At 61.6% G+C, this 44,697-nt stretch carries 39 protein-coding genes and 1 pseudogene; 31 read left to right on the forward strand and 9 right to left on the reverse strand.

The annotated features are described in order from the left end of the window. Positions 1-69 precede the first annotated feature (69 nt). The 6 genes from ACJ8IM_RS15510 (at position 70) to ACJ8IM_RS15535 (ending at position 5,975) form a co-directional block, all read left to right on the forward strand. Positions 70-1,605, forward strand: coding sequence for a PTS transporter subunit EIIC (locus tag ACJ8IM_RS15510; RefSeq protein WP_033654680.1), 1,536 nt, complete (start codon positions 70-72; stop codon positions 1,603-1,605). Between the two features lie 28 nt (positions 1,606-1,633). Next, complete coding sequence (locus tag ACJ8IM_RS15515; RefSeq protein WP_101455667.1) at positions 1,634-3,397, forward strand: sulfatase; 1,764 nt, start codon at positions 1,634-1,636, stop codon at positions 3,395-3,397. 9 nt (positions 3,398-3,406) lie between these two features. Further along, positions 3,407-4,291: an aldose epimerase family protein gene (locus ACJ8IM_RS15520; protein WP_101455666.1), complete on the forward strand. Its 885-nt coding sequence runs from the start codon at positions 3,407-3,409 to the stop codon at positions 4,289-4,291. A gap of 70 nt (positions 4,292-4,361) precedes the next feature. Further along, positions 4,362-5,240, forward strand: coding sequence for a MurR/RpiR family transcriptional regulator (locus ACJ8IM_RS15525; RefSeq protein ID WP_033654682.1), 879 nt, complete (start codon positions 4,362-4,364; stop codon positions 5,238-5,240). 28 nt (positions 5,241-5,268) lie between these two features. After that, positions 5,269-5,646: a YidH family protein gene (locus ACJ8IM_RS15530; protein WP_033649606.1), complete on the forward strand. Its 378-nt coding sequence runs from the start codon at positions 5,269-5,271 to the stop codon at positions 5,644-5,646. Beyond that, positions 5,646-5,975 carry a DUF202 domain-containing protein gene (locus tag ACJ8IM_RS15535; protein WP_053091694.1) on the forward strand — a complete coding sequence of 110 codons (330 nt, stop codon included), beginning with the start codon at positions 5,646-5,648 and terminating at the stop codon, positions 5,973-5,975. The genes ACJ8IM_RS15530 and ACJ8IM_RS15535 overlap by 1 nt, the downstream gene beginning before the upstream one ends. Positions 5,976-5,984: 9 nt before the next feature. On the opposite strand, the gene folK is transcribed toward ACJ8IM_RS15535, so the two are convergent. The 6 genes from folK to thpR form a co-directional block, all read right to left on the reverse strand. After that, positions 5,985-6,479 carry a 2-amino-4-hydroxy-6-hydroxymethyldihydropteridine diphosphokinase gene (gene folK, locus ACJ8IM_RS15540; protein ID WP_033649607.1) on the reverse strand — a complete coding sequence of 165 codons (495 nt, stop codon included), beginning with the start codon at positions 6,477-6,479 and terminating at the stop codon, positions 5,985-5,987. Further along, the gene (gene pcnB / locus ACJ8IM_RS15545) at positions 6,479-8,026 is read right to left on the reverse strand and encodes a polynucleotide adenylyltransferase PcnB (protein WP_071883846.1); all 1,548 of its coding nucleotides are present in this window, start codon (positions 8,024-8,026) and stop codon (positions 6,479-6,481) included. Before pcnB ends, folK begins: the two co-directional genes overlap by 1 nt. A gap of 61 nt (positions 8,027-8,087) precedes the next feature. Next, entirely contained in the window at positions 8,088-8,999 is a 912-nt protein-coding gene (gene gluQRS / locus ACJ8IM_RS15550) for a tRNA glutamyl-Q(34) synthetase GluQRS (RefSeq protein WP_047570569.1), read from the reverse strand. Positions 9,000-9,194: 195 nt separating this feature from the next. After that, positions 9,195-9,650 carry an RNA polymerase-binding protein DksA gene (gene dksA / locus ACJ8IM_RS15555; protein WP_004937569.1) on the reverse strand — a complete coding sequence of 152 codons (456 nt, stop codon included), beginning with the start codon at positions 9,648-9,650 and terminating at the stop codon, positions 9,195-9,197. Positions 9,651-9,833: 183 nt separating this feature from the next. Then, on the reverse strand, positions 9,834-10,541 hold the full coding sequence (sfsA, locus tag ACJ8IM_RS15560; protein ID WP_004937572.1) for a DNA/RNA nuclease SfsA: 708 nt from the start codon (positions 10,539-10,541) through the stop codon (positions 9,834-9,836). Then, positions 10,538-11,080 carry an RNA 2',3'-cyclic phosphodiesterase gene (thpR, locus tag ACJ8IM_RS15565; RefSeq protein ID WP_033649609.1) on the reverse strand — a complete coding sequence of 181 codons (543 nt, stop codon included), beginning with the start codon at positions 11,078-11,080 and terminating at the stop codon, positions 10,538-10,540. The genes sfsA and thpR overlap by 4 nt, the downstream gene beginning before the upstream one ends. 189 nt (positions 11,081-11,269) lie before the next feature. On the opposite strand from thpR, the gene hrpB reads away from it, so the two are divergent. The 7 genes from hrpB (at position 11,270) to ACJ8IM_RS15600 (ending at position 22,971) form a co-directional block, all read left to right on the forward strand. Further along, complete coding sequence (gene hrpB / locus ACJ8IM_RS15570; RefSeq protein ID WP_172448224.1) at positions 11,270-13,708, forward strand: ATP-dependent helicase HrpB; 2,439 nt, start codon at positions 11,270-11,272, stop codon at positions 13,706-13,708. A gap of 118 nt (positions 13,709-13,826) precedes the next feature. Next, positions 13,827-16,319 carry a bifunctional glycosyl transferase/transpeptidase gene (mrcB, locus tag ACJ8IM_RS15575; RefSeq protein WP_033654687.1) on the forward strand — a complete coding sequence of 831 codons (2,493 nt, stop codon included), beginning with the start codon at positions 13,827-13,829 and terminating at the stop codon, positions 16,317-16,319. Positions 16,320-16,570: 251 nt separating this feature from the next. Further along, entirely contained in the window at positions 16,571-18,769 is a 2,199-nt protein-coding gene (gene fhuA / locus ACJ8IM_RS15580) for a ferrichrome porin FhuA (protein ID WP_033654688.1), read from the forward strand. Positions 18,770-18,816: 47 nt separating this feature from the next. Next, positions 18,817-19,614 (forward strand): Fe3+-hydroxamate ABC transporter ATP-binding protein FhuC, encoded by a 798-nt coding sequence (fhuC, locus tag ACJ8IM_RS15585; protein ID WP_033654689.1) that lies wholly within the window; start codon positions 18,817-18,819, stop codon positions 19,612-19,614. Continuing rightward, positions 19,614-20,522: a Fe(3+)-hydroxamate ABC transporter substrate-binding protein FhuD gene (fhuD, locus tag ACJ8IM_RS15590; RefSeq protein WP_033654690.1), complete on the forward strand. Its 909-nt coding sequence runs from the start codon at positions 19,614-19,616 to the stop codon at positions 20,520-20,522. Before fhuC ends, fhuD begins: the two co-directional genes overlap by 1 nt. Then, complete coding sequence (fhuB, locus tag ACJ8IM_RS15595; RefSeq protein ID WP_101455664.1) at positions 20,519-22,507, forward strand: Fe(3+)-hydroxamate ABC transporter permease FhuB; 1,989 nt, start codon at positions 20,519-20,521, stop codon at positions 22,505-22,507. The genes fhuD and fhuB overlap by 4 nt, the downstream gene beginning before the upstream one ends. A 311-nt stretch (positions 22,508-22,818) precedes the next feature. Next, positions 22,819-22,971, forward strand: coding sequence for a Hok/Gef family protein (locus ACJ8IM_RS15600; protein ID WP_039567912.1), 153 nt, complete (start codon positions 22,819-22,821; stop codon positions 22,969-22,971). Positions 22,972-23,095: 124 nt separating this feature from the next. On the opposite strand, the gene metK is transcribed toward ACJ8IM_RS15600, so the two are convergent. Continuing rightward, positions 23,096-24,250 (reverse strand): methionine adenosyltransferase, encoded by a 1,155-nt coding sequence (gene metK, locus ACJ8IM_RS15605; protein WP_033654692.1) that lies wholly within the window; start codon positions 24,248-24,250, stop codon positions 23,096-23,098. Between the two features lie 913 nt (positions 24,251-25,163). Here metK and speA point away from each other — a divergent pair. The 3 genes from speA (at position 25,164) to ACJ8IM_RS15620 (ending at position 28,743) form a co-directional block, all read left to right on the forward strand. Further along, positions 25,164-27,140 (forward strand): biosynthetic arginine decarboxylase, encoded by a 1,977-nt coding sequence (gene speA / locus ACJ8IM_RS15610; RefSeq protein ID WP_041036629.1) that lies wholly within the window; start codon positions 25,164-25,166, stop codon positions 27,138-27,140. 194 nt (positions 27,141-27,334) lie between these two features. Next, on the forward strand, positions 27,335-28,255 hold the full coding sequence (speB, locus tag ACJ8IM_RS15615) for an agmatinase (protein WP_004937606.1): 921 nt from the start codon (positions 27,335-27,337) through the stop codon (positions 28,253-28,255). Between the two features lie 335 nt (positions 28,256-28,590). Then, positions 28,591-28,743, forward strand: a complete 153-nt coding sequence (locus tag ACJ8IM_RS15620) for a Hok/Gef family protein (RefSeq protein ID WP_033638576.1) — start codon at positions 28,591-28,593, stop codon at positions 28,741-28,743. A 110-nt stretch (positions 28,744-28,853) separates the two neighbouring features. On the opposite strand, the gene ACJ8IM_RS15625 is transcribed toward ACJ8IM_RS15620, so the two are convergent. Beyond that, positions 28,854-30,095 carry an MFS transporter gene (locus ACJ8IM_RS15625; RefSeq protein WP_033654694.1) on the reverse strand — a complete coding sequence of 414 codons (1,242 nt, stop codon included), beginning with the start codon at positions 30,093-30,095 and terminating at the stop codon, positions 28,854-28,856. A 399-nt stretch (positions 30,096-30,494) separates the two neighbouring features. Between ACJ8IM_RS15625 and ACJ8IM_RS15630 the strand changes: the two genes are divergently transcribed. The 14 genes from ACJ8IM_RS15630 (at position 30,495) to ACJ8IM_RS15695 (ending at position 43,465) form a co-directional block, all read left to right on the forward strand. Further along, on the forward strand, positions 30,495-30,812 hold the full coding sequence (locus tag ACJ8IM_RS15630; RefSeq protein WP_033632120.1) for a non-heme iron oxygenase ferredoxin subunit: 318 nt from the start codon (positions 30,495-30,497) through the stop codon (positions 30,810-30,812). 2 nt (positions 30,813-30,814) lie between these two features. After that, positions 30,815-31,123 carry a recombinase-like helix-turn-helix domain-containing protein gene (locus ACJ8IM_RS15635; RefSeq protein ID WP_004937617.1) on the forward strand — a complete coding sequence of 103 codons (309 nt, stop codon included), beginning with the start codon at positions 30,815-30,817 and terminating at the stop codon, positions 31,121-31,123. Positions 31,124-31,143: 20 nt separating this feature from the next. Beyond that, complete coding sequence (locus ACJ8IM_RS15640; protein ID WP_033654695.1) at positions 31,144-32,187, forward strand: aromatic ring-hydroxylating oxygenase subunit alpha; 1,044 nt, start codon at positions 31,144-31,146, stop codon at positions 32,185-32,187. After that, positions 32,184-32,939 (forward strand): SDR family oxidoreductase, encoded by a 756-nt coding sequence (locus ACJ8IM_RS15645; RefSeq protein WP_033635901.1) that lies wholly within the window; start codon positions 32,184-32,186, stop codon positions 32,937-32,939. Before ACJ8IM_RS15640 ends, ACJ8IM_RS15645 begins: the two co-directional genes overlap by 4 nt. A gap of 37 nt (positions 32,940-32,976) precedes the next feature. After that, positions 32,977-33,771: an IclR family transcriptional regulator gene (locus ACJ8IM_RS15650; RefSeq protein WP_004937625.1), complete on the forward strand. Its 795-nt coding sequence runs from the start codon at positions 32,977-32,979 to the stop codon at positions 33,769-33,771. A gap of 109 nt (positions 33,772-33,880) precedes the next feature. Then, on the forward strand, positions 33,881-34,822 hold the full coding sequence (locus tag ACJ8IM_RS15655; RefSeq protein WP_033654696.1) for a VOC family protein: 942 nt from the start codon (positions 33,881-33,883) through the stop codon (positions 34,820-34,822). After that, on the forward strand, positions 34,819-36,030 hold the full coding sequence (locus tag ACJ8IM_RS15660) for an NAD(P)/FAD-dependent oxidoreductase (protein WP_033654697.1): 1,212 nt from the start codon (positions 34,819-34,821) through the stop codon (positions 36,028-36,030). The genes ACJ8IM_RS15655 and ACJ8IM_RS15660 overlap by 4 nt, the downstream gene beginning before the upstream one ends. A gap of 23 nt (positions 36,031-36,053) precedes the next feature. After that, entirely contained in the window at positions 36,054-37,310 is a 1,257-nt protein-coding gene (locus tag ACJ8IM_RS15665; protein WP_033654698.1) for an MFS transporter, read from the forward strand. A gap of 32 nt (positions 37,311-37,342) precedes the next feature. Beyond that, complete coding sequence (locus ACJ8IM_RS15670) at positions 37,343-37,867, forward strand: cupin domain-containing protein (protein ID WP_004937634.1); 525 nt, start codon at positions 37,343-37,345, stop codon at positions 37,865-37,867. Beyond that, positions 37,867-38,685, forward strand: a complete 819-nt coding sequence (locus ACJ8IM_RS15675; RefSeq protein WP_033654699.1) for an alpha/beta fold hydrolase — start codon at positions 37,867-37,869, stop codon at positions 38,683-38,685. The genes ACJ8IM_RS15670 and ACJ8IM_RS15675 overlap by 1 nt, the downstream gene beginning before the upstream one ends. Further along, entirely contained in the window at positions 38,682-39,476 is a 795-nt protein-coding gene (locus ACJ8IM_RS15680; RefSeq protein WP_033649625.1) for an SDR family oxidoreductase, read from the forward strand. The genes ACJ8IM_RS15675 and ACJ8IM_RS15680 overlap by 4 nt, the downstream gene beginning before the upstream one ends. 15 nt (positions 39,477-39,491) lie before the next feature. Beyond that, positions 39,492-40,286, forward strand: coding sequence for an aspartate dehydrogenase (locus tag ACJ8IM_RS15685; RefSeq protein ID WP_033635893.1), 795 nt, complete (start codon positions 39,492-39,494; stop codon positions 40,284-40,286). Between the two features lie 16 nt (positions 40,287-40,302). Next, positions 40,303-41,772, forward strand: coding sequence for an aldehyde dehydrogenase (locus ACJ8IM_RS15690; RefSeq protein ID WP_033654700.1), 1,470 nt, complete (start codon positions 40,303-40,305; stop codon positions 41,770-41,772). Between the two features lie 52 nt (positions 41,773-41,824). Beyond that, positions 41,825-43,465, forward strand: a complete 1,641-nt coding sequence (locus ACJ8IM_RS15695; RefSeq protein WP_033654701.1) for a thiamine pyrophosphate-binding protein — start codon at positions 41,825-41,827, stop codon at positions 43,463-43,465. 41 nt (positions 43,466-43,506) lie between these two features. Here ACJ8IM_RS15695 and ACJ8IM_RS15700 read toward each other — a convergent pair whose 3' ends face one another. After that, positions 43,507-44,259, reverse strand: a complete 753-nt coding sequence (locus ACJ8IM_RS15700) for a M48 family metallopeptidase (RefSeq protein WP_033654702.1) — start codon at positions 44,257-44,259, stop codon at positions 43,507-43,509. Positions 44,260-44,497: 238 nt separating this feature from the next. Here ACJ8IM_RS15700 and ACJ8IM_RS15705 point away from each other — a divergent pair. Continuing rightward, positions 44,498-44,697: pseudogene (locus tag ACJ8IM_RS15705) on the forward strand (transketolase); the annotation flags it as partial.

Below are 44,697 nucleotides of genomic sequence, written 5' to 3' on the forward strand. Positions count from 1 at the left end.
GAAATAATAGTTTCATAAAAATAAAATTCAATGAAATTTTAAATTCAAGCCAACACCAGGACCTTACCGATGAAAAAAATGTTCGCTGGAGCACAGAATCTGGGGAAGTCGTTCATGTTGCCTATCGCCGTATTACCCGCAGCAGGGCTGTTGCTGGGGATTGGCGGCGTATTTACCAACCCGATTACGATTGAAACTTACCCGTTTCTACAGAATACATTGCTGCAAGCCGTTTTCACGCTGATGAAACTGTGCGGCAGCGCAGTATTCGACAACTTGCCGCTGTTGTTCGCCGTTGGCGTGGCGATCGGGCTGGGGCGCAGTGATAAGGGCACGGTGGGATTGGCGGCCGTGCTGTGCTTCCTGGTGATGAACAAGGCAATCAACGCCATGTTGATACTGACGGGGACGCTGGCGACGGAAAACCTGAACGGCCACGGTCAGGCCAGCGTGCTGGGGATTGTGACGCTGCAAACCGGCGTGCTGGGCGGCATTTTAAGCGGGCTATTGACCGCTTGGCTGCATAATCGCTTCGGAAAAACGGTGTTGCCCAACCTGCTGGCGTTCTTCAGCGGCTCGCGCTTCGTGCCGATAGTCGCCTCTTTTTTCGGCATCTTTTTGGGCGTACTGCTGTTCTTTATTTGGCCGCCGATCCAGCAGGGTATCACCCACTTGGGCTGGCTGGTGGAGAAAACCGGCTACGTCGGCACGTTGTTCTACGGCATGATTTTAAAGTGCCTGATCCCTTTTGGTTTGCATCACCTGTTTTACCTGCCGTTCTGGCTGACCAGCGTCGGCGGTGAGGTGATGGTCAATGGGCAGATGGTGCAGGGCACTCAGAAAATCTTCTTCGCGCAGTTGGCCGATCCCAGCGTGACCCAATACTACATCGGCGTATCACGCTTCATGGCAGGCCGGTTTGCCGACTTCATGTTCGGCTTGCCCGGCGCGGCGTTGGCGATTTATCACAGCGCCAAACCGGAGAACCGCAAAAAGGTGGCGGGGTTGATGCTGTCGGCCGCGCTGACGGCGTTCGTCACCGGCATCACCGAACCGCTGGAGTTTGCCTTTATGTTCTGTGCGCCGTTGCTGTATGGGGTGCACATCGTGTTGACCGGCGTGGCTTTTATGCTGGCGCACATGCTGGAAATCACCGTCGGGCAGACATTTTCCGGCGGCCTGATCGATTTCCTGTTGTTCGGCGTGTTGCAAGGCAACGCGAAAACCAACTGGCTGCTGATGCTGCCGTTGGGGGCATTGATGTTCTGCCTCTATTACTTCAGCTTCCGTTTGCTGATCGGTTGGCGTCAATTGAAAACGCCGGGACGCGAGGATAAAGCGATGGAGGATGCCGTAGTGATTGATGATACGCCACGCGCGGCCGGCATCGTCGCGGCCTTGGGGGGGCGGGAGAATATTATCGATGTTGACTGTTGCGCCACCCGCTTACGCGTCACGGTCAAAGAACCGGAGCGCGTCAAAACAGAGGATTTTAAACGGCACGGCAGCCGAGGCGCCTTTGTGCGCGGGCAGGGCGTACAGGTGGTCTATGGGCCGCACGTGACGTTGATTAAAAACGAAGTCGAAGAATTTATTGGGCTCTAACGGGCCAGGGCAATACCAGGGAAATGCTATGAAAGCCGTAATGTTGATGTTCGATACCTTGACCCGCAACCATCTGGCGCCTTATGGCGGAGCGGCGATTACGCCTAATTTCACGCGCCTGGCTCGCGAATCGGTGCAGTTCGATAATTTTTATGTGGGCAGCATGCCCTGCATGCCTGCGCGGCGCGAACTGCACACCGGGCGGTACAACTTCCTGCACCGTAGCTGGGGGCCGCTGGAGCCTTTCGATTTCTCGATGCCACAGGCGCTGGGCCAAAACGGCGTTCACAGCCATATGGCGACCGATCACAAGCACTACTGGCGTGACGGGGGGGCCACTTACCATACCCGCTATTCAACCTTTGAGTTTATTCGCGGCCAGGAAGGCGACAAATGGAAAGGGCAGGTGAGCAAGCCGGAGGTGGTCTATCGGGGCATGGAGGATGAGAACACCCGTAAGCGGCGTATCGGGCGTATGGCGCAGGATATGATCAACCGTGCCTGGATGCCGACTCAGGAAGAACACTTTACCCACCGCACTATCCAGGCGGGTCTGGACTTTATTGATGCCAATAAGGATCAAGATAATTGGTTCCTGCAAATCGAGTGCTTCGATCCGCACGAGCCGTTTTTCGTGCCGGAGAAGTATTTGGCAATGTATGGTTGCGCCCCCGACGAGTTCGACGGCTGGACGCCCTATTACTGCGCAATGCAAAGTGAAGAACACGCTGAGAAAGTGCGGCGGTTCTACCAGGCGCTGGTCACCATGTGCGACGACTACCTTGGCCGGGTGATGGATCACCTCAAGCTGCAGGGGCTGTGGGATGACACGTTGTTTATCGTCTGCACCGATCACGGCTTCTTGTTGGGCGAACATCAGTGGTGGGGCAAAAACATCATGCCGGTGTATAACGAAATCGCCAACACGCCGTTCTTCATTCGCGATCCGCGCGTCGGGAAATATGGCGAACGGCGCCAGGCGCTGGCGCAAACCATCGATATTCCCGCCACCCTGCTGGACTATTTCGGGATCAAGCAGCCGGAAAGCATGTTGGGCAGATCGCTGCGCCCGGCGATAGAGAATGATACCCCCGTGCGTGATTATGCGTTGTTCGGCTACTACGGCGGGCATATCAATATCACCGACGGAGACTATGTGTATATGCGCAGCCCACGTCAATGCGACAGAAACGGGCTGTATGAATACACATTGATGCCGACGCGCATCGATAGCCCGTTCAGCCTCAATGAACTGAAAACGATAGAAATTCATCCCGGTTTCGATTTCACCCAAGGGGCACAACTGATGAAGATCCCGGCGGGATTCGAATATCTGAATGCCTACCGCTATGGCGACAAGTTGTTCAATGTGGCTGACGATCCGCAACAGCAACGAGATCTCGGCGACGATCTTGGCCGTGCATTGCACTATGCTGCGGCGATGAAAAAAATCTTGCAGGATAACGATGCCCCGCCTGAGCTTTACGCCCGTTTTAAGCTGGATGCTTTGACGTCGGTACAAGAGCAAAGCAACCGTCAGGCGCGTTTGAGCTTTGACGCGTTGGCGGGCAGTGGCTTTGGCTGTCAGGATCGCGGCGTCTATGAGGCCTTGCTGTTGCTGATCGCCGCAGCAGAGAAACAAGGCTTGGCCTTGCATGGGTTGCTGGGATCTTTCAACACTCCACGCGTTCTGGGCAGCGACGATATTTTCTGGCTGATTGCCCGGCATTTCGACGAGGCGAAACAGCAGGAGCTGGTCTATCAAACGCGTCTGTTGCTGCGCATCGACTGAGGCCACGTGATGGAAACGTCCTGGACGCTGGAAAACGCCGGATTGCAGCTGCGCATCGCGTCGCTGGGCGCCGAGATGATCAGCCTGTACAGCAAAGCGACGGCGCGAGAATGGCTATGGCGTCCCCGCAAGGCGGTTTGGCAAAGTGTGTCGCCCATCCTGTTCCCCGTCGTGGGGCGCCTGATTCGGGGCGGATTATGGGAAGAGGAGCGATTCTACCCGTTGCCTGCGCACGGTTTCCTGCGTCATCTGCCGTTTAGGCGGGTGCAACAGTCGTCGGATGCGTTGAGCCTGCGCGGGTGTTCGAACGCAACCACGCTCGCTCAGTGGCCCTTCGACTTCGGATTTGAAGCCCAATGGCGCTTGAAGACAAATAGCGTGCAGATTAGCTATTGCATTGAAAACACCGGAGATCGTCGTTTCGGCTTTTCTCTGGGATCGCATCCGGGGTTTGCTTTGCCGATTGTTCATCACCCCGGCTGGCGCGTGGTATTTTCCGCCCCCGGCGTCAGTGGCCCGTTTCCCACGCGCGATCGCACGCTTGAAGTGCGGGATGGCGGCGGCAGGGTGACGGCTTTCGCTCTGGCGTCCGACACCTTTGAGCACGGGGCGGTTTACTTCGGCGATTGTCGTCATCAGACGTTAAGCGTGCTTTCCCCGGAAAATGAAACCGTTTTGCAAATGAACACGGGCGATCATCCCTGGCTGGCGCTGTGGTCGGTCCCAGGAAATGACCTGCTCTGCATCGAACCGTTGGATGGGACGACGGATGCGCCGGATTTTAATGGCCAACTGGCGGAGAAACGGGGGATCCGTTGGCTGGAGGCTGGGGCAAGCTACCGCCAAGGTTATGAAATTGTACTAAATCCAGACGCAAGGCGTCGAGACGGGTAAAATGGCTGGCAACTTTTGTCTTACGACATCGTTCCTCGCGCCGATGGCGCGAAAAGGCCAGGAGCACCCGATGGGCGTCAATAAAGAAAACGTACGCGTATATATTTCAAACATCATCCGCAATCTGGGGGATAACGATCGGCGAATCGCCGCTTTTATCCTGGATAACGCCGGGGTGTTCGTGCAGTTGCCGGTAAAAAAACTGTCTCAGGAACTGCAAATCAGCGAAGCGACCATCGTCCGGTTTTGCAAAAAGATCGGGTATAGCGGCCTGCTGGAACTGAAAGGGGGACTCAAGAAGGAACTGTTGCAGGAAAACGATCTGACGCTGCCGGCCAGCCCGGATATTTTCCTGAATGACAGCCGGTTAGACGTGGCGAAAAAGATCGGCCTCTCCATTGAACAGACGGTACGAGACACCGTCGACTTGCTCGATGTGCAAAAAAGCAAGGCGATCGTCGAGCGGTTTATTCGCGCCCGCCGGGTGATGTTTGTCGGCTTTGGCGCATCCGGCTTGGCGGCGATGGAGGCTCGTGACAAGATGAACCGCATTGGCATTGATTCCGAGGCATTCACCGATCGTTTTACCATGACGTTGAAGCTGGCGAATCTCAAAGGCGACGATCTGGTGGTGGCATTTTCCCATTCCGGCGAAACGCCGGAGGTGGTGAACGCTTTCCGTCTGGCGCGGCAGGCGCAGGCTTACTGTCTGGCTATTACGCATCGCACGCACTCGCCGTTGACCGAACTTTGTGATGCTTTTCTGCTGACCTGCGGTGAAAGTGAGCGTTATCAGGGGGATTCGATCGGTACCCGAGTCTCCCAGTTATTTATGATTGAGTATCTCTGTACCGAAATTACCCGGCAGAGTTATCAAGGACGTGGCTCTCCCGGCATGTCGATTAAAGAGTTGTTAATAAAAGAGCGCATTAAGCGAGAAGAACGCTGACCGCGCCGTTTGCTTATCAAGGGAAATCATGAACCAGCCATCGCCAAATCGCCCGTTAAAATGGTGGGCCAAGGGTAAAACGCCCGACTACCGCTTTTCTTTAGCCAATGAGCGCACTTTTCTGGCTTGGATCCGCACTGCATTGGCGTTTATGGCGGGGGCGGTCGGCATCAATCAGTTTGCCTCCGAATTTGGCACGGCTGCCATCCGTCAGGGGCTGGCGGTGGCTTTGACGCTCGGGGCTGTAGTGCTGGGGCTGATGGCCTATCGTCGCTGGAAGGCCAATGAGAAAGCCATGCGGCATGACGGAGATATGCCTTATACCCGCCTGCTGTGGCTATTGACTCTTTTCGTGGTCGTCATCGCTCTGGCGCTGGTGGCGGTCATTCTGAGTTTTGGCGTGTGATGCACCCAACGGTGGAAGCGCCGCCGCGCGATCCTGGTTTGCAACCTGAACGTACTCGTCTGGCCTGGGGGCGTACCGCGTTGACGATGGCGGTGGTCGGGCTGCTGTCGCTGCGTGCCGGCATGGTGTCGGGCAGTTTGCTGTTGGCAGCGAGCGGCTTTTTGATGCTGGCGTTTGCGTTGGTGATGTTTGTCTGGTCACGCGGGAGAGAGGCTACGGGGCCGGAAGCGCAGGAACGAAGGCTGCAGTGGGTGAGGCGGATATTCGGCTGTATGATGGTGGTGATGCTGCTGGCCGCCGTGGCGCAACTCAAGCTTTATCTGCTCTAGACCCCGCGGTCACTTTTTACTTTGATGCCACAGCGCCATGCCGTTTTCCGGCACGCGCTTGAGGCAGCTGGCGAGCGGCTCGCCATCGGGGAAAATCAGATCGGGAGCGATTTCCGCCAGCGGGTAGAGCATGAATTCGCGCTCTTTCAGGCCGTAATGCGGCACCGTCAGGCGCTCGGTATGGATCACCTTGTCGCCGTACAGCATGATGTCCAGATCGAGCGTGCGCGGCCCCCAGCGTTCATCCTTGCGCACGCGCCCCTGATTGCGTTCTATCGCCTGGGTATGGTCGAGCAGCTGTTCGGGCGGCAACAGGGTATCCAGCGCCACCACCGCGTTGAGAAAGTCCGGCTGGTTTTGCGGCCCCAGCGGCTTGGTGCGGTAAAACGAAGAACAGGTGACCAGCCGGGTGCGCGGGAGATGCTCCAGCGCCTCCAGTGCGGCTTTAACCTGTTGCAGCGGCTGCGCCAGGTTGCTGCCCAGCGCGATATAAACGCGGATCATTATGCCCCTTCTTTACGCGGTGCCCGGCGGCGAGGGCGGCGTTGACGCGCGCGGCGCGGCGCCGGATCGTCCCCCAGGGTGCTCAGCATGGCTTTCTGCCGCGCCGGCGTGGCGTCCTGGAACTCGCCCCACCACTCGGCCAGACGCAGCATCTCCTGATTGTCTTCCACTTCCGCACGCAGCGCCAGCAGATCATAGGCGGCGCGGAATTTCGGGTGTTCCATCAGCTTGTGCGCGCGTTTGCCCTGGCGGCGGGACAGGCGCAGCTGCAGCTGCCAGATATCGCGTACCAGCGTGGTGATGCGTTTCGGGATGGCCAGCGAGCGGCACTGCTCGTCGAGTACGTCGTTCATCGCCAGCGCGAAGGCGTCGTAGTAGGCCAGGCCGCTTTCCTGCGCCAGCTTCTGCGCATGCTCCAGCAGCGGGTACCACAGCATGGCGGCAAACAGGAACGCCGGGTTGACGCGCATGTCGTTCTGCAGGCGGTGATCGGTGTTCTTCAACACCTGCACCAGAATGCGCTCCATCGGCGTATCGTGGTTTGGCGTGAAGTTGCGGGCGATCAGCGGGAACAGCGGTTGGAACAGCTGGTATTCGCACAGCTTCAGGTAGGTCTGGAAACCGTAACCGGCCTGCAGCAGCTTGAGGGATTCTTCGAACAGGCGCGCCGGCGGGATCTCATGCAGCAGCGAGGCCAGGCGCGGGATCGGCTCGGCGGTCTCTTCGCTGATGCGCATATCCAGCTTGGCGGCGAAGCGCACCGCGCGCAGCATGCGCACCGGATCTTCGCGGTAGCGGGTTTCCGGATCGCCGATCAGGCGAATCACGCCCTGTTTCAGATCGTTCAGGCCGCCGACGTAATCGCGCAGGGTGAAATCCGCCACGCCGTAGTACAGGCTGTTGATGGTGAAGTCACGGCGCTGGGCGTCTTCCTCGATCGAACCGAAGATGTTGTCACGCAGCAGCATGCCGTTTTGCGCCTGCTGAGACGAGTTCTTGTCGGATTCCGGGTTCTGTTCGTGGTGGCCGCGGAAGGTGGCCACTTCGATGATTTCCGGCCCGAACATCACGTGCGCCAGGCGGAAGCGCCGGCCGACCAGGCGGCAGTTGCGGAACAGCTTGCGCACTTGCTCCGGCGTGGCGTTGGTGGTGATGTCGAAGTCTTTCGGCTTTTTGCCGAGCAACAGATCGCGCACGCCGCCGCCGACCAGATAGGCTTCGTAGCCGGACTTGTTCAGGCGGTAAAGCACTTTCAGCGCATTTTCGCTGATGTCTTTGCGGGAAATCGAGTGCTGTTCGCGCGGGATCACGGTCATCGAGTCGTTGCTCTCGGCGAGGGGGAAAGGCGGACGCTTGCGTGGCGTTGAGCGGCGGGCAGGGGCGTTGTTGCCGTTATCGGCTGCGCGCGGCTGCGGCGCAGGGCGGCTTGGCGCCGCGGCACGCTCTTCGCGGACTACGTTTTTATCGCCGGCCGCCGCGTCGTCGCGGGGCAGCTTGTCATCGCGGGTCAGTACCTTACGACAGAAGTTGGCTACTCGGGTAAAAATGGTACACCTCGATAGTGACTGATAAAAATGGAGCTAACAAAAAATAGCGGCTAATCATAGCTCACCATGGCTCCTTTGAGAATGCCGGCGTGTTTTCATCCAGAGGGATAGCCTCCTGACGCGGCACGTTTTCCAACCGCCAATGTGCGACCGCCCAGCTCAATAATAATGGCAGGTCAAGATCTTGCCAGCTTTCCGGCAGCGGTTGGCGCAGAAATTTCAGCGCGGCGATCAGCACCGGGCGCGGATCGCCTGCGGGCAACGCCGGCGCATGATTTTGCTTCGACAGCTTGATGCCGTTGGCGCCCAGCGCCAGCGGCAGATGCACATAGGCGGGCACCGGCGCCTGCAGCTGGCGGTAGAGGGCAATTTGACGCACCGTCGGTTCGATCAGATCGGCGCCGCGCACAATCTCGGTCACGCCCTGAAAATGGTCGTCGATCACCACCGCCAGGTTGTAGGCGAACAGCCCGTCGCGACGGCGAATGATAAAGTCTTCCCCCGCCAGCGCCGGATCGGCGTGCAATTCTCCCTGCAGGCGATCGTGGAACCCGTAAACGGGCGCGGTCTGGCGCAAGCGGATGGCGGCGCCCTGTGGGCCGAGCTGCAAATCGCGGCAGTGGCCGTCGTACAATCCGCCGATGTGCTGGATGCGGCTGCGGGTGCAGGTGCAGTAATAGCTGAGCCCCTGACGCTGCAACAGATCCAGCGCGGCGCGATAGGCGTCGTGACGTTGGGATTGATAGATGACCTGGCCGTCCCAGTGGAGACCATAATGTTCCAGCGCGGACAGGATGCGAGCGGCGGCGCCGGGGACTTCGCGCGGCGGGTCGATATCTTCGATGCGAACCAGCCACTGCCCGCGTTGGGCGCGAGCCTGAAGGTAGCTTCCCAGAGCGGCAATCAGCGAACCGAAATGCAGATCCCCGGAAGGCGATGGGGCAAAGCGCCCCACATAATGACTTTCTTGCATATCAGAGGGGAGTGGTTCCCTTTTCTCTGTGCGGCGCACGCGGGTGCGCACGCCGCAGCGGTAACATACTCGTTATGCTTGAAACTGCATCTGTGTTAGCTGCGCCTGCTTACCCGAATCACTTACTTGAGTAAGCTCATCGGGATGCGCATTCTTGCCGCCTTGATGCAGCTCCAATCATTTAGAGTAGCGGTATTAGCCGGCCATCTGCTTTTCGCGGATCTCAGCCAGCGTCTTGCAGTCGATGCACAGATCGGCGGTCGGACGCGCTTCGAGGCGACGAATGCCGATCTCCACGCCGCAAGATTCGCAGTAGCCGAAATCATCGTCTTCCACTTTCTTCAGCGTTTTCTCGATCTTTTTGATCAGTTTGCGTTCACGGTCACGGTTACGCAGTTCAAGGCTGAACTCTTCTTCCTGGGTAGCACGGTCGGCCGGATCAGGGAAGTTGGCTGCCTCTTCTTGCATATGCGATACAGTACGGTCCACTTCGTCCCTGAGCTGGTTGCGCCACGCTTCAAGAATGCGCTTGAAATGCGACAACTGGGCGTCGTTCATGTACTCTTCGCCCGGCTTCTCTTGGTACGGCTCCACCCCAGCGATGGCGAGAATGCTCAAGGACGAGGTTTTACGGTTTTGCCCTTCTTGCATGTTGCTTCTCCTACATACACACGCACTATCGAATCCCCAATGCGGGGGAAAAACAGGCCGCTATAAATAACAGAAGGAAGGTAGGTTGGCAATTATTCCTGTCGCCCGCTTGACAATCGTGTGAAGGAGGGCGTATTTGGCGATCGTGCTGGCCGGTTGTCTATTTATAGGGACCCGACCGCGCTAATCGATAAAAAACGGCAGCTTATCGCAGAGATAAATACCGTCAGGTGATAACTTTGCCCCGTAACAAACCACTTCCACTCCCAACTGCCGGACCTGTGCCAACAGCGCCGCATAGCGCTCATCTATATGATGTGCCGGTGCGACCTGCTCAATACCGCTGTGTAACACGGCAAAGAACAACACCGCCCGTTGCCCGCTTTCAACCACGCTGAGCAACTCACGCAGGTGCTTTTGCCCTCTGAGCGTTACCGCATCAGGAAAGTAACCACGTTGTTGTTGCAGTAATGTGACTGACTTAACTTCAATATAGCAGTTAACCCGATTTTCTGCCTGTAATAACAAATCGATACGGCTGTTTTCACCGCCGTATTTCACTTCGCCGCTGATTTTACTGTAACCGGATAATTCATTGATTAAATTGTGTTCGATCGCCTCGCGCACCAGCGCGTTGGCACGCAGGGTGTTGACGCAGATCCAGTGCCCCTGTTGGGTATGGGTCAGTTCCCAGCTGTGGGCGTATTTGCGCTTGGGGTTGTCCGACGTGGAGTACCAAACGGTGTCGCCGGGCGTGGCGCAGCCGGTCATAGCGCCGGTATTGGCGCAGTGCAGCGTAAAGGTTTCCCCTTCCGGGGTGATCACGTCCGCCAGAAAGCGTTTGTAACGTTTTATCAGCGTGGCGGAACGCAGCGGTGGAGAGAAAATCATGCGGATGCCTGCGTGGCCAGCGGCCACTGTTCGAGGTGTTGGTAACGGGTGCGCCCGTTTTCGAACACCGACTCATACAAGGAAAAGGCGTCGGCGCTGAACGCCCAGCCCGGCGTCGCCGGCGGGATCGCCACCGGCTGGGTGGCGGCGCGCAGCAGCGTGATGTGCGGATGGAACGGCAACGCGCTTTGATGGCAGCCGCTGCGGGCGGCCTGCGAACGCAGCAGTTCGGCCAGCTGCAATAGCCCGCGCGGCGCGCGGCGGGTACCGAGCCAGACCACGCCGGGGCGCGGCCAATGGCCGAGATCGTCGAGCCGCATGCTGAAGCCGGGTTGCACGATGCGGCCGGCCAGTTTGCGCAGCGCCAGCTCTTTCTGCGCGGTGACTTCGCCGAGAAACGCCAGCGTCAGGTGCAAATTAGCCGCCGCCACCGGCCGGCCGGCCTCCGGCGCAAACGCCTCGGCGCGCCAGCGGATCACCTGCTGTTGCAGGGCGTCAGGCAAGGACAGGGCGAAAAACAGGCGGCGCGAATTGGACATGGAGACTCGGTAAATAATGACAAATCCGTCAGGAACAGATTTGAATGCGGCTTGCAGCGGCCTCGCGCGAAGCGGGACGCCTGGACGAGCTCCGTACTATAGCTAACGGCGCCGCAGTTTGAAAGGCTACGGGGGCAAAGCTAATGCTACACTGTACGCCGTTTAACGTTAACCACCACGGAGAGTTCAGTGTCTTCATTGCCCGTCAGCGCGGTGCTTGATGAGTTGCTGGCTGCGTTGCAGTCCGCTCCTCAGGTACTGTTGCACGCCCCGACCGGCGCCGGTAAATCCACCTGGTTGCCGCTGCAGATCCTGGCTAAAGCCGGGTTGCCGGGGCGCATTATCATGCTGGAGCCGCGGCGGCTGGCGGCGAAAAACGTCGCTTATCGCCTGGCGCAGCAACTGGGGGAGGAGCCCGGCCAGACCGTGGGCTACCGCATGCGCGCCGAGAGTAAAAGCGGGCCGCAAACCCGGCTGGAAGTGGTGACGGAAGGCATTCTCACCCGCATGTTGCAGCAGGACGCCGAGCTGCAGGGCGTGTCGCTGGTGATCCTCGATGAGTTCCACGAACGCAGCCTGCAGGCCGATCTGGCGCTGGCGCTGCTGCTCGACGTGCAGCAAGGGCTGCGCGACGATCTGAAACTGCTGATCATGTCGGCCACCCTGGACAACGCGCGCCTGTCGCAGCTGCTGCCGGCAGCGCCGGTGGTGGTGTCCGAGGGGCGCAGCTTCCCGGTTGAACGTTTATATCAGCCGTTAGCCAGCCATCAGCGGCTGGAGGATGGTGTAGCGGCGGCGGTGAAGCGCCTGCTGGCCGAACAGCCGGGGTCTTTGCTGCTGTTCCTGCCGGGCGTGGCGGAGATCAATCGGGTGCTGGAGCGATTGACCGGCGAGGTGGCGAGCGATACCGATCTTTGCCCGCTGTATGGCGCGCTGCCTCTGGCGCAGCAGCAAAAAGCGATTCAGCCGGCGGCGGTTGGCCGCCGCAAGGTGGTGCTGGCGACCAACATCGCCGAAACCAGCCTGACGATCGAGGGCATTCGGCTGGTGGTGGACAGCGGCCTGGAACGCGTGGCGCGTTACGACGTGCGCAACGGTTTGACGCGGCTGGCGACGCAGCGCATCAGTCAGGCCTCGATGGTGCAGCGCGCCGGGCGCGCCGGGCGTCTGGAGCCGGGCATTTGCTGGCATTTGTTCGCCAAAGAACAGGCGGAGCGCGCGGCGGAACACGCCGAACCGGACATTTTACAGAGCGATCTCACCGGCTTTTGGCTCGAGTTGCTGCAGTGGGGTTGCCACGACCCGGCGCAGCTGACCTGGCTGGATGCGCCTCCTGCCGCCGCATTGGCGGCGGCCAGGGCGCTGTTGCACCGGCTGGGGGCCACGGATGACGGTGGCAAACTTACCGCACCGGGGCGCCAGATGGCCGCGCTGGGATGCGAGCCGCGGCTGGCGGCGATGCTGACCGCCGGCGCGGCGCTGAGTGCCGACGGCCTGGCGACGGCGGCGTTGCTGGCGGCATTGCTGGAAGAACCGCCGCGCGGCGGGCAGATGGATATCGGCTACTGGCTGAGCCGCCCGCAACCGAACTGGCGGCAGCGTGCCGCGCAGTTGGCCAAACGCCTGCCGCAACGTGCGGGGCAAGTCGACGTCGATCTGGCGCCGCGCCTGTTGGCACCGGCGTTTACCGATCGCATCGCCCAGCGGCGAGGCCAGGACGGCCGCTACCTGCTGGCCAACGGCATGGGGGCGGCGATGAATCAGGATGAGGCGCTGTCGCGCGCGCCCTGGCTCATCGTCCCCAGCCTGTTGCAGGGCCACAACAGCCCCGATGCGCGCATCCTGTTGGCGCTGCCGGTGGACATCGACGCGCTGGCGGCGCAGCTGCCGGCGATCGTCACGCAGCGCACGGCGGTGGAGTGGGATGACGAGAAGGGCACGCTGCGCGCCTGGAAGCGCCAGCAGATCGGCCGTCTGACGCTGCGCGCCCAGCCGCTGGCCAAACCGGCGGACGAAGAGCTGCAGCAGGCGCTGCTCGATTGGGTGCGCGCACAGGGGCTGGCGGTGCTCAACTGGGAGGGCGCCGCCGAACAATTGCGGGTGCGCCTGCAGTGCGCGCAAGCCTGGTTGCCGGAGGCGGAATGGCCGGCGATGGATGAAGAGCCGCTGCTGGCGGCGCTGGAGCAGTGGCTGTTGCCGTCGCTGAACGGCGTGCGCGATCTGCGCGGCTTGAAGCAGGTCAACATCGCCGAGGCGCTGTCCCGCCTGCTGGACTGGCAGCAAAAGCAGCGGCTGGATAATGCGCTACCCACTCATTACACTGTGCCGACCGGCAGCCGCCTGCCGATCCGTTATGAGGCCGGCAAACCGCCGGCGTTGGCGGTGCGTTTGCAGGAGGTGTTCGGCGAGCAGCGCAGCCCGATGTTGGCGGAGGGTCGCATCCCGGTGGTGCTTGAGTTACTCTCACCGGCGCACCGGCCGTTGCAAATCACCGGCGATCTGGCGGCCTTCTGGCAAGGCGCCTACCGCGAGGTGCAAAAAGAGATGAAGGGCCGCTACCCGAAACACGTTTGGCCGGACGATCCGGCCACGGCGGTACCGACGCGCCGAACGAAGAAATATCAGTAGGCCGCGATCATTCAAGGTTTGGAATTCAGATGTTTCTTCTGGTCAGCGCTGCGGCGTAGGCACAGATTAAGCGACTAATCATGGCCGGCAGTGTCGGCAAGCTCGGAGAACAACAGCCATGGCTGGGGATGACCGCGAGCCCATCGGGCGCAAAGGAAAACAACCAAAAAACACCGCGTCGCGCAAGCCGCCGCGCCGTCGCCGAGACGACGATTATGACGATTACGAAGAAGACGAGTATGACGATGATGAGTATGAAGAGGAGGAGGAACGCATGCCGCGTAAGGTAAAAGCGACTCCGCCGCGTAAAAAACGCCGCTGGCTCGGCCTGATTATCAAACTGATCCTGGTGATCGCCGTCCTGTTGGCGATCTACGGCGTCTATCTGGATTCCCAGATCCGCAGCCGCATCGACGGCAAAGTCTGGCAGCTGCCGGCGGCAGTGTACGGCCGCATGGTCAACCTGGAACCGGGCATGCCGTACAGCAAGAAGGAAATGGTCAACCTGCTGGAAGGCATGCAGTATCGCCAGGTCAGCCGCATGACGCGTCCGGGCGAGTTTACCGTGCAGGCCAACAGCATCGAGATGCTGCGCCGCCCGTTCGATTTCCCGGATGGTAAAGAAGGGCAGATCCGCGCCCGTCTCGATTTCCAGAACAACCGTCTGGCGAAGATCGAAAACCTGGACAGCGGCCGCAGCTTCGGCTTCTTCCGCCTCGATCCGCGCCTGATCACCATGCTGCAGTCGCCAAACGGTGAACAGCGTCTGTTCGTGCCGCGCGCCGGTTTCCCGGATCTGTTGGTGGATACGCTGATCGCCACGGAAGACCGCCACTTCTATGAGCATGACGGCATCAGCCCGTATTCCATCGGCCGTGCGGTGCTGGCCAACCTGACCGCCGGCCGTGCGGTGCAGGGTGGCAGTACCCTGACGCAGCAGCTGGTGAAGAACCTGTTCCTGACCAACGAACGCTCGCTGTGGCGTAAGGCCAACGAAGCCTATATGGCGCTGCTGGTCGATTACCGTTACAGCAAGGACCGCATTTTGGAGCTGTATCTGAACGAGGTGTACCTCGGCCAGAGCGGCAGCGACCAGATCCGCGGTTTCCCGTTGGCCAGCCTGTACTACTTCGGCCGTCCGGTGGACGAGCTGAGCCTCGATCAGCAGGCGCTGCTGGTCGGTATGGTCAAGGGCGCGTCGCTGTATAACCCGTGGCGTAACCCGAAACTGGCGCTGGAACGCCGCAATCTGGTGCTCAAGCTGCTGCAGAACCAGGGCGTGATCGACGGCGAGCTGTATGACATGCTGAGCGCGCGTCCGCTGGGCGTGCAGCCGAAAGGCGGCGTCATTACGCCACAGCCGGCCTTTATGCAGATGGTGCGTCAGGAGCTGCAGACCAGGCTGGGCGATAAGGTGAATGATCTGTCCGGCGTGAAGATTTTCACCACGCTGGATCCGGTGTCGCAAGACGCGGCGGAAAAAGCGGTCGAAGACGGCATCCCGGCGCTGCGCGCTGCGCGTCACGTGCAGGATCTGGAAGCGGCGATGGTGATCGTCGATCGCTTCAGCGGTGAAGTGCGCGCCATGGTCGGCGGCGCCAATCCGCAGTTCGCCGGTTTCAACCGCGCCATGCAGGCGCGCCGCCTGGTCGGCTCGCTGGCCAAGCCGCCGACGTACCTGACCGCGCTGTCCGAACCGGATAAATACCGCCTCAACACCTGGCTGGCGGATGCGCCGCTGTCGCTGAAACAGCCGAACGGCGCCGTCTGGCAGCCGAACAACTATGATCGCAAATTCCGCGGTCAGGTGATGCTGGTGGATGCGTTGGCCAACTCGCTGAACGTGCCGACGGTGAACCTTGGCCTGTCGGTGGGGCTGGATCAGATCAGCGCCACGCTGCAACGTCTGGGCATCCCGAAAGCGGAGATCAACCCGGTGCCTTCGATGCTGCTGGGCGCGATCGGCCTGACGCCGATGGAAGTCGCGCAGGAGTACCAGACCATCGCCAGCGGCGGTAACCGTGCGCCGCTGTCGGCGGTGCGTTCGGTGATCGCCGAAGACGGCACGGTGCTGTACCAGAGCTTCCCGCAGGCCGAACGCATGGTGCCGGCGCAGGCCGCTTACCTGACGCTGTACGCGATGCAGCAAGGCGTGGCGCGCGGGACGTCCCGCTCGCTGTCGGTGAAGTTCCCGAACTACAACCTGGCGGCGAAAACCGGTACCACCAACGATCTGCGCGACAGCTGGTTCGCCGGCATCGACGGCAAGGAAGTGGCGATCGCCTGGGTGGGGCGCGACAACAACGGCCCGGCCAAGCTGACCGGCGCCAACGGCGCGTTGACCCTGTATCGTCGTTATCTGGAAAACCAGACGCCGCTGCCGCTGATGCTGCAGCCGCCGGAAGGCATTAACCAGATGAGCATCGACTCTGCCGGCAACTTTATCTGCGGCGGCGGCAGCTGGCGCACCATCCCGGTCTGGACCGACAATCCGCAGGGATTGTGCCAGGCCAGCCAGGCGGCGGTGCAGCAACAGCAGCAACCGGCGGCGGGTGAGCAAAAAGATGGCGATGGCGTCGCCGGCTGGATCAAGGATATGTTCGGCCAGTAATCGCTACCGGGGCGTCGGCCCCGGTGAAAATTTTTTCTTTGTTATTAAGCCCGTAACCTTGGTTGCGGGCTTTTTTATTTTTCCGCTCGTTTTATTTCCCTGTTAACCGCATGGCTAAGCGCCTAATCCTTAACCTATTTGCCCCATGAATTCGGCTTGCAGTTTAATTTGGCTTCTGCATAAAATGCGACGCTTATAATAATTATTATCGTTTACATTCTTCATTTAATAATTCATCAGAGAAATCAACTATGCCGACCAAGCGTCTTTCGTCATCCGCGGCCAAGCAGGGCCGTATCCCCGTCAGCGCGTTAGCGATCACCGTCGCTGCGGCGTTGGGCACGCTGGCGATGCCGGCTTTTTCCGCCGACGCCAAGCCGGCCGCCAAGGAAGACACGATTACCGTTGTGGGCGGCAGCAATACCGCCCAGCAGGAAAGCGCCTGGGGGCCGGTCGGCACCTATGTCGCCAAACGCAGCGCCACCGGCACCAAAACCGATACGCCAATCGAGAAGAACCCGCAGTCCGTTTCCGTAGTGACGCGTGAAGAGATGGACATGCGCCAGCCGGATACGGTGAAGGGCGCACTGGCCTACGCGCCGGGTGTATTCGCCAGCCGCGGCAGCTCCACGACCTATGACGCGGTGGCGATCCGCGGTTTCCCGGCCACCAACACCACCCAGTATCTGGATGGGTTGCGGTTGCTGGGCGACAACTACAGTGAAGCGTCCATCGATCCTTATTTCCTCGAGCGCGCCGAGCTGCTGCGCGGCCCGGTCTCGGTGCTGTACGGCAAAAGCAACCCGGGTGGTTTGGTCTCGATGGTCAGCAAGCGGCCAACCACTGAGCCGCTGCGCGAAATCCAGTTCAAAATGGGTACCGATAACCTGTTCCAGACCGGTTTCGATTTCAGCGACGCGCTGGACGATCAGGGTATCTATTCTTACCGCCTGACCGGCCTGGCGAAAGACAGCGATACTCAGCAAAACATGAGCAAAGAGAAGCGCTATGCGATCGCACCGTCCTTTAGCTGGCGCCCGGATGACAAAACCAACTTTACGCTGCTGGCCAACATTCAAAACGATCCCTATACCGGTTATTACGGCTGGCTGCCGAAGCAGGGCACGCTGATCCCGTTGCCGGACGGTAGCAAACTGCCGACCGATTTCAACGAAGGCGAAGCCAGCAACTACACTTCCCGCAAACAGCGGATGATCGGGTACAGCTTCGAACATGCCTTCAACGATACCTGGGCGGTGCGCCAGAATCTGCGCTATATGCAGCTGGAAACCGATATGAAGAGCATCTATGGCAGCGGCGTTTCTGCGGCGACACCGACGACGATTAATCGCGCCTATGTGCAGTCGAAAGAACACCTGAACAATTTCTCTGTAGATACCCAGGCGCAGGCGAAGGTGAAAACCGGCGATATCGACCATACGCTGTTGTTCGGTGTCGACTACATGCGCATGCGTAACGATATCAATGCCGCATTTGGTTCTGCGGACGGTCTGAGCATGATCCATCCGCAATACGGGAATGACGCGGTCAACATCAACTTCCCCTACCATTATCTGAACCGTCAGGAGCAAACCGGCCTGTATGTGCAGGAGCAAGGGGAGTGGAACCAGTGGCTGTTGACGCTGGGCGGGCGCTATGACTGGGCGAAGACTTCCGCGTATAACCGCGATACGAGTTCGACAAGCCAGCAGACCGACCGTCAGTTCACCTGGCGCGGCGGCCTCAACTATCTGTTCGACAACGGCGTGACGCCGTATTTCAGCTACAGCGAATCGTTTGAACCGAATTTGGGCACGACGCAAGGGGGCAGCACCTTCAAGCCGTCGATCGGCAAGCAGTATGAGGCCGGCGTGAAATACGTGCCGAAGGATCGTCCGATCGTGCTGACCGGCGCGCTGTATCAGCTGACCAAAAACAATAACCTGACGCCGGATCCAAGCAATGCGCAGTTCAGCGTGCAGAGCGGCGAGATCCGTTCACGCGGCGTGGAGCTGGAAGCCAAGGCGGCGTTGAATGCCAACGTCAACCTGATCGCCTCCTATACCTATACCGATGCGAAGTACACCAAGGATAATACCTATCAGGGCAAACCGACCGTCGAGGTGCCGAAACACATGGCTTCGCTGTGGGCGGATTATACCTTCCACGAAACGGCGGTAAGCGGCCTGACGCTGGGTTCCGGCGTGCGTTACGTTGGCTCCAGCTCGAGCTTCAACAGCGACAATTCCGCCTTCAAGGTGCCGGACTACACGCTGGTGGACGCCACCATTAAATACGATCTGGCGCGCTTTGGCCTGCCGGGCTCGTCCGTGGGCGTGAACATCAACAACCTGTTCGACAAGACCTACGTGTCCAGCTGCTACCGCGACTACGCCTGCTACTGGGGCGCAGAACGCCAGGTGGTCGCCACCGCAACCTTCCGTTTCTAACCGGATAGCCGGGGCGGCGCCGCGTCGCCCCGGACAAAGCAGGATCTATGCAGGACAAACTTCTTAATCCCGGCGCGACCTTCGCGCTGGATAACGCCAGCTTCGCCGTCCCCGGCCGGGTGCTGTTGCAACCGCTGTCGCTCAGTTTTCCCCAGGGCAAAGTCTGCGGCCTGATCGGCCATAACGGTTCCGGTAAATCCACCCTGTTGAAACTGCTCGGGCGGCATCATGCGCCCAGCGGCGGCCAGGTGTTGCTCAATCGGCAGCCGTTGGCGCAGTGGGACAGCAAATCCTTCGCCCGCCAGGTGGCCTACCTGCCGCAGCAGTTGCCGGCGGCGGAAGGCATGACGGTGCGCGAGCTGGTGGCCGTCGGCCGCTATCCGTGGCACGGCGCGCTGGGGCGTTTTGGCGCCAACGATCGCCAATTGGTGGAGGAGGCCATCGCGCTGGTGGGGCTGAAGCCGTTCGCCAACCGCCTGGTGGACAGCCTCTCCGGCGGCGAGCGCCAACGCGCCTGGCTGGCGATGATGGTGGCGCAGGACAGCCGCTGCCTGCTGCTTGACGAACCGACCTCGGCGCTGGACATTGCGCACCAGGTCGAGGTGCTGGCGCTGATCCAGCGCCTGAGCCGCGAACGCGATCTCACGGTGATCGCCGTGCTGCACGACATCAACATGGCGGCACGCTACTGCGACCATCTGGTGGCGCTGCGCGGCGGTGAAATGATCGCCCAGGGCGGCCCGCTGGAACTGATGCAGGGGCCGGTGCTGGAACAAATTTACGGTATTCCTATGGGCACGTTGCCGCACCCGAGCGGCGGCGCGCCGGTGAGTTTTGTCTACTGATGTCCTCTGCATTCACTTCTTCTCACGATCCGCTGCGCCGCCGTTTGTTGATGGCGCTGGCGCTGTCGCCGCTGTTGGGCTCGTTGCCCGGCCGAGCGGCGGATGCGCCGCCGGATATCGCCCGCGTTGCGGCGCTGGAATGGCTGCCGATCGAACTGCTGTTGGCATTGGGCGTGACGCCGCTGGCGGTGGCCGATGTGCATAACTACAACCTGTGGGTGGCGGAGCCGAAGCTGCCGGCGACGGTGGTCGACGTCGGCCAGCGCACCGAACCTAACCTCGAACTGCTGCAGCAGCTCCAGCCTTCGCTGGTGTTGCTGTCGCAAGGCTATGGCCCAACGCCGCAAAAAATCCAACCCATCGCGCCAACCATGAGCTTTGGCTTCAACGACGGCAGCGGCAAACCGCTGACCGTCGCCCGCCAGTCGCTGCTGGCGCTGGGGCAACGATTGGGCATAGAAAGCCGCGCGGTACGGCACCTGGCGCAGTTTGACCGTTTTATGCAGGACGCGCGTCAGCGCCTGCAAAGCTACACCCGGCAACCGCTGCTGCTGTTTTCGCTGATCGACACGCGCCATGCGTTGATCATCGGCCAGAAAAGCCTGTTCCAGGAAGCGATGGATCAACTGGGCATCCGCAACGCCTGGCAGGAAGAAACCAATTTCTGGGGCACGGCGGTGGTGGGCATTGAACGGTTGGCCACGGTGCGTAATGCCCGGGTCATCTATCTCGATCACGGTAATCAGGCGATGATGGACAAGGTCAGCGCGACGCCGCTGTGGCAGTCGTTGCCCTTCGTGCGGCAAAACCAGCTGCGGCAGGTGTCGGCGGTGTGGTTCTATGGCGCTACGCTGTCGACGATGCGGTTTTGCCGCCTGCTGGCGCAGGCTCAGGAGAGTGCGTCATGAGTTCGGGCATCCGGAAATTGCCGCTGACGCTGATCCTGCTGTTGCTGGCGGCGGCAGGTGGCCTGACGATATACAACCTGGCGCAGCAGCTGCCGCCGGCGCAATGGGCGCGGGCGCTCAGCGCGCCGGACATCGACGACGTGCGGCAAATGCTGTTCCATTACAGCCTGTTGCCGCGGTTGACGGTGTCGCTGTTGGCCGGCGCCGGTCTGGGGGTGGTCGGCGTGCTGTTCCAGCAGGTGTTGCGCAATCCGTTGGCGGAGCCGTCGACGCTCGGCGTCGCCGCCGGCGCGCAGCTTGGCCTGACCATCGCCACGCTGTGGGTGCTGCCGGGAGGTGAGTTTACCCGCCAGCTGGCCGCTATGGTGGGCGCGATTGTGGTGGGCGGGCTGGTGTTCGGCGTCGCCTGGGGCAAGCGGATGTCGCCGGTCACGCTGATTCTGGCCGGGCTGGTGCTGGGGCTGTACTGCGGCGCGGTCAACAGCCTGTTGGCGCTGTTTAATTACGATCAGCTGCAGGGCATGTTCCTGTGGGGCACCGGCGCGTTGAACCAACAGGACTGGAGCGCCGTGCAGTTCCTCCTGCCGCGTTTGCTGGTGGCTGGCCTGTTAGCGGCGCTGTTGCTGCGCCCGCTGACGCTGCTGGGGCTGGACGACGGTGTGGCGCGCAACCTGGGGTTAGGGCTGTCGATGGCGCGCTTCTGTGCTTTGGGGGTGGCTATCATCTTCAGCGCCATGTTGGTGAGTGCGGTGGGCGTTATCGGCTTTATCGGCCTGTTTGCACCTCTGATGGCGAAGATGCTGGGGGCTCGCCGCCTGGCGCACCGCATGATGCTGGCGCCGCTGCTGGGGGCGCTGTTGCTGTGGCTGACCGATCAGGTGATGCTCGGGGTAACGCAGGTGTGGCGCGAGATCCCGACCGGCGCGGCCACCGCGCTGTTCGGCGCGCCGCTGCTGCTGTGGCTGCTGCCGCGTTTGCGCAGCGCCGCCACGCCGCCGCCGATGAACCTCGGCGACAAGGTGCCTGCCGAACGCGGGAATCTGCCCGGCTGGATCCTGGTGGGCGGCCTCGTGCTGCTGATCGGCCTGGCGCTGGCGCTGATGCTGGGTAAAAATGCCGGCGGCTGGCACTGGAGCCTGGGCGCGGAATTGGACGCTCTGCTGCCGTGGCGCTGGCCGCGGGTGTTGTCGGCGCTGGCGGCGGGCATGATGCTGGCGGTCGCCGGCACGCTGATCCAGAAGTTGACCGGCAACCCGATGGCCAGCCCGGAAGTGTTGGGCATCAGCTCCGGCGCCGCTTTTGGCGTCGTGATGATGCTGTTTATGGTGCCGGGTGACGCCTTCGTGTGGCTGCTGCCCGCCGGCAGCCTGGGGGCGGCCGCTACGTTGCTGATCATCATGATCGCCGCAGGCCGCGGCGGTTTCTCGACCGAACGCATGCTGCTGGCCGGTATCGCGCTCAGCACCGCCTTTACCACCGTCATCTTCCTGCTGTTGGCCAGCGGCGATCCGCGTATGGGGGGCTTGCTGACCTGGCTCTCCGGTTCGACCTATTCGGTGGAGCCGGCGCAGGCGCTGCGCACCGCGCTGATCGCCGCCGGATTGCTGGTATTGGCGCCGCTGTGCCGCCGCTGGCTGACCATCCTGCCGCTCGGCGGCGCCACCGCCCGTTCTGTGGGCATTGCGCTGACGCCGGCGAGGTTGAGCATTCTGTTGCTGGCTGCCACCCTGACCGCGATGGCGACCCTGACCGTAGGGCCGCTGAGCTTTGTCGGGCTGATGGCGCCGCATATGGCGCGCATGCTGGGCTTCCGCCGCGCGCTGCCGCAAATGGTGATCGCCGCGCTGCTGGGCGGCTTGCTGATGGTGTTTGCCGACTGGTGCGGACGGATGCTGCTGTTCCCGTATCAGATCCCCGCCGGGTTATTGGCGACCTTTATCGGTGCACCGTACTTCGTGTATCTGTTGCGTAAGCAGACCTCGTAAGCGGCATCTCGGCTGCGTTTTCTCTGTCATCAAAGGCTCCGCGTTGCTGGGCCTTTTTTATTTTTCATGATGTTGCAAGGCGCTGCGAACGGATGCGCAAAAACGATATTGCGTGCGAAAAGGAACGCGAGGCGTGGCGGTGAGATGAATATACTGCGGGCGGGTGCTCTGGATCTTTGTCTCTGGAGCTTCTGCGAAAGGTACAAAGAGAAAAGCCCCGAGTCGATATCCATCAACCCGAGGCCTACTCTAACGCGTCACAACGTTAAGTTAGCCTCTTACCCGCCGCGAGGCAAGGAGAAGAAGGCATGATGCCGAACAAACGCAGCCCGTTAAAACTGGTGATTATTTGTGTCACTGTAATATCACTGGCATGGATAACTCGCAGCACGCTTTGTGAGCTGCGGATCCGAGCGGGCACTACGGAGGTTGCGGCCATTTTGGCTTACGAATCCGAACGGTAAGGCAACCCGGCGGCGGGGGCGGTGCCTCCGCCGGCCGGCAGTCGATGCGTTGATCCAGGAGCACCCATCCGCTCAAAAAAAAACGGCGAGCCAGGGCTCGCCGTTTTCATGTTGATGTCGGGGCTTATTTCAGGCCGGCGGCATCGCGCAGCAGCGCGGCTTTGTCGGTCGCTTCCCACGGGAAGTGCTCGCGGCCGAAGTGGCCGTAGGCAGCGGTTTCGCGGTAGATCGGCTGCAGCAGATCCATCATCTGGATCAGGCCATATGGGCGCAGATCGAAGAATTCGCGCACCAGCAGCGTCAGCTGTTCGGTTGGCACTTTCTCGGTACCGAAGGTTTCCACCATGATGGAGGTCGGTTCCGCTACGCCGATAGCGTAAGACACCTGGATTTCGCAACGATCGGCCAGGCCGGCGGCAACGATGTTTTTCGCCACGTAGCGTGCCGCGTAGGCCGCGGAACGGTCAACCTTGGACGGATCCTTACCGGAGAAGGCGCCGCCGCCGTGGCGCGCCATGCCGCCGTAGGTGTCGACGATGATCTTACGGCCGGTCAGGCCGCAGTCGCCCATCGGGCCGCCGATAACGAAACGGCCGGTCGGGTTGATGTGGTATTTGGTGCCCGCCGTCAGCCATTCCGCCGGCAGGACCGGTTTGATGATCTCTTCCATCACCGCTTCTTGCAGATCTTTCAGCGCGATGTCTTCGGAATGCTGGGTGGACAGCACCACGGCGTCGATGCCGACGATTTTGCCGTCGTCGTACTGGAAGGTCACCTGGCTCTTCGCGTCCGGACGCAGCCACGGCAGGGTGCCGTTTTTACGCACTTCGGACTGGCGCTGCACCAGACGGTGCGCGTAGGTCACCGGGGCCGGCATCAGCACGTCGGTTTCGTTGGTGGCGTAGCCAAACATCAAGCCCTGATCGCCGGCGCCCTGCTCGAGAGGATCGGTACGGTCAACGCCCTGATTGATATCCGGGGATTGTTTGCCGATGGCGCTCAATACTGCGCAGGAGTTGGCGTCAAAGCCCATGTCCGAATGAACGTAGCCGATCTCGCGCACGGTCTTGCGGGTGATCTCTTCGATATCGACCCAGGCGCTGGTGGTGATTTCACCGCCGACCAGCACCATGCCGGTTTTCACGTAGGTTTCGCAGGCGACGCGCGCCTTCGGATCTTGTTCCAGGATGGCGTCGAGGACGGCATCGGAGATCTGATCGGCGATTTTATCGGGATGTCCTTCGGAGACGGATTCGGACGTGAAGAGGTGTTTAGCCATTGTGTTCTTTACCTTGCATAAGACGGGTTAGAAATTACTGCACAGCGCTGGAGATCCGGCATCGAAGCGAAGGGTCTTCCGCTGATGGCGCGAGATGCATCCTGCAACGCCCCTCAGGCAAAGCCGTTAAGCAGTTTATCAGTTAACCAGTATAGATGGATTAACATCTGGACGTCTATTTTAGGTCAGGGTTTAGCCAGATTGCCAGTAATTTTTTGCGCTTTCGCTCTTTTGCGCAAACGGATTGGCGCCATTTTCATCGCTTGAAACAGTTTTCGGCGAATTTTCATTTTGCTTTTTCACCTGCTTACCGGTATAAACTGCGCGCGCGGTTCATTTGCTGCACAGTACGGCGGTCTTGAGTGGGGGAAGGCGCGATAAACTTCCGCTTTGCATTCGCCGCCGTTGCGCTATTATCCGTCGCAGGCGTTCGCCGTGAGCGCCGCCGCTTCATCGAACGGTCACGTTCTTACACTATTTTATTTAGAGGCTTGGTCGTTCACTCCGAACGGCGCGCGTGGAGGTGGTTGGATTAATGATCCGTTGTCTACCGGTTGTTGGTTCCCAACAGCAGTGCCGTTCTGGCGCACATTCTTCTGCTATTTCCCGTCTTGTCTCTTTGTCACTTACCAGGTGCGATAAACACTTGGCCGCTACTCAGGATTCTCGGGCCGGCTAACGGTCGTCTGAAGAACTGAACAAGGGTAGCCTGCAGCCTTCCTGTGGGATGTTTCTTGGCCCGATTCACGAGGTTTGAACAGGGTGTCTTACAATTATATGAGTGATAAACCGATCGCTGACCGCGAACGGCGGTTCTCTTCGCTGCCGCCAGCGCGGCTTGTTGGGTTGTTCTCGCGGGTGGTAGCTGCGATAGTGGCTGACGGTTTCGTCAGTGCGGAATGTGAGGCGAACCATGTCTGATGATCTGTTGATTCACCGCCCGCCGGTTGCGGGCGAGTCTTTATCTTTGCGCTCCATGCAGGAGGTTGCCATGAATGATCGTAATGCCAGCAAGATGCTGCGTACTTATAACGTCGCCTACTGGGGCAACAATTACTATGACGTCAACGAGCTGGGCCATATCAGCGTGTGCCCGGACCCGGATGTCCCGCAGGCGCGCGTCGATCTGGCAGAACTGGTGAAAACGCGCCAGCAAGACGGCCAACGTTTGCCTGCGCTGTTCTGCTTCCCGCAGATCCTTCAGCATCGCCTGCGTTCGATCAACGCCGCGTTTAAACGCGCGCGTGAGTCTTTCGGTTACCAGGGCGGCTATTTCCTGGTGTATCCGATCAAGGTGAACCAACATCGCCGCGTGATTGAGTCGCTGGTGAACTCCGGCGAACCGCTGGGGCTGGAAGCCGGCTCCAAGGCCGAGCTGATGGCGGTGCTGGCGCATGCCGGCATGACCCGCTCGGTGATCGTCTGTAACGGCTATAAAGATCGTGAATATATTCGCCTGGCGCTGATCGGCGAAAAACTGGGGCACAAGGTGTACCTGGTGATCGAGAAGATGTCCGAGATCAACCTGGTGCTGGAAGAAGCCGAACGGTTGAACGTCATACCACGCCTGGGCGTGCGTGCGCGCCTGGCGTCGCAGGGCTCCGGCAAATGGCAGTCGAGCGGCGGCGAAAAATCCAAGTTCGGTCTGGCGGCGGTGCAGGTGCTGAAGCTGGTGGAGACCCTGCGCGAAGCGGGCCGTCTCGACAGCCTGCAACTGCTGCATTTCCACTTGGGCTCGCAGCTGGCCAACATTCGCGATATCGCCACCGGCGTGCGCGAATCGGCGCGCTTTTACGTTGAACTGCACAAGCTGGGCGTCAACATTCAGTGCTTCGACGTGGGCGGCGGCTTGGGCGTCGACTACGAAGGCACCCGCTCGCAGTCCGACTGCTCGGTGAACTACGGCCTGAACGAATACGCCAACAACGTGATTTGGGGTATCGGCGATGCCTGTAACGAACACGGCCTGCCGCACCCGACGGTGATCACCGAGTCCGGCCGCGCCGTGACCGCGCACCATACGGTGCTGGTTTCCAACGTGATCGGCGTCGAGCGCAACGAATTCAGCGAACCGTTGCCGCCGGAAGCCGACGCGCCGCGCGCGCTGGAAAGCATGTGGGAAACCTGGCTGGAAATGAACGAGCCGGAGAACCGCCGCTCGCTGCGCGAATGGCTGCACGACAGCCAGATGGATCTGCACGACGTGCATACCCAATACGCGCACGGCATGCTGGATCTGACCAAGCGCGCCTGGGCCGAGCAGCTGTATCTGAACATCTGCAACAAGATCCAGCAGCAGCTCGATCCGAGCAATCGCGCGCACCGTCCAATCATCGACGAGCTGCAAGAGCGCATGGCGGACAAGTTCTACGTCAATTTCTCGCTGTTCCAGTCGATGCCGGATGCCTGGGGTATCGATCAGCTGTTCCCGGTGCTGCCGCTGGAAGGGCTGGATAAGCCGCCGGAAGGCCGTGCGGTGCTGCTCGACATCACCTGCGATTCCGACGGCACTATCGACCATTACGTCGATGGCGACGGCGTGGCGACCACCATGCCGATGCCGCCGTACGATCCGGAGAATCCGCCGGCGCTGGGCTTCTTCATGGTCGGCGCGTACCAGGAGATCCTCGGCAACATGCACAACCTGTTCGGCGACACCGCCTCGGTTGACGTGTACGTGTTCCCGGACGGCAGCGTCGAGACCGAGTTGTCCGACGAGGGCGACACCGTGGCGGACATGCTGGAGTACGTGCAGCTCGATCCGGGTGCGCTGCTGGCCAAGTTCCGCGATCAGGTCAAAGAAACCGATCTGGACAGCGAGCTGCAGGCGCAATTCCTGGAAGAGTTTGAAGCCGGCCTGTACGGCTACACGTATCTGGAAGACGAGTAACTGCCCTCTTCAGGGGGGCGATATCGGCCCCCTTGAAGCATGGATAAAATGCGGCCATAATCAGCCGTATCGGTAGCACCGAAACAAACATCGAACAAATCCCTTTCTCGTCGGGCTAACGACGCGGGAGGGATTTTTTTTTGTAACGGCCCGGCCTCTGCGCCCGGCAACTTGTTGAACTACGAGGGTTTACTATGAGCACCTTAGGCCATCAGTCCGATAATTCATTAGTGTCCAACGCCTTTGGTTTCCTGCGCTTTCCGCTGAACTTCATGCCTTACGACAGCGATGCAGAGTGGGTCATCACCGGCATTCCGTTTGACATGGCGACCTCCGGTCGCGCCGGCGGCCGTCACGGCCCGGCGGCCATCCGTCAGGTGTCCACCAACCTGGCCTGGGAAGGCAACCGCTGGCCGTGGAGCTTCGATCTGCGCGATCGTCTGAACGTGGTTGACTGCGGCGACATCGTGTTCAACTTCGGCGACGCGCAGGACATGAGCGACAAGCTGCAGGCGCACGCGGAGAAACTGCTGAAGGCCGGTAAGCGCATGCTCTCGTTCGGCGGCGACCACTTCGTGACTCTGCCGCTGCTGCGCGCGCACGCCAAGCATTTCGGCAAGCTGGCGCTGGTGCACTTCGACGCCCACACCGATACCTACGCCAACGGCAGCAAGTTCGACCACGGCACCATGTTCTACCATGCCCCGAACGAAGGCTTGATCGATCCGCACCACTCGGTGCAGATCGGCATCCGTACCGAGTTCGATCATGACAACGGTTTTACCGTGCTGGACGCCGCGCAGGTGAACGATCGCAGCGTGGACGACCTGCTGACCCAGATCAAGGGCATCGTCGGCGATATGCCGGTGTATCTGACCTTCGACATCGACTGCCTGGATCCGGCGTTCGCACCGGGCACCGGCACGCCGGTGATCGGCGGCCTGACCTCCGATCGCGCGCTGAAGCTGGTGCGCGGCATGCAGTCGCTGAACATCGTCGGCATGGACGTGGTGGAGGTGGCGCCGGCTTATGACCAGTCCGAGATCACCGCGCTGGCCGCGGCGACCCTGGGCCTGGAGATGCTGTACCTGCAGGCGGCGAAGAAACACGCCTGACGCCAGGCTACTCCTCGCTGAAAAAGCGGCTCCCATCGTATGGAGCCGCTTTTTTTATTTCATTTGTCGCCATCCGCGCTGCCCTTTTCAGTCCGTTGCAACGCCTTTGCGCAATCCTGCGCAGAAATGAAACTGAGTCAGAGAAAAGGAAACGGGACAACGGAGAGGATGAATATACTGCGCGCGGGTGCTCTGGATCTTTGTATCTGGAGCCTGCGTTACAGGTACAAAGAGAAAAGCCCCGAGTCGATATCCATCAACCCGAGGCCAACTCTAACGCCAGACAACGTTAAGTTAGCCTCTTACCCGCCGCGAGGCAAGGAGAAGAAGGCATGATGCCGAACAAACGGAGCCTGTTAAAATTGGTGGTTATTTGTGCCACGGTAATATCACTGGCATGGATAACTCGCAGCACGCTGTGTGAGCTGCGGATCCGATCGGGCAATACGGAGGTTGCGGCCATTTTGGCTTACGAATCCGAACGGTAAGGCAACCCGGCGGCGGGGGATGTTCCCCGTCTGCTGGCTGTTGGCGTCCAGATCTACGAGCACCCTCTCAACGCTTTCGGTTTTCCGCCGCACAGGGCAGAGAAACGGGTTTATGCCCGCTTCATCTGCTGTGCCAGCAACATGCGGCCAAACAGCGCGCCGCCCGCCAGCAGCGTCAGCAGCTGCGAGGCGATCAGCACCGCAAAGCCTGAAGACACCTTGCCCTGGCTGGCCATCACCATGCCCATCGCCATCGGCACAAACGCCGAGAACAGATTGCCGATGCCGTTGATCAGCCCATAGGCGCTGCCGACCGCCTCCGGCCGCGCATAATGTTGCAGCAGCGTGGGTATCGCCGCGCCCTGCGCCCCCCAACAGGCGTTGGCCGCCAGCAGGAAGAAGGCGATCCAGCCAAGCTGATGGCTGTGCATCACGCCATAAATGCACAGCGCGGTCGCTGCGCCGCCGCAGACGAAGATCAGCGGCGCCTGATAAGGGCGGATACGATCGAGCAACACGCCACCGAGGTATTTGGAGGCGATGCTGACGATGAAAGGCAGCGCGGCCATCCAGCCCATCTGCTTGATGGAAAACCCCTTTTCATCGGTCAGATACGCCGGCAGCCAGGCGCTGGAGCCCCACAGATAGCTGAGCGTGGCGATCTCGATCAGCAGGATCCAGCCGAGCATCGGCGTGCGCCAGGCCAGTGCAAAGATGCGCCAGACGCGGTTCAGCACCGGTTGCGGATCGGCAGGGCGTGAAGATGAGGATAAGGGAAGCGGGTGAACGAACAGCCGCACCAGCGCCAGCCCCAGCAGCAGGTTGAGCAGCGCCAGCAGGTGAAACGACATCGCCCAACCGAAGTGCGCCATCAGAAAACTCACCAGCGGAAAGCCGAGCACCAGCCCCAATGAAACGCCCAATGCGCTGACCGCGTTGGGCTTGCCGCGCTCGTCGGCGGCGAAATGGTCGCCGATGTACATGGTCTTCAGCGAGAACAGCGGCCCCTCGCTGACGCCAAGCAGCGCGCGCACCACGCACAGCAGCATCAGCGATCCCGCCAGCGGCGAGGCGGCGGTGAGCAGCGCCCACAGCACCACGCTCAGCGTCAGCGCGCGGCGGTAGCCCATCAGCGTTTCCAGAAACGGCGTCAGCAACATGGCGGACAGCCCGTAGCCGAGCAAAAACACCGTCATCAGCGTGCCCTGGTGAGCGCGGTCACCGCCAAGTTGGAAGTGTTGCAGGAAGTCGGGATTGACCAACATCACGGCGATATTGACCCGATCCGCATAGGCGATAACGATCAGAAACAGCAGGGCGATCACTCCAAACCAGCGTTGACGTTGTTGCACGGCGCGTTCCTCAGTGCGAGCGGTTGACGAATTCAGGCAGCAGCAAACTCACCCGAGGATGCCAGTTAGCGCAAACGCGGGAGGATGAGGCTGATTGATGTAAAATTATTGTTATCAAATAGGGTGTGAAAGACAGAGAGAAAACACTTTTACGCGCAATGCGTCGCCGGAATCAACGCGTTTTTTGCCATAAATTAGCAGGGGAGCGCACAACTGACATAGGTTTTTCATATCGGTGCATTATTTCGTGATCCTTCCCGCATTTGTCATTTTTAAACAACCTTTCATTAACATTTGCCGTTCCGCTCGCTTGACGAAAGTTTCGCCACACTTATAGTGACTGTATTAAATAAGAAACTGAGTTTCATATATGAAACAATCAGATAGAGGATAAAAGCAATGAGCTGGAAGAATGTGTGCGAAGTGTCTCAGGTGAAAGAAGATTTTCCTTTTTCCGGCAACGTGGAAGGAAAAGAGATCGGGGTATACCTGCTCGACGGTAACTACTACGCGCTGGAAGACGTCTGCCCGCATGCCTATGCCTTGCTCAGCCAGGGGTTTGTAGACGACGGCAAGGTTGAGTGCCCGCTGCACGAAGCGCTGTTTGACGTGCGCACCGGCCAGTGCCTGCGCGAGCCGGGCGGCCGCGATCTGCAAACCTATCCCACCCGGGTGGTCGACAACCAAATCCAGATCACCTTTATCGCGGAGGAGTAATCATGCAGCACATCACCGATTTCAATCCCTGGCTGCCGGACACCCAACAGGTGACGCCGGCCCGCGAAGGCGGCAACGGTCAAATCCATCAGCCGGGCCAGTTCCGCAATGTCATCTGGCAAAACCGTGCTCGTGTGCCGGACGGTTTCGAAACCGCCCTGGTGGCGGCGCTGGAAACGATCTTCGATCAGGGCGCGGAAGAGCTGGAGCAGATCGTCAGCGCGTTGAATCAGCGCCGCCTGTTCGATCGCAGCGGCCAACCGTGGAATGAGGCGACGTTCCGCGAATTCCTTCACGTTAACGGTTTCTGAGCCACATCCGGGAGAAGACAATGACAGCAAATACAACATCCTCCGAACAGAGCTTGCAGGACTATCTTGACCAGGGGCTGCGCGGCATGTGGTATCCGGTGCTGGCCAGCTGGGAAGTGGGCAACAATCCGGTCGGTATCACCCGTCTGGAGCAGCAAATCGTGGTGTGGCGCGACGGTGAAGGCCTGATCCACGCGCTGGAAGACCGCTGCCCGCACCGCGGCGCGCGGCTTTCCATGGGGTGGAACCTCGGCGATCGCATCGCCTGCTGGTATCACGGGGTGGAGGTCGGCGGCGACGGCACGGTGAAAGACGTGCCGGCGGTGGATCGTTGCCCGCTGGTGGGGCAAAAATGCCTGCGGTCTTACCCGGCCAAAGAAGCCTACGGCGCGGTGTTCCTTTATTTCGGCGTGACGGCGGATGAAGCGCCGGCGGAGCTGACTTTCCCGCAAGAGCTGGCGGACGAAGCCGCTTACAGCAACTTCCTGTGTACCGCCAGCTGGGACTGCAACTACCAGTACGCGTTGGAAAACGTGATGGATCCGATGCACGGCACCTACCTGCACTCCTCCTCGCACTCGATGGCGGAAGGGGACCGCAAGGCTGATATGGGGCTGGAGCCGACCGACAGCGGGTTTATCTTCAAGAAAAACGGCCAGATTGGCGTCAACTTCGACTGGGTGGAGTTCGGCAGCAGCGGCGCGTATTGGATGCGCCTGTCGATCCCGTACAAAAAGCGCTTCGGGCCGGGCGGTCACTTCTGGATCATCGGCATGGTGGTGCCGGAAGACAAGGATCACTGCCGGGTGTTCTTCTGGCGCATCCGCAAGGTCAAAGACTGGCAGCGCGACATGTGGCGCTTCATGTACCGCAACCGCCTGGAATCGTTGCATTGGGACGTGCTCGAGCAGGATCGCATCGTGCTTGAAAATATGGCGCCTAACGCTCGCGGTCGCGAATATCTGTACCAGCACGACGTCGGCCTTTCGCGCCTGCGCCGCCTGATGCAAAAAGAGGCGCAGAAACAGCTGGCGACGCTGCGCGAGCGGGAGGCGGCGCAGTGAACGGCCTGCTGAACGGCAAACGCATCGTGGTCACCGGCGCGGCGCGCGGCCTGGGCTACAGCTTCGCCGCCGCCATCGCCGCCGCCGGCGCGCAGGTGGTGATGTGCGACATTCTGGCGGATGAGCTGGCGGCGAGCGGCGCTGCGCTGCGCGAGCAGGGCGCTCAGGTGGAAACGCAGACGATCGATCTAGCGTCACCGGATTCGATCCGTTCGGCGTTCGAGAAGATCGCCGCAGGCGGCGGGATCGACGGTCTGGTGAACAACGCGGCGCTGGCGACCGGCGTCGGCGGCAAAACCATGATGGAATACGATATCGATCTGTGGGATCGGGTGATGCAGGTCAACGTGCGCGGCACCTGGCTGGTGAGCCAGGCGGCGGTGCCGCTGCTGGCGCGCAGCCCGCACGCCAAGATCGTCAACGTGGCGTCGGACACTGCGCTGTGGGGCGCGCCGCGCCTGATGGCCTATGTCGCCAGTAAAGGCGCGCTGATCGCGATGACTCGCTCGATGGCGCGCGAGCTGGGCCCGCAGGGGATCTGCGTCAACGCCATCGCACCGGGCCTGACGCGGGTGGAAGCCACCGAGTATGTGCCCGCCGAGCGTCATCAGCTGTACGAGCAGGGGCGCGCGCTGGCTGGGGCGCAGCACCCGGACGATGTGAACGGTACGGTGCTTTATCTGCTGTCGCCGCTGGCGGATTTCGTCACCGGCCAACTGCTGCCGGTCAACGGCGGCTTTGTATTCAACTGACGGCCCGCAGGGCCGGCGCACAGCGCAGGAGCGAGAGATGGCGGACGAGCAAGCATGTAAGTATCTGATCCCGGGGCTGGATCGCGGGTTGCAGCTGCTGCTGGCGTTTGGCGAGCAGCATAAGGAAATGACTTTCGCCGAGTTGCATCGCCTGGTCGATATGCCGAAGGCCACCGCTTACCGCGTGGTGCAGACGCTTGAGCATCTGGGCTTTCTGGAGCGCAATCCGCGCACCAACACCTTTGCGCTCGGCATCAAGGTGCTGCGCCTCGGCTTTGAATACATCGCGTCGCTGGACGTGGCGCAGGCCGGCCAGCCGGTGATTGAGCAGCTGCGCGATCGCAGCCAGTGCAGCAGTCATCTGGCGATCCGCGATGGGCGCGACGTTATCTACATCGCCCGCGTCAGCGCCGCCGGTTCGCAGATCAATCAGGTCAGCGTCGGCACCCGCTTGCCGGTGCATCAAACCTCGCTCGGCCGCATGCTGTTGACCAGCGCCACCCGCAGCGAGTTCGAACAACTTTATCCGGACGCGCAGCTGCCGGGCAATGCGCCGGGCACCCCGGCGGATCGCGAAACGCTGTGGCAGATGGTGCAGCAAGACAAAGCGCGCGGCTATGTGATCGGCGAATCGTTCTTCCGCCACGGCATCTCCTCGATCGTCTACCCGATCTTCAACCGCGAGCAGCGGGTCGAGGCGGTGGTCAGCATCATGGTGCCGTCCGATGAGATCCCGAAAGCGGATCGCGAGCGGCTGCGCATGGAAGTGCGCGACGCGGCGGAGAAAATTTCCGGCTTCCTCGGCGCGCCGCCGCAGGCCAACGTCGGCTAACCGACAGGACCGACTCTTTTACTCAGGCAGGGATAAGGCCCGTAGCAAACAGGGGCCGGGGTTCACTCATGCCTGAAAACCGTATGCAGCGAGAACGTGAGGCTGAACAATGAGCGTAATCGGAATCGAAAAACTGGAGTTTGGCGTCGAAGATCTGCCAACCTGCGAAAAATTCATGCAAGACTTCGGCCTGCAGCCCGCCACGCAACATTGGGGCGAACCGCAGCGCGAATTCACCACCCTGAGCGGGGCGCGTGTCGTCCTGCATCCGTTGCAAAGCGCGACGCTGCCTGCGGCGTTTGAGGGCGGTTCTACCCTGCGCCGCATGACCTGGGGCGTGGCCTCGCTCGCCGAGCTGGCGCGCCTGCAGCCGCGTTTGGCGCTGATGCCCGGCTTCCGTCAGGTGGGAGAAGAGCTGGAATGCCTCGATCCCAACGGTATGACGCTGCGCTTCGTCGTCAGCCGCCAGCAGGCGGTCGAGGTGCCGGTCACGCCAATCAACCAATGGGGCGACGTGCGCCGCATCGATCAGCCCAGCCCGGTCTATTCGCAGGCGCAGCCGATCAACATTGGCCACGTGGTGTTCTTCGTTGAGGATCTGGCGGCGACCGAGCGTTTCTATCGCGAGCTGTTGGATTTCCAGGTTTCCGATCGCTATATCGATCGCGCCGTCTTCCTGCGCACCCAGGCGCGCGGCGGCCACCATAACCTGTTCCTGCTGAAGCTGCCGAACCGCCCACGCGGCCTGAACCACGTGGCGTTCACCGTACGCGATATCCACGAAGTGATCGGCGGCGGCATCGCCATGAACAAGGAGAAGTGGAGCACCTTTATCGGCCCCGGCCGCCACCCGATCTCCTCGGCTTATTTCTGGTACGTCAACAGCCCGACCGGCGGGGCGTTCGAGTACTACACCAACGACGATTATCTGACGGAAAACTGGCAGCCGCGCGAGCTGGAACATTCGTTGGTCTCCTTCACCGAATGGGCGGTAGAGGGCGGCATCGATCACGACACGCGCCGCCAGCATAAAAAGGCGGCGGCGTTATGAACCGGCCGGAACACGCGGGCATCGTCATCGTCGGCGGCGGCCAGGCCGGGGGCTGGGCGGCCAAGACGCTGCGCGATCGCGGTTACAGCGGCCGGCTGACGGTGGTCAGCGACGAACCCTACGATTTTTACGAGCGGCCGCCGCTGTCGAAAGCGGCGCTGCTGGATGCCGCGGCTCCCCTCAGCCGGCTGTTCAGCGAACAGACGGTGGCGGAGCTGAATATCGACTGGCGCCGCCCGCTGCGCGCCGAGTCCATCGATGCAGAACAGCAAATCGTCACGCTCAGCGACGGGCAACGGCTGCAGTTCGAGCAGTTGCTGATCGCCACCGGCGGTCGGCCGCGTTTGCCGGGCGCCGCCTGGGCGCAGCACCCGCGCGTTATGACGCTGCGTTCCTGGGACGATGCGGCTCGGTTGCGGCAGGGCCTGCAGGGTTGCCGCCGCCTGGCGATCGTTGGCGGCGGTTGGATCGGGCTGGAGATCGCCGCTTCCGCGCGCCGTCTCGGCGCCGAGGTGACGGTGTTTGAACGCCAGCCCGCGCTGTGCATGCGCAGCGTCGGCGCCGACGTTTCACAGGCGTTGCTCGAACTGCATCGTCAGCAGGGTGTCACGGTGCTGTGCGGCTGCGGTGAGATCTCGTTGGAAGATCGCGACGGCGCCGCCTGGATCGGCAGCGAAGTCAGCGATCCGCAGGCCTTCGACCTGGTGGTGGTGGGGATCGGCGTCGAGCTGAATCTCGAACTGGCGCGCAGCGCCGGGTTGGCGATCGAGTCCGGCATCGTGGTCGACGGCCAGGGGCGCACCAGCCATCCGGCGATCTTCGCCGCCGGTGACGTGGCGCGCCACCCGACGCTCGGCCTGTGCCTGCAGTCCTGGGCCTACGCGCAAAATCAGGCCATCAGCACCGCCTGCGCGATGCTCGACGCCTTCGCCGCACCGTATGACGACGTGGCCTGGCTTTGGTCGGATCAATACGACGCCAATATCCAGATCCTCGGCGTGCCGAGCGGCGGCGTGCACCATGTGGTGCGCCGCACGCCGCAGTCGCAGGTGTTCTTCACGCTGAACGCCGATCGGCAGCTGGTGCAGATGGTGGCGTTCAACGATGCGCGCACCATCAAGCTCGGCAAGCGTTGGCTGGCGAGCGGCCGGGTGCTGGATCCGCAGCAGCTGGCGGATGCGGAGTTTTCTTTGATGGCGTTGAAATAACGCCCGAACCTCGGGAGCGTTTTATGACTACGCAAGACATTGACGCCCGCGCTGGACGGGCGGGGGAAGCCGTTGCCGAAAATCCGCAGCAGCGGGTGCGCTGGTCGGTGCCGATCGCGCTGTTTGCCTGCGTGTTGCTGGCGTTTTTCGACAAGATCAGCATCGCGGCGCTGTTTTCCGATAGTGAGTTTCAGCAGGCGTTGGGCATCGGGTTTGACCCGGCGCGGCTGGGTTTGCTGATGAGCGCGTTTCTGTTCTCCTACGGCATTTCCTCGATGCTACTCAGCGGCATCGGCGATCGGCTTAATCCGGTCAAGGTATTGATTGGCATGATGGTGGTGTGGGGCGTGCTGATGGTGTTGATGGGGATGACGCGTTCCTACCACGCCATGATGACGCTGCGCATTCTGCTCGGCATCGCCGAAGGGCCGCTGCTGCCGATGGCCTACGCCATTATTCGTCAGGCCTTCCCGCCGCAGCTGCAGGCGCGCGCCACCATGCTGTGGCTGCTCGGCACGCCGCTGGGCGCCGCGCTTGGCTTCCCGGTCACCCTGTACATCCTCAATACCTTCGACTGGCAGGCCACCTTCTTCTTTATGGCGTTTCTGACGCTGCCGGTGATGTTGCTGGTGCTGTTCGGCATGCGCCACCTGAACGTCGCGCGCCCGGCGGCGGCAACCAAGCCGGCGGTGTCCGAACGCAAACATCATCGCCGCGAGCTGCTGCGCAGCCCGCACTTTTGGATGATCTGCCTGTTCAACATCGCCTTCCTGACCTACCTGTGGGGCATGAACGGCTGGTTGCCGAGCTATCTGATCAAGGGGAAAGGCATTCATCTGGAGCATGCCGGTTACCTCTCTTCGCTGCCGTTCATCGCCATGCTGCTCGGCGAAGTGCTGGGCGCCTGGCTGTCGGACAAGCTGGATCGGCGCGCGCTGGCCTGTTTCCTGTCGCTGTGCGGCGCCGGCCTCGGTCTGGCGGTGGTGCTGCACCTGCAGGGCACCTACAGCGTAATCGCCGCCATGGCCTTCAGCACCTTTATGTGGGGCGCCGGCGCGCCGAATATTTTCGCGCTGTTGGCGAAGGCGACCAGCAGCAAGGTCAGCGCCACCGCCGGCGGCATCTTCAACGGGTTGGGCAATTTTGCCGGCGCGCTGGCGCCGGTGCTGATGGGGGCGTTGATCGCCGCTACCGGCAATATGGATAACGGCCTGCTGTTCCTGGTGGTGATGGCTTTCGTCGGCTGCCTCATTCTGCTGCCGTTACTGAGAAAGTACTGATTAATCAATCGATTCAACAGAGGAGTGACAACATGTCTCAGGTTGAGAACAAAGCCGGCGTCAAGCCGCAGGATCTGTCGATGGAAAATTGGGTGGAGTCGCGCATCGCCCGTTTCGAAGGCCGTAAATACGACTGGAACGCGCTGAAATTCCAGGCCGACTTTGATCCGAAATACCGCCGTGCGCAGATGCGCTACATCGGCACCGGCGCTACCGGCGTGGCCAGCGACGCCAACACCATTCCGGCGGGCAACTTCACCTTCTCCACCATGGTGCTGCCGTCGAAGTGCGAGGGGCCGCTGCACCTGCACGACGACGTGGAGGAAGTATTCTTCATGCTGAAAGGCAGCATCACGCTGATGATTCAGGATGGCGAAGAGTATTACGAAACCAGGCTGAAAGAGCGCGATCTGATCTCGGTGCCGGCGGGGGTGTATCGCGGCCTGTTCAACCACGGTGAGGAAGAAGCGCTGATGTGCGTGATGCTCGGCACCGCCAAGCCGGAGATCCCGACCTATCCGGCGGATCACCCGCTGTCCAAAGTGAAGCGCAACTGATGAACGGCCTGGCGCAACGCCAACGGGCGCGCTGCGGGGCGTACACCCTGAGCTGGCGCGAGACCGGGCAGGGGCGGCCGGTGGTGTTGTTGCACGGCATCAGCTCCGGATCGGCCTCGTGGATCAAGCAGCTCAACGATAGCGGCCTGACGGATGGCCACCGTCTGTTGGCGTGGGACGCGCCGGGCTACGGCGGCAGCCTGCCGTTGGCGGATCCGCAGGCCGATGCCGCCGGTTATGCGGCGGCGTTGGCGGCGCTGATAGATGAGCTGCAACTGGCGCAGCCGCTGATCGTCGGCCATTCGCTGGGGGCGCTGATCGGCAGCGCCTATGCCGCCAGCTATCCGGACGGGTTATGCGGATTGGCGTTGGCGGATCCGGCGCAGGGCTATGCCACGGCGCCGGAGGAAATACGCCGGCAGGTCTATGGCCAGCGCCAACAGATGATAGAGACGCTGGGGCCGGTGGGCTACGGCGAGCAGCGGGCGGCGGCCTTGCTGCGTGAAGGGGCGGATCCGCAGGACATCGCCTGGGTGCGCAACGGCATGCAGCAGCTCGATCCCGACGGCTTTCTGAGAGCCGCCTGGATGCTGGCCAACGACGATATCGGCCGCTATCTGGCGCGCTATCGCGGCCCGCTGGAGGTGTGGTGTGGTGAGCAGGATCGCATTACGCCGCCGGAGAAGGCGGCCGAGCTGGCGCGTGAGCAGGACGCGACGCTGCGTTTGATCGCCGCCGCCGGCCATGCCAGCTACCTCGACGCGCCGGCGTGTTTCAACCGCTATCTGCGGGACTTTACGGGAGCAATCCAACGATGAATTTTCAGCTTGAGAATCGGGTGGCGGTGGTGACCGGCGGCTCGTCGGGCATCGGTTTCGAAACCCTGAAGCTGCTGCTGGCCGAAGGGGCTAAGGTGGCGTTCTGCGGCCGCGATCCGGACAAACTTGCCGGCGCGGAGGCCAGCCTGCGTGCGGACTTCCCGCAGGCGGAGATCCTGGCGCTGCGCTGCGACGTGCTGGACGCGCAGCAGGTGGCGCAGTTCGCCGCTCAGGTGACGACGCATTTCGGCGGCGTGGATCTGCTGATCAACAATGCCGGTCAGGGCTTCGTCGCCCATTTTGACCAGACGCCGCGCGAAGCCTGGCTGCATGAGGCCGAGCTGAAGCTGTTCGGCGTGATCAACCCGGTGCAGGCGTTCTTACCGGCGCTGGAACGGTCGGCGATCGCGTCTATCACCTGCGTGAACTCGCTGCTGGCGCTGCAGCCGGAAGAACACATGATCGCCACCTCGGCGGCGCGCGCCGCGCTGCTCAACATGACGCTGACGCTGTCGAAAGAGCTGGTGGGCAAGGGCATTCGCGTTAACTCGATCTTGCTGGGGATGGTGGAGTCAGGCCAGTGGCGCCGCCGTTTCGACGAGCGCAGCGATAAAGATCAAAGCTGGGAACAGTGGACGGCGGCGATCGCCGAACGGCGCGGCATCCCGATGAAGCGCCTGGGCAAGCCGCAGGAGCCGGCGCAGGCGCTGCTGTTCCTCGCTTCGCCGCTGGCTTCCTTTACCACCGGCGCGGCGCTGGACGTATCCGGCGGCTTTAACCGCCATGTGTAGCAGGGGCCGATAAAGATGAAGAAGATCATGATGATTGGCTACGGCGCGATGGCGAAGGAAGTGATCGCCCGTTTGCCGGAAGGCGTGGAGGTTGGCTGGATCCTGGCGCGCGCGGCTCATCATGCGGCGATCGCCGCGGCCTTTGGCGGGCGGGTGCAGGCGCTGACCCATCCCGAGCAGTGTTTGCAGCGGCCGGATCTGGTGCTGGAGTGCGCCAGCCAGCAGGCGGTGGCGGAGTTCGGCGAAGCGGTGCTGCAGCGCGGTTGGCCGCTGGCGCTGATCTCGACCGGCGCGCTGGCGGACGCCGCATTGCAACAGCGGCTGCAGCAGGTTTGCCGCCGCCATCACGGGCAGCTAATCGTGCTGTCCGGTGCGGTGGCGGGGATGGATGGGCTGGCGTCGGCGCGCGAAGGCGGGCTGGAGAGCGTGACTTATCAGGCCAGCAAAAGCCCGGCCAGCTGGCGAGGCAGCCCGGCGGAGCAGCTGATCGACCTCGATGCGGTGAGCGAAGCGCAGGTATTTTTTGAAGGCTCGGCGCGCGAAGCGGCGCGTTTGTTCCCGGCCAATGCCAACGTGGCGGCCACCATTGCGCTCAACGGCTTGGGGATGGACGCCACCCGGGTGCGCCTGCAGGTCGATCCCGCCACCCGGCGCAATACCCATCGTCTGCAGGTATGCGGCGACTTTGGCGAATTTCACATCGAGCTGAGCGGTACCCCGCTGGCGAGCAATCCCAAAACATCAACCCTGGCGGCGCTGAGCGCGGTACAAGCCTGCCGCCGTCTGGTGGACGGCGGTTTTATTGCCTGAACGGCAGGAGCGGAGCATGGAACGATTGAATATTTTTGTCGCCGGGCGCTGGCGTGAAGGGCGTGGCGAAGAGATGGCTTCGGTATTCCCGGCCGACGGCAGCGTCAACGCGCGGCTGCGCGCCGCCAACGTCGAGGACGTGAACGAGGCGGTGGAAGCGGCGGAGCGCGCCTGGCGCACGCCGGAATGGCGCGGGCTGGTGCCGCATCAACGCGCCTCGATCCTCTACCGCGTCAGCAACCTGATCCTGGCGCAGCAGGAGCAGTTGGCCGAGCTGCAAACCCGCGACAACGGCAAGCCGCTGGCCGAGACCCGCGGGCTGGTGGCCAGCGCGGCGGCGACCGCGCGCTACTTTGCCGCCGCCTGCGAGGTGTTGGAAGGCGAGTTGCCGACCCCGCGCAGCGCCGAGGTGATGACGCTCAGCCAGTACCAACCGATGGGGGTGATCGCCGCCATTACGCCGTGGAACTCGCCGATCGCCAGCGAAATGCAGAAGGTGGCGCCGGCGCTGGCGGCGGGCAACGCGGTGGTGCTCAAACCGGCCGAAGCCACGCCGCTGATGGCGCTGAAGCTGGCCGAGCTGTTCGAACAGGCGGGCCTGCCAGCCGGGCTGCTCAGCGTGTTGCCAGGCAAAGGTTCGGTGATCGGCGAGGCGTTGGCGCGCCATCCGCTGGTGAAAAAGATCGCCTTTACCGGCGGGACCAGTACCGGGCGCCATTTGGCGCACATCGCCGCCGACAAGCTGATCCCCACTTCGCTGGAGCTGGGGGGCAAATCGCCGACCATCGTGCTGGAGGACGCCGATCTGGAACAGGCGGCGCGCGGCATCTGCTACGGCATCTTCAGCTCCGCCGGCCAGGCGTGCATCGCCGGTTCGCGGCTGTTCGTGCATCGTTCGCTGTATCAGCCGCTGCTGGCGCGTTTGACCGAACTGACGGCGGGGCTGCGCATCGGCAACCCGCTGGTGCCGGGCGTGCACCTCGGTCCGCTGATCAGCGCCAAACATCGGCAAAGCGTGGCGGACTACGTGGCGCTGGCGCGGCAGGAGGGCGGCCGGGTGATCATCGGCGGCGAAGCGCCGGCCGATCCGCAACTGGCGAGCGGTAGCTATTACCTGCCGACCATTATCGAAGGCTTGAACAACGACGCCCGCGTTTGCCAGGAAGAGATCTTCGGCCCGGTGCTGGTGGCGCTGCCGTTCGACGACGAACAACAGCTGACTGAACAGGCAAATGACTCGGTGTACGGCCTGGCGGCCGGCATCTGGAGCCGCGACTTCCCTCGTGCGATGGCGCTGGCGGAGCGGCTGGAAACCGGCACCGTCTGGGTCAACACCTACAAAACGTTCTCGATTTCCACGCCGTTCGGCGGCTTCAAGGAGAGCGGGCTGGGCCGCGAAAAAGGCCTGAACGGCATCAAGGCCTACATGCAGCAGAAAAGCGTGTATCTGGCGCTGAGCCATCAGGTGAATCGCTGGAGCGACTAGGCCGACACCTCTACGCATAACCCTAATAACGAATACCCTAAGAAGGCAGATGATGAGCGATAAAATCACGGTTGGCGAGGCGATAGCCCGGACTCTGGAACAGTACGCGGTGTCGGCGATGTACGGCATCATTTCGATTCATAATCTGCCGATCGCCGATGCGGTGGGGCAGCGCGATAAAATTCGCTTCGTGCCGGCGCGCGGCGAAGCGGGGGCGGTCACCATGGCCGACGCGCACGGGCGCTTCTCCGGCCTGGGCGTGGCGTTGACCAGCACCGGCGCCGGCGCCGGCAACGCGGTGGGGGCGATGATTGAGGCGCTCAACGCCAACACGCCGCTGCTGCATATCACCGGCCAGGTGGAAAAAGCCTATCTGGACGCCGACGCCGGTTTTATTCATGAAACCCGCGATCAGCTCGGCTTCCTGCGCGCCTGCTCCAAACGCGCTTACCGGGTCAATTCGCCGGAGCAGGCGGTGGCGGTGATCCAGCGGGCGATCCTGGATGCGCAAACCGTGCCGTGCGGCCCGGTGGCGGTCGAGATCCCGATCGATATTCAAAGCAGCCTGGTTTCCCGTTCGGTGCTGACCGAGCCGTTGGCGCCGGCGCCGCTGCCGAAGGCGGACGATGCGGCGGTGGAACGGCTGCATCAGCGGCTGAAACAGGCCAAGCGTCCGCTGCTGTGGTTGGGGGGCGGCGCCTTGGCCTGCGGCGACGCGGTGCGCAAGCTGGCGGACGCTGGCGTAGCGGTGATCTCCAGCACCCACGGGCGCGGCATTCTGCCGGACAGCCATCCGCGCAGCCTGCGGGCGTTCCATAACTCACCGAGCATCGAAGCGATCCTGACGCAGTGCGATCTGACGCTGGTGGCCGGTTCGCGCCTGCGCAGTAATGAAACCCGCACCTGGACGCTGCCGCTGCCGCGCCCGCTGGTGCAGATTGACATCGATCCGGCGGCGGCCAACCGCAACTATCTGGCCGATGAACAGATCAACGGCGACTGTGCGGCGCTGCTGGCGGCGCTGGCGGCGCGGCTGAGCCCCGGCGAGAAGGTCAACGCCGAGTGGGATGCCGAGATCGCGGGGGCGGTGCAGCAGGCGGAGAGCGCGCTGCGCCAGCAGTCCGGCGAATACGCCAAACTCAACGATGCCATCGACGCCGCGCTGCCGCAGGACGGGTTGCTGGTACGCGATATCACCGTTTCCGGCAGCGTCTGGGGCAGCCGGCTGTTCCGGGCGATCTCGCCGCTGTGCAACATTCACTCGCTGGCGGGCGCCATCGGTATGGGGCTGCCGATGGCTATCGGCACCGCGATCGCCAACCCGCAGCGCAAGGTGGTGGGGCTGGTGGGCGACGGTGGTCTGGCGCTGGGCCTGGGCGAGCTGGCGACCATGGCGCAGGAACAGGTGAACATCACCCTGATTATCATGAACGACGGCGGTTATGGCGTGATGCGCGGCATTCAGGACAAGTACTTCGCCGGGCGTCAGTATTACAACGAGCTGCATACGCCGGCCTTTACCCAGATCGCCGAAGCGATGGGGTTGAAAGCCTGGAAGGTGGACGCGGCGTCGCAGTTCAACGGCGTGCTGGCCGAGGCGATCAACTACCCGGGGCCGTCGGTGGTCGAGGTGGACATGAAGCAGGTCGGGCCGCTGACCTTCGCCGGGCCGCCGCAGAAGACGCTGTATTGAGACGATAAAAAACGCCCGGCGATTGCCGGGCGTTCTCGTGGTTATTTCTCTGCCGCGATGCGATCGCGAATGTGCTGAGCGCGCGCTTGGGAAGACGGGTGATCGTCGAACATGCTGCTCTGACGGCCGGCTTCCATCTGGGCCAGTTTTTCGAAGCTGGTGGCCAGGCCATTCGGATCGATGCCGCGCTTTTTCAGCAGATCGAACGAGTAATCATCCGCTTCGCTTTCCTGCTTCTGCGAGAACTGGGCGCTGACCAGCTTCTCGCCGATGTCCGCCAGCTGCGACTGCGACAGCGAGCCGATGACGCCGCCGGCGGAGGACGCCGCGGTGCGCAGCGCCACGGTGCCGTAAGCCACCTGCATCGCCTTGCGGGTGTGGCCCAGCGCCACGTGGCCCATTTCATGGCCCAGCACGCCTTCGACTTCGTTGTCGTTCATCATGTCCATCAGGCCGCTGTAGACGCGGATGCAGCCGTTGGCCATCGCCCAGGCGTTGACGTCTTTGGTCACATAGACCTTGTAGTTGGCCGGGGTGCCGTTGATGTTGTCGCCCAGCGCCGCGGCGATTTTGTTGAGACGCTTGGCGTAGGTGCTGTCGGCCGGCGCGATTTGTGCCTTGCTGTCCATCTCGGCGCAGGATTTATCACTCAGGGCCTTAACGTCGTTGTTGCTCAGGGTCGCCGCCTGGAATGCCTGCGCGCCGGACTGCATCAAGGTTTCGGTATTCAGGTTTTGACAGCCGGTTGCCAGGGTGGCAATGCCCAACGCAATCAAAGAGGTACGGATCTTCATAACGCCATCTTCCTGTGAAGGTAACAAGGTAAAAGAGTCATTTTGCTTGGAGGAAATCTTGTTGCAAGAGCCTAGTGTACGCCAGCCGGGGCGAGAATAGTGTTATTCCGAAAAAGCGTCCAATCGTGCTAATAAGTGGTGAACTCGCTCTCATTTGGCATTAGGGATTGCCGTTGTGATGTGGAGTCTGAGAAAATAGGGAACTTGACTGCTTTTTTTATCCGACCTGGAGTAAAACATGTCCTCTCGTAAAGAGCTTGCCAACGCCATCCGCGCACTCAGCATGGACGCCGTACAAAAAGCCAATTCCGGCCACCCCGGTGCCCCTATGGGCATGGCGGACATCGCCGAAGTCCTGTGGCGTGACTACCTCAACCACAACCCGACTAACCCGCACTGGGCTGACCGCGACCGTTTCGTGCTCTCCAACGGCCACGG

The sequence above is a fragment of the Serratia sp. CY33525 genome (assembly GCF_052169115.1).
In the GTDB taxonomy this organism is placed as follows: Bacteria; Pseudomonadota; Gammaproteobacteria; order Enterobacterales; family Enterobacteriaceae; genus Serratia; species Serratia sarumanii.

Bases quoted from the DNA above. Each gene is read 5' to 3' on its own strand.
- ACJ8IM_RS15510 (WP_033654680.1), top strand. From the start codon at position 70: ATGAAAAAAATGTTCGCTGGAGCACAGAATCTGGGGAAGTCGTTCATG.
- ACJ8IM_RS15515 (WP_101455667.1), top strand. From the start codon at position 1,634: ATGAAAGCCGTAATGTTGATGTTCGATACCTTGACCCGCAACCATCTG.
- ACJ8IM_RS15520 (WP_101455666.1), top strand. From the start codon at position 3,407: ATGGAAACGTCCTGGACGCTGGAAAACGCCGGATTGCAGCTGCGCATC.
- ACJ8IM_RS15525 (WP_033654682.1), top strand. From the start codon at position 4,362: ATGGGCGTCAATAAAGAAAACGTACGCGTATATATTTCAAACATCATC.
- ACJ8IM_RS15530 (WP_033649606.1), top strand. From the start codon at position 5,269: ATGAACCAGCCATCGCCAAATCGCCCGTTAAAATGGTGGGCCAAGGGT.
- ACJ8IM_RS15535 (WP_053091694.1), top strand. From the start codon at position 5,646: ATGCACCCAACGGTGGAAGCGCCGCCGCGCGATCCTGGTTTGCAACCT.
- folK (WP_033649607.1), bottom strand. From the start codon at position 6,479: ATGATCCGCGTTTATATCGCGCTGGGCAGCAACCTGGCGCAGCCGCTG.
- gluQRS (WP_047570569.1), bottom strand. From the start codon at position 8,999: ATGCAAGAAAGTCATTATGTGGGGCGCTTTGCCCCATCGCCTTCCGGG.
- dksA (WP_004937569.1), bottom strand. From the start codon at position 9,650: ATGCAAGAAGGGCAAAACCGTAAAACCTCGTCCTTGAGCATTCTCGCC.
- sfsA (WP_004937572.1), bottom strand. From the start codon at position 10,541: ATGATTTTCTCTCCACCGCTGCGTTCCGCCACGCTGATAAAACGTTAC.
- thpR (WP_033649609.1), bottom strand. From the start codon at position 11,080: ATGTCCAATTCGCGCCGCCTGTTTTTCGCCCTGTCCTTGCCTGACGCC.
- mrcB (WP_033654687.1), top strand. From the start codon at position 13,827: ATGGCTGGGGATGACCGCGAGCCCATCGGGCGCAAAGGAAAACAACCA.
- fhuA (WP_033654688.1), top strand. From the start codon at position 16,571: ATGCCGACCAAGCGTCTTTCGTCATCCGCGGCCAAGCAGGGCCGTATC.
- fhuC (WP_033654689.1), top strand. From the start codon at position 18,817: ATGCAGGACAAACTTCTTAATCCCGGCGCGACCTTCGCGCTGGATAAC.
- fhuD (WP_033654690.1), top strand. From the start codon at position 19,614: ATGTCCTCTGCATTCACTTCTTCTCACGATCCGCTGCGCCGCCGTTTG.
- fhuB (WP_101455664.1), top strand. From the start codon at position 20,519: ATGAGTTCGGGCATCCGGAAATTGCCGCTGACGCTGATCCTGCTGTTG.
- ACJ8IM_RS15600 (WP_039567912.1), top strand. From the start codon at position 22,819: ATGCCGAACAAACGCAGCCCGTTAAAACTGGTGATTATTTGTGTCACT.
- metK (WP_033654692.1), bottom strand. From the start codon at position 24,250: ATGGCTAAACACCTCTTCACGTCCGAATCCGTCTCCGAAGGACATCCC.
- speA (WP_041036629.1), top strand. From the start codon at position 25,164: ATGTCTGATGATCTGTTGATTCACCGCCCGCCGGTTGCGGGCGAGTCT.
- speB (WP_004937606.1), top strand. From the start codon at position 27,335: ATGAGCACCTTAGGCCATCAGTCCGATAATTCATTAGTGTCCAACGCC.
- ACJ8IM_RS15620 (WP_033638576.1), top strand. From the start codon at position 28,591: ATGCCGAACAAACGGAGCCTGTTAAAATTGGTGGTTATTTGTGCCACG.
- ACJ8IM_RS15630 (WP_033632120.1), top strand. From the start codon at position 30,495: ATGAGCTGGAAGAATGTGTGCGAAGTGTCTCAGGTGAAAGAAGATTTT.
- ACJ8IM_RS15635 (WP_004937617.1), top strand. From the start codon at position 30,815: ATGCAGCACATCACCGATTTCAATCCCTGGCTGCCGGACACCCAACAG.
- ACJ8IM_RS15640 (WP_033654695.1), top strand. From the start codon at position 31,144: ATGACAGCAAATACAACATCCTCCGAACAGAGCTTGCAGGACTATCTT.
- ACJ8IM_RS15650 (WP_004937625.1), top strand. From the start codon at position 32,977: ATGGCGGACGAGCAAGCATGTAAGTATCTGATCCCGGGGCTGGATCGC.
- ACJ8IM_RS15655 (WP_033654696.1), top strand. From the start codon at position 33,881: ATGAGCGTAATCGGAATCGAAAAACTGGAGTTTGGCGTCGAAGATCTG.
- ACJ8IM_RS15660 (WP_033654697.1), top strand. From the start codon at position 34,819: ATGAACCGGCCGGAACACGCGGGCATCGTCATCGTCGGCGGCGGCCAG.
- ACJ8IM_RS15665 (WP_033654698.1), top strand. From the start codon at position 36,054: ATGACTACGCAAGACATTGACGCCCGCGCTGGACGGGCGGGGGAAGCC.
- ACJ8IM_RS15670 (WP_004937634.1), top strand. From the start codon at position 37,343: ATGTCTCAGGTTGAGAACAAAGCCGGCGTCAAGCCGCAGGATCTGTCG.
- ACJ8IM_RS15675 (WP_033654699.1), top strand. From the start codon at position 37,867: ATGAACGGCCTGGCGCAACGCCAACGGGCGCGCTGCGGGGCGTACACC.
- ACJ8IM_RS15680 (WP_033649625.1), top strand. From the start codon at position 38,682: ATGAATTTTCAGCTTGAGAATCGGGTGGCGGTGGTGACCGGCGGCTCG.
- ACJ8IM_RS15685 (WP_033635893.1), top strand. From the start codon at position 39,492: ATGAAGAAGATCATGATGATTGGCTACGGCGCGATGGCGAAGGAAGTG.
- ACJ8IM_RS15690 (WP_033654700.1), top strand. From the start codon at position 40,303: ATGGAACGATTGAATATTTTTGTCGCCGGGCGCTGGCGTGAAGGGCGT.
- ACJ8IM_RS15695 (WP_033654701.1), top strand. From the start codon at position 41,825: ATGAGCGATAAAATCACGGTTGGCGAGGCGATAGCCCGGACTCTGGAA.
- ACJ8IM_RS15700 (WP_033654702.1), bottom strand. From the start codon at position 44,259: ATGAAGATCCGTACCTCTTTGATTGCGTTGGGCATTGCCACCCTGGCA.